Raw genomic sequence first — 57,671 nt, forward strand, 5'->3', positions numbered from 1 at the left:
CGGAATGGACGCAACTTACATGGAAAGTAAATTAAAAGAGATATTTATGAGTTTGGAAATCGCTTATCCTTCTAATGACTTTATCCATTTGGCCGAATGCGGCGCGAACTCTGTCAACTTCGTCAATATTATCGTCGGTTTGGAAACAGAGTTTAATATGGAAATACCGGATGAAGAGATCCTGTTCGAAAACTTTAAAAACTTGGCGCTCATCAAGAAGAAAATCATGACGAACGCCGCGAGCGTTCAAAGCTAATACCGGTAGCAGACCGCTTCCGATGCATTCAAAAAAGCACGAGCGCAAACCGCGCCGTGCTCTTTTTTTTGAAATTTCGTCCCATCATTAGTTAACCGATTTAATCATATACGTGCCTACATCACCGTTGGATGCCGCCGCAACGCCATCTTGACTGACATACAGCGGCAAGTATGCCGATCCGACAGCCTTAGTCAATACGATAAAGCGCTCGTTCCCATTCGGGTCCACCGAATATAGATGCCCGCCGTTATCGAGGAAATAGGCATTGCCTTGATTATCGCTCATTAAGGAGGCCCAGCGTATCTTGGCATAGCCGCTAAACCGAATCTTGTAATGCCATAGCACTTGTCCTTTTTCGTTAAACTTAATGATTCCGTTCCCCGCAGGCAAGCCATACGAATCTTCCTTCTCCGCCGCATAAAACCCGCCTTTGCGGTCATTCGGAAGGGCAAATCGGTCGTAGTCCGTATAATCGACCTTCGGGCTCTTAACGACCTTACCCGTTGTGACGCTGTAATAGACGTGCTTCATATGTTGAGCGGCTAGTATATATTGATCCTTACTCACTAACTTCAGCGACGCATCCGTCCCGATCTTTTCCTTCCAAACCACTTGACGCTTCGCATCCCGCTTCTCCAACCAGCCGTCTCGATCTAATAAATAGATGTTTCCTAATCGATCAACATCGATCGATATAATCGTCGTTTGCAGCCGGTCTAACTCGTTAATCAGAGTAGGCAGCTTCAGCTCCCATGCGATTGCCCCGTTCTGAATGCATACTAACGAGTCATTTGTTTTCGTATAGAAGGCATCCTTAAGCGCTACCGCGTCCATACTGAACATCTGCTGCAGCTCAGGGAACGTATATTTCCATTTGAGCTTGCCGTTCAAATCAAAGGCATAGAGCACATTCGGCTTAGTTGCCTTTAACATAATTGACGGAAAGACATACACATACAACGTTTCATCCTGACCAGGAATCAGCTGCTGATATCCTTCCTCCGGAATAGCCGCCTTCCACCTTTGCTTTCCTGCAGCGTCGAATGCAAACAGAGCATCTTCATCTATCCCCTTAAACACTTCAAAATTCCCGAGCCCATAGGTTAATTTGGAAGTAGGCGAATAATAAATATCCTTAGGCATCGTTCCTTGCGATAGGCTAGTAAATGTAAACGAAGTAGTCCCTCTGAATTGGCCTTGGTTTATGCCCTTAATGTTCAACGGCGCAAATTGACTCGGCGGAATTTGCTGCAATGTCCCTTGTGCAGCCACTAGATTAGAGCCTATTGCAAACAGCAGGCTAAGAATGATAAAACTTCGCAAGACGGTTTTGGACGACATTCGACTGTTCCACCTCATTGTTCGATATTAGGCACCCTAACGATCCCGGTGAATCATATAATTCAATAAATGCTTCAAAAACGTATTCTTTCTTGACAGCTTCTGCAGCGCCTCCAGCGCCAAGCAGTAATGGTCCCACATCTCCCGCTTGGCTCCCTCCAGCCCCAATACGGTCACGAAACTCGACGTGTTGTTGTCCGCATCTTGACCTACGGGTTTCCCGAGCAGGTTCGCATCCCCTTCCACGTCAAGCAAATCATCCTTGATCTGAAAAGCAATCCCCGCATGATACGCGAACGACTTCAATAGCCCGATTTCCTGCTCAGGCGCTTGCGCGAGAATGGCAGGCATGACGAGCGCAGCCTCGAACGCAATGCCCGTCTTATAGAAACAGATCGCGTTCAGCTGCTCCAGCGTCAACGGTTTCCCTTTGGCATTCAAATCCATCGCCTGTCCGGCACATAGATCCTCGGCCTTCTGGGACGAGTATCGAATCAAGGCCAGCACGCTTCTCGGGTCAAACTGCGCCAGTGACGCCTGCTCCTGCGTCGCCCGCTGGATCAGCAGCAGCCCAGTTAACTCTGCTGTGGCGCTATCATGCACCTCATGAAGCGTCGCACGCCCCCTGCGCGTAGGCGCATTATCCTGCGACGGCAGGTCATCGAAGATCAGGGAAGCCGTATGCATATACTCCAGCGACCGCAATAGCGGAACAAGCGATTCGGGGCGCATGCCATATTGCTGCACGCCCATTACCCAGGTTAAGATCGGGCGCAGCCGTTTGCCGCCTCCCGTCAGGCTGTAATTGGCTGCATCTATGAGCGTTCCTTTCATCGGCGGAATGTCCTCCGACTTGGCGATTTGCAGCGTGCTGTTGATCTGCTCTCGAACCGTTCGGACGGTCTCGACGAATTCATCCTTCGATTTCCGATCTGTTTGGAGAGAGGCGACCATCTGGTCTCGCAGCATTTTATCCAAAAAGTCAACGTCGTCCGCTCGGCTCACCATCTTCTGGACAAGTCGGTTGAATGCCGGGCTGCCGGTGTCCAATATTCCCATCATTTCGTTATACTTTTCCTTGCCAAGCCTTGCTTTACAGCGCTTCAAGCCATTAATGGCGCGATTCAAAATAACCTCGCGTGCCTTCGCATCGGAATGATACACACGGCGAATCAGATGGGCAATAACCGTCCAATACAATGCGAATGGGTTAATCAGATCGGGACGCTGATCGCGGTATTTAAGAAAATACGTGTATGGCGTCACTGCTCCGTCTCTCAAATCGTCCAACATATCGGCAAAATCGTCCGCCAACTGATTATAGATGCCGTAGTAGAACGTTCGATTATCGAAGCCCTCGTCCGCAGGAGCAGCGATAACGGAACGGGCGATCAATCGCGAGGAGGCCGATTTCAGAATGATCGGAAGATAAAGCTCTTCGTTCGTGTACGATGGATAGTCCAGCACCTTGGCACGATCAATTTCTTGGGAATGAAAGAATACATAGGCCTGTTCGAAAAACGAATGCTGTGCGTCTGGCTTCTGATGCTGCTTGATATAGTCGAATGCCTCTCCCAATTCCGCCTGTATGTATCGAATCAGCTCCTTGTTCGATCCTGTCCACTCCCCCAGCTCCGGCACGGCTCCCGACTGAAGGGCAGCACGGATGACTTGAGAATACTGCGCCTTCTCCTGAACGGTTAACACCTGCGCATCCAGCAAGTCGTCAATGAATGGATAGGTCAAGCCGTAGCAATAACCCAGCCTGATTGCTTCATCCAGTTTGCGAGCACGCGCGGCAGACGGCTCTCTGCCCTCGATCTCTTCCATTGCATGCAGAACTACGCCGAGGATAATCTTCATCAGCTTGCGCTGGGCATGCTCCGCATTCATCCCCTCCGGGATGTTGGCCGCTACCGTCTTCAGCTTACCGATCATCCAGATGACGGCGCCCTCTACGCCCTCCTTTTGGGCCCACCGATACAGCTCCACGATGCTAAAAAAGGCCGGCTGCCCTCCTCCGCTCGATGCGGTGGTTTGAATTAAGCGTTCCTTCATATCGGCAGCCAGACGCTGAATGCTTGCCTGCGTGTCCGGCGCATCGATCGCTTTGCCCAAATCTCTCATATACATATAGGAGACGCTGCGATCCAAGTAGTCGTCTAATTTGTTCGTATGCCTCAGCCATTGGATATATCGATAATCATCCCCAGCATGCGATTGCCGCTTTCTCCGCGGCAGCAAGGATAACCAAGATCGCCGTTGAACGTGTTTGCGCTGCCACAGCTGGATGTCCGCCATCAGATCAGGCACATAGACCTGTGTCTTCACTTGTTCAAATAGCAATGCAAAATAGCGAGCAGCCTTCTGTTCAGCAAGCTGATAGTTAGCATCCGCCTCTATGATCAATGTTTTATTCATATGGTGTGTTCCCTCGGATTCTATTGTTGTAATAACAGTATGCCTGTTACATACGGAACAAGCGCGATCTGGTTACGTAATCGTAACCAGTCGAACGATTTTACAGTATTCGACATTAACGGAGCAGGTTCCTGTCCGTTAATGCAAACAAAGCACCCCTATAGCCGTCGTCGGGGCTACACGTTGCGTGTTTTCTCCGATACGCGCTATGGGGGTGCTGCAGCAGCCGCTATTTTTTGATCACGTTAAAGTTGTCTTCAATCAGCAGCCAGTTTTGCGGGAAGCTCAGCCCCAGCTTCCAGTAGCTGATGCCCCGCAGCCCCAGCTCCTTAAGAAGATCGAATTTGGCCTGAATCGAACGCGCATCCTCGAACCAGACCACATGCTCCTTCTTATTATCGTCCCAATAATTGAAATGTGGGGCCTGCGCTTGCTCGTCGTACAAAATCGCTGCATTGCGCTGGCGAGCGAGGGCAATCGCCTGCTGGGGACTGAGCGCTCGGGCATAAGCCCCTCCCGGGACAAAGGGCAGCGTCCAGTCGTAGCCGTATAAGTTTTGGCCCATCATGATCTTGGAGGCTGGAATTTCCGTTAACGCATATTCCAATACATTTCGCACCGGTCCAATCGGCGATACCGGCATCGGCGGACCGCCGCTGTAACCCCATTCGTAGGTCATGATGACAACGAAATCGACGATTTGCCCATGCGTCTTGTAATCGTGCGCCGTGTACCATTCCCCCGCCTGCGTCGCGCTCGTCTTGGGCGCCAGCGCCGTTGAGATCAATAGCCCTTCCTGATGAATACGGGCAGCCGCCTTGCGCAGGAATTGATTATACGCTTCCCGGTCCACAGGTCGCAGATGCTCCAGGTCAAAATGAATGTCTCGAAAGCCCAACTGTCTCGCCGTTCGAATGACGTTATCCAGCAGCCGATTCTGCACCTGCTCATCATTCAGAATAATCCGTCCCAGCTCCGCGCTGAACTGGCCGTTCTCCAGATTCGTCACAACCATCATGAGCACCGCGCGATTCCTTCTCGCGATCTCGGCAAGCCCATTCAACGCAGGCGGCGTCAACGTGCCGTCCCGGTTAATGCGGAAGCTGAACGGCGCCAGGTACGTCAAATGCGGCGCCGCTTCGCGGGACGCATTCAGCAAGGGCCGCGCAACGCTATTGCCCCGCGGCTCCACATAAGCATTAATTTCCGCGGCGCGGCGCGGCCTCGGCGGGATGTATAGGCGCGTCCCGACAGCTAACGGATCGGTTAACGAAATGCGATTCACATCCGCCAGCGTTTGAGCAGTCGTTCCGTACCGCCGGGCTATACTCATCAGCGTATCGCCCGAACGTACCCAATAATACGTACCGACAATGGGAATGACCAGCGTCTGCCCGACAACCAATGTGTCATTAGGTGAAATCTCATTCGCTTCCGTTATCGCATCTATTGGAACCCCATACTCCTGAGACAATTCATAAAGCGATTGACCGGGCCGAATCACATGAATTTGCATGACAGCCTCCTCCGCTCGGAGCAACCTCGAATTTCTGGCATCTATAGACAGTATTCAGAGCCAGCCGAATTATGCATAACGAGAAAAAGGCGCCCGCGTGGGCGCCTCTTCACAATCTGCTCGGCTAATTGCCGCTTTTATCTGCTTGTCGTTACTAATTTATCTGCCAGCTCCACGCTCTTGAGCTGCTTCATCTCATTCACATGAATATCACTCTTGATCCGATCGGTAATTTCCAGTAGAATCGATTCCGTTTCTTCGCTTGTAAACGAATATGCCGTGCTTGGAAACGCCTCGCTTGCGAAACTCATCGTTTTGCTTCTCATGTTCATATTCCTCCTGCGGAAAGGTTATTTTCATACAAAGGATATGCAATCGGCAAAGTATAGTGTGATAGCATCTGAACTAGCTTTTCAAGCGGCTCGTTTGGTCGTCTCCAAGCGAAGAATCCGGGATAATGGATGGAAATCAAGCTTTCTAATCCAGAATACGTCGAAGCTGTCGCATCAAGAACAATTTCACCAAGCACTCTCTTATTCATGTATTCATCCTGCAAAGAAATCTCCGCGACCCAAATAAACTTGGGCATTGGCAACTGAGAATAAACCATTGCAATCGGCTTATCAATTCGTTCATTCACGTAATTCAGCGATCTGAATCGTTTGAACTGTCGGGATGAGGTGAGGAATAATCGGATAACCATAGGATTGCTCTCGCCATATCTATGAATACCTTCGACTTTACCCGAGTCGATAAGGTCATTTAATTGGTTTAAGGCATTGACTACGCCCATTTTCTCGTGAAATAAAATGTTCCGGGAAATCGTATCCGCTTCCGTCGCTTCAAGAAATATCCGCTTATATAAAGGAACGACGATTCCGTCGATGACAGGATCCTGATAGGTCGTCACCGCTGTATAATCCTGAACGGCAAACGGGACTTGATTATCATCCATTATAACATACTGAGGGAAAAAATCAGCCGAGTTCACAAAATGGATACCATTTGAATTTTTGGGAGTGATGTTCGTCTCCATCTTATCCGAATGGCCGATACAAACGACCGCATGGCCGACGGAAACGCCGTTTTGTTTAGCTTTTACGCTTAACGCGACAGGAATACCTGATTCCACATAATAATGTAGTATTCGTTTGAACTCGGGATCGAAGAAAGCGCCTATCCCCCTGGAATAAATTCTCGGCGAGAACCCGAAGCTTTTCACTAGGGAAGAAATCTGGACAAGCGACAATCCTTTGGAGGGAAGCACCCGTTCATTGGAACGGTTCAGAATCGTATCCACGATTTCGCTCGGGTATGCGACCTTATAATCCGCATATCTTGTGCCGTAATACTCCAATATACTCCACACCGAAGTTTCGGCGCATGTCATCGTTTCGGTATCTTGCGACGAGAAAGGAAACGAATCGATTTCGAATCGAACGCCTAGAATCGTCGGATTAAATCTCGTCGTTCGAACATAACATCGATCGATGTTTATTTTCTTCGGGTCCAAATACGTACGCCCCAAGCAGCCCGGACTGATCGGCTTCAGGACGGCAAACCCGATGAAACACTCCTGCAGCCGCTGATGCCCTTCCTCCGAGAAGAAATCCTCGAATGCAATATCGCCTGTATAGAATGAAATCCGCCTACAGTTCCGGCTAGCGTCAAAGTGCTTATTGGAGAAGTATTTATAATAGGAGTCCCTATAGACCTTATCCACATAATGGTTTTCGACCAAAACGGATACGGGCTTAATAAAGCGATCAAACAAATCTTTGATCCGGCTTTTATCCGCTGAGTTTGGCAGCAATAGCGCAATAAATTCATCAACCTCAGCGTCGTCATTTAGCAAATAAAGTTCAACTGGCTGCTTCGTCATACAGTATCTCCAATCAAGGTGAAAAAGCGCACATCTGTATAACAGTACCAATTCTGCTCTTTCTCTGCAAGCCTTTTCAATAAAATTGGCAATTCGCCTCCAGCAATGGACGCGCCCGCTCTCCACTCTATCATGGATACTTATGTTATGATAGAAAACACTAGACATAACAGTCCACAAGGGGTTGTCAGCGTGAGTTCATTGTTAATGGGCATAAAATCCAAATCGAGCAACTTATTTCGAGTGGAAGGCTTTCCTTCCCTGATTTTGATCAACATCCTGTTTGGCGTTTCATTCTCGTTCGTCCTGCCGTTCACTTCCCTCTTCGGCATCGATGAAGTCGGCATGTCCAATACGTCCTTCGGCGTCTTCATGACCGTCTCATCCATCGCCAATGTAATCGTTTCCACCTATATCGGTAAAATATCCGACGGAAACCTCAGCCGGCGAAGCCTTCTTCTGATCTGTTCATTAGCAGCGGCCGTCGGTTATGCCACTTATGCTTTTGTGCGCGATTACTATGTGCTTCTTATCGTCTCGTCGCTTGTGCTAGGCATTGCCTCCTCCTCGCTCGCCCAGATGTTCGCATATGCGAGGGAGCTGCTGACCCGTTCCCGCCTTCCCGAGAATGAAACGCCCCTCTACATGAATGTGTTCCGGACGTTTTTCGCTCTTTCCTGGACGATTGGGCCCGCTCTCGGATCGTTTATTTTGATTAAGCTTGGATTTAAAGGGCTGTATCTCTTTGTAGCCGCGATCTATCTTATTATCATCGTGTCCGTATTCTTCTTTATGAAGAAGAGTGACGATGTACAGGAGAAGGAGCTCCGGACTCGGGCTAGCGCGCCTTCCGTGCCTCTGCGCACGATTATTTTTCAGTCTCATATTCTCATCAATCTGATTGCATTTACGCTCATCAAGGCCGCAACAACGATTGGGTCCATGAATATGTCGCAATTTATGATCAAGGAATTGCATAGCGGCGAAGAACAGATTGGCATCGTGTTCAGCATTCCGCCGATTTTTGAGATTCCATTCATGCTGCTGACCGGAGTGCTCGCAACTCGAGTCGATAATCGCATTCTTATTCGCTTGGGCATGCTGAGCGCAACTTTGTATTTTACGCTGCTATACGTAGCATCCCACCCGTGGGAGGTTTATTTGATCCAAATTTTGAGCGCTGCAACCATCTCCATTACATCGGGCGTGGCGATTACCTACTTCCAAAACTTCATTCCCGATATGCCTGGAACAGCTACGTCACTGTACATGAACACATCTACGGTCGGGTCGATGGTCGCGTTTCTGCTCTTTGGCTTTACGGCAGAACTGTACGGCTATCGCTTCGTTAATCTCGTCTGCGCGCTGTTGGCTGTCGCTTCGTTGGTGCTGCTGCTGGCGGTGAGGAAACGCGAGGCTCGGGCGAGCGCATAAGAGTAACCCCCCCGGCCAGTGATGGCCGGGGGGGTTATTTAATGTGCCTGCTGTGACGCGAAATGCTCAGTACCGCAGCACTAACGCTAACGGACCGAGGAGACGTTATTGGGGCTAAAATAGTCAGATTGCAATTGTAACGGACCCCACAGCCGCTATTTGGCGTCTTCATCCCTCGAATCCGCGGGTTTGCGAGAAATAGCGGCGCTCGGGTCCTTTAGAAATATAAATACGCGGAAATTCAGCACTTAACGGCTATACGGTCCGTTAGCCATTCAAGCGACGATTCATTGAACGAGCCAACTCCTCACTAATGCGTCCATCAGCCGTACAGCTCTGCACCTTATCCGGATTCACAACGAAATACAGCCCCCGGAATACATGATCCTCAGACTCCATCTCCAGCATCAGCAAAGCCGCTGGATTCCCATTCTCGTAGAATACTACGCCCGGCTGACCGTTATGGACAGCCATTGCATACGTCAGATGCGCATACCGCTTGGCGGATACCCCGAGCAAGAACGCGACCACTCTCTCCCTGCCATACAGCGGATTAATCGCCGTATTCACTTTGCCGCCTCCATCGGATATGAGGATCGATGTGTCGGTCAGTAAACGTATTAATGTTGACGAATCCCCGCTCTGAAAAGCTTTTACAAACAGCTCAACGCATGCTGCCATATGTGCTTGGTCGGTTGCTGGCCGTACCCGATTCGGGTCCAGCTTCTTTTTGCCCCGGCTGTATATTTTACGGCAATTCGCCTCTGATTTGTCCAACAGCACTGCAATCTCCGAATAGGGATAATCATAACCTTCCCGCAGCACAATAATCGCTCTTTCCATCGGCTCCAACTGCTCTAACATGACCATAAAAGCATAGGACAGCGATTCTCGCTGCTCCACCACCTGATGCGGCTGCTGCCAATCCCCTTCGGATGCCGGCTCCGGGAGCCAGACGCCCGGGTAAACCTCTCTTCTCACCCTCGCGGATTGAAGCACATTCAAGCAGCGATTCGTCGTTGCACGCGCTAGATAGGTTTTCACGTGCTCAATCGAATCCAGATGATCGTGTACATCCAGGAATAGCTCCTGCACGATGTCCTCCGCCTCCGATACCGACCCAAGCATATGGTAAGCCACCGAATGCAGATATGGATAATAGGCAGCGTATGCCGTTTGTAAATCTACCATTACAATCCCCCCGAGACAAGAACTATATAAAGTGAATTTTATGTAAATATATGGTTATACAGATTCAAAAATAATTGTACATGCCTCATCAGGAAATAGCTATAAAATGATGTCACAAAATGGTTACCTCCTTTGTCTATATGAGGCTTAAGCAAACTTATATGAAGCGAGGAGATCAAACATGAGTACACGATTCGATTATTACAAGGCTTGTCCTGAAGCAACTGAGGCGATGTTAAAGCTGGAGGAATTCATTAAAAGCAGCGGATTGGACGCGAAGCTATACGAATTGATCAAGCTGAGAGCGTCGCAAATCAATGGTTGCTCGTACTGCATCGACTCCCATACGGGCGACCTGAAGAAGATGGGCGAGACCGACCAACGCTTGTATTTGCTGTCCGTTTGGAGGGAAGTTCCATTTTATTCCGAGCAGGAATGCGCGGTCTTGGCATTAACCGAGGCTGTATCGCGAATATCGGAGGCGGGCGTGCCGGATGACGTATACGAGCAAGTGATGAGGCACTACGACGAGCGGCAATTCATGGTGCTGATCATGGCCATTAACACCATTAATAGCTGGAACCGCATCGGAATCGCAACGCGGCTATTGCCCAAGCAAAAGTAATTGCCGCACAGGGCGGATCAACATGCTTCGGCACTGCATTCACAACAAAAACGCGAACACGTTAACGTGTTCGCGTTTTGATGATCGATATAAACTGCTGCACCTCAGCTGTAGCTGCTTGGCATACTTCGCTCTTATCTGCTCTTCACCAGCAGCTCGACAGCTTGCTTCACAAGCTTGCTCGTGTCCCCGCCCGTCTTCTGCTCGTCCAGGATGCATTGCTGAAGATTCTCGGCGACGATTTGAGCGATCGCTCGATCGGAAGCGTTGCGGACGGCCGACAGCTGGCTCACGACATCCTTGCATGATTTTCCTTCATCCATCAGACGCAGCACGCCGCGAACCTGCCCCTCGATCCGTTTCAACCGCGCTTTCAGCTCATCCGAGTAGTTGTATTCCATCTCTTCCTCACCCTTTCATCGAACGCACACTTACAAATACAAGTATGGGTATATTATAAAGCAAACAAGAAAGCATTCATACCGTCTGTCTACGTCCGCGTTAGATGAACAGGTTCACGTTGCCTTCGGAAGCATCACCGAGATAAGCAGCCACGCCGCCTAGCTCGATGCCGTCCAGCAGCTCCTCCTGCTGCAAGCCCAGCAGATCCATCGTCATCGTGCACGCAACCAACTTCACGCCCATCTCCTGCGACAGCTCAATCAGCTGCGGAAGCGTCATTGCATTATGCTTCTTGATGACATGCTTGATCATCTTCGGCCCCATGCCGAACATCTGCATCTTGGATAATCCCAGCTTGTTCGCTCCTCGCGGCATCATCCACCCAAACATTTTTTCCAGCAGCCCTTTATTCGTCTGGACCGGCCCTTCCTTCCGCAGCGTATTCAGCCCCCAGAAGGTTGAGAAAATGGTCACTTCGTGATCATACGCCGCCGCGCCATTCGCAATAATGAACGCAGCCATCGCTTTGTCATAATCGCCGCTGAACAACACAATGGTCGTTTTCTTCTTCCCCGTCTGTTCCATCACGTTTCTCCTCCCCCTTCTCCTATCAGACTTTGCGTACGTAAAACTTATAGACGCCTTGCTCTTCCTCATGCTTGATCAGTTCATGGTTCGTTTGCTTCACCCATGCTTGGAAATCATTAACCGAACCTTTGTCCGTCGACAGCACTTCCATCACTTGGCCGGGCAGCAGGCTATCCAGCGCCTTCTTCGCTCTAACGATCGGCATTGGGCATGCCAGTCCTTTCGTATCAACAACCAGATCCTTATTCATATTGTTAGCCTCCTCAGATTTGTTGGCCGCATGGCCGTTTGATGATTCGTTTTCGTATTAAAACTGTTCCGTCGGCCCATTCCACTCCGTCATGCCTGGCACGACATTCGCGACGCGCTCGAAACCTTTGTCCTGCAGCAGCTGGCAAGCCAAATCGCTTCGCGTACCCGTCCGGCAGATGACGGCGATAACGTTGTCGCCAGACAGCTCCCCAAGGCGACTTTCCAGCTCGCCAAGCGGAATCGATATTGCGCCAGCGACATGCTGGAACGCATACTCTGCAGGCTCTCGCACATCCAGAACCGTTATCGCTTCGCCGCTGGCAAGCCTCGTTTGCAACTCGTCTGCCGACATCGTAATTGCATACTTCGATTCCGGCTTCAGCTCATTCGGGCTTGATTTGCGGATATAATGCTTGAGCACAGCGTTTTCCTCAATCGTACCCAAGTATTGATGGCCGGTCGTTCTAGCCCAGCCTTGGATGTCGGCCAGCGAGCCTTTGTCCGTCGCCTGAATTTCGACAACCTGCCCGGACTGCACCGTCTCGATGGCCTTCTTCGTCTTCACGATTGGCATCGGGCACGCCAGCCCTTTGCAATCGAGCGTAAGATCCACTTGAATCTGTTCATGCATAGTCATTGTTGGTATCCCCTTTCTATCTTCGAAAAGTTAAGCTTATTTATCATGAATCGCGCAGCGGTTTGGACCGATCTCCATCTCGCGCTGCTCCTCGGCAGTCGGCGTGATTTTGCCCATATTCGTATGCCGGATTTCCTGGTAAGCGTTCGGCTGCGGCGGCAGATTCTCCGTCACGGCCCGGCGGAATTCCGCTTCGTCCTGCATATTAAGACCCGGATTGTGCTTGTACAGGTCCCCCAGACGAGCGGATACTTTACCGCCTTCGCCAAGCTCCGTCATTTTGCCAAAATGGGCTGGAAGCACGATCAGCTCCTCGGACAGCTCCCTGTAGCGGCTGTACAGCGTGTCGCGAAGATCGCCCACCCAGTCTTCCGCAAGCCCCGCCAAGTCAGGGCGTCCGATCGATTCCACGAACAGAATATCGCCAGACAGCAAGTAACGATCGTCAACGATAAAGGACGTACTGCCGATCGTATGGCCCGGCGAGTATAACGCTTGGATGACAATCCGCGTTCCACCAACCGTTATTTCGTTGCCGTCCTGAAGTGGTTCGTACGCGAATTGCACCTCCTCGGCATCCTTCGGCGGGAGCCAATACGTGGCGCCTGTCTTTTCCGCAAGGGAGCGGCCGCCGGAAATATGGTCCGCGTGCAGATGCGTATCAATCGTGTGCTTGAGCTGTACACCCTTCTCCGCTACAAATTGCTCATACACGTCTGTCATGCGAAGCGCATCGACCACTGCGGCTTCGCCGCCCGATACGACCATGTACGACAAGCAGCCTTTGCCGATTCGAACGAACTGATAAAGCTCGCCCCCATCCCGCAGATCGCCGACCTTCACCGGCTCAAGGTACTCGCTCCATGCCTTCATGCCGCCTTCGAGGTAGAAAATATCGGACCGGCCCGTCTCGGCCAACTGCTCCGCCACGAATATGGACGAGCCCTCCTTGGCGCATACGACAAGCACTTTTCCCTCTGCCGGGATGCGGTCCATCACTGCGTCCACGCCTTCAAGCAATTCGAAGTACGGAACGTTTATCGATTCGATCGTCTCCCCTTCAATCCGCCAATCGTTGTAATCTCCCTCGTTGCGAACATCCAGAATAAACAACGGCTTTTGGTCCAAAATAAAACGGGTAACTTCCTTCGCTGCCATCGGGTGATACGTTGTTGATGTTGTCATTTATGCTCGCTCCTCTTTTTATACCCATAGGGGTATGTTTATGTGAAAATTTTTTTGCCTCTTCAGGCAGCCTCATTAACACGCATATATACGATCAGAACTCGATGCTACCCTTCCAATTCAGCATGCCGCCCGACATATTGACGACCTTATAGCCAAGGGACTCCAAATGCTCGCATGCCAGCCCGCTTCGATTCCCGCTGCGGCATACGATGATCGTCTCCTGCTTCGGATCAAGCTCGGTATGCCTGCTGCTGATTTGGCCTAGCGGAATATGCTTAGCGCCTGCGATATGGCCAGCATCCCACTCATCCTGTTCGCGTACATCAACGATGTGCAGTGTCTTTCCTTGTTTGATCAACTCGGCCACGTCATCCGATGTCATTGCTTTCGAGAACTTTCCAGCCATTGTGCTCGCTCCTTTTATGATCTGTCGGTTTATTTTTTCAATTGCCCTCGCCATGCCATGATTCCGCCTTGCAGATGTGCGAGCTCTCGGTATCCGTTCTTCGCGAGAATACGCGCGGCTTGCTTGCTTCGCATTCCGCTTCGGCAGTACAGGTATACGCTTCGGTCAGAAGGAATTTCGTTTAGCCGCTGCTTCAGCCGCGACAACGGAACATTAATCGCTCCTGCAATATAACCTTGCTTGACCTCGCTCGGTTCGCGAACATCAATTAAGACATGATTGCGATTCGATTTCAGTTCATTCTGCAATTGGTCGGCGTTCAGGCCGCGGAGTCCTTTCACCCCTGCGAACCGCTTGGCAATAAACCAAACCATGCCGACAACAATCACTATGTTAATCGCAAGATTTTGATCCAATGCACTCACCTCCTATACTGGGGATGATGAATCTTTTATACCCCATGGGGTATGTTTTAGGTTAAAAAAATAGATCAACAACTTGCTCTTATCATATACCCTATGGGGTATAATTGCAAGTGCTAAAACACTGGGTAAATTTGGTTAATCCGTCATCGCGCCCTTACAAGAGCATATCCAGCCAAATTTTGATAACCGTTGCCGTAATCAAGCCTGCAAGCAACAATTGCAGTACCTTCACGTTCATCTTCTGGCCGATCTTCGCGCCAATCGGCGAACCTATAATACTCGCCACAACCATGACAATGGACGGAATCAGCAGCATATGGCCGCCCATCGCTTTGCCAACCGTTGAGCCAATGGAGGCGATAAAGGTAATAGCCAGAGAGGATGCAATGGCAACCCTCGTCGGAATTTTCAACACAACGAGCATGATCGGTACCGTAATAAAGGCGCCAGCGGCGCCTACGACGCCTGACAGAATACCAACGATCGCAGCAGTTAAAGATGCAATTAGACGATTGAATTTGAGCTCGGCGTACTCCCCATTCTCAGCGCCTTTCTTCGGCATAAACATCATGATCGCCGCAATAAGCGCCAGTACTGCATACGTTAAATTGATCGCCGAGTCCGGAAGAAATTTGGAGCCGTAACCCCCGATAAAGCTGCCAATAACGATTGGAATGCCCATATAAAGCACGAGCTTTCTGTTAATCAAGCCGCTTTTCCGATAGGCGAATACACCCGCGATTGTTGCAAAGAATACTTGTACCGCGCTGACCGCCGATACCTCCTGTGCCGTAAAAGCGACAAACCCGAGCGCCGGCGGAATATAGAGCAGCATCGGATATTTAATGATGGAACCGCCGATGCCAACCATGCCGGAGATGAACGACCCGATTAAGCCAATCGCAAACAACGTAAGAACCCAACCCAGACTTAGATCCATATGAATGCTCCATTCTTTGTTAGTAATATGGATAAAGGACGACCACATACCCTATGGGGTATAAAATTTTGCATAAAAAACGCGGCCAGCCAGATACTAACTGAACGGCCTCTCCCCGCTGCATAGATGAACCCTGCCTCCCTTTCGATACGACATATTCATGCTACATATACCCCTATGGGTATTATATTATGCCGTTATCCGATCCATGTCAATAGAGATGAAGAAGGAAAGGATACCCTAATAGAAGAATCATGTATTAAGGTCGAAAATAAGGAGGTTATGATGGGCAAAGTCGTTCATTTTGAGATCCATGTCGATGATATGGATCGTGCGAAGACATTTTATGGCGAGGCGTTCGGCTGGACATTCGAGGATTGGAGCGCGTACGCTGGCATGCCCTATTTTGGCGCTACGACAGGCGATGCCGACGCTATGGGAATCAACGGAGCCTTGATGCAGCGTCAAGGTCAGCCGCCGCAGCCGGGCCAAGCATTGAATGGCTTTGCTTGTACACTGGGCGTTGAAAACTACGATGCTACCGAAGCAAAAATCCTCAGCCTTGGCGGCAAGCTCGCATTGCCGAAATATGCCCTGCCCGGCATGGCGTGGCAAGGCTATTATTTGGACACGGAAGGGAATTTGTTCGGCATTCATCAGCCGGATAAGGATGCGAAATAGTCTAGATCGCTGCCTGTTCATCGGCGCATTTACGACAACCCGACCGCGCGCGGCCGGGTTGTTCGTCCAGTTGCTTGTCTAGCTTCCTCAGTCAGTTCCCCGCCTAATCAAGCCAAGAAGCAAGCATCCAGGATCTTCACCACGAATCAATCATTTTCGGTTAATGCTCTAATCTGCAACAATAGTGACATCCCACAAGTGTAGTTTCAGATTAAAATAAATAGTAATGTTTTTACAACCCTTTTTCTATGTACAATAACTATTACAACCGCTGCATAGTATAATAAACAGAAAATATATGAAGAAGGTGAAGGATATGAAATATAGGATTACCGAATTTGGTAACAACCCAAACATTACCCAACCGGAAGTATTAAAGGAAATAGAGATTGATTCCGCTTTCTTAAAAACCCTCATGCAATTAATGGTAGGCTATGATGATACTTTAAAAAAGTTAAAAAATCGCTAACATCCGCAACCACGCCGCCCGATTTATACAAATACGATCTGTCACCATCCTTCTACATTTCGAGCGAGGATCGTAGTCTTGGAACATACATGGTGGAAGCAAACCCTTAGTTGTGCATAACTATTCGACGCAGTGTGATAGTCATGTGATATTGCAATGTACAAGCTCCCTTGCTACTTCCTTGCTCTGATATAATATTAGTGTCGTTTGAATATAGAGGAGGATGAGGAATGACAAACAAAGAACGAGTGATTGCAACTTTATCCAATTTGGAATTATGTGATGACTGCTTGTCCGTTGCATCGAGTGTTGCACCGAGACAAACCGTCTATTCAATATGCCGTTCTTTATTTGAAGAAGCATACATTTTCAGGCATCATGGTATATGCGAGCATTGCCACAAAGCAAAAACAACAAACCAGCTTCAAAATAAAAGAAATCATCTCGAGGAGATGCCCAAACCTGAGTTAAAGATTGATTCATCCACCAAACCATGGTTTTGGGAGGGGAATGTACAAAGTCACGTAGTGAGTTATCTTGCTAAAAATAGCTACAAAATTCGAAGTATAGCTGATACTGCGTCCCGAACAGCCGGTAAAGATATAATTGCACTTTCACCTGAAGGCAAAGAGATTTGGATAAGTGTTAAAGGCTACCCCGAAAAGAGCTCAAATGTTCAAGCACGCCATTGGTTTTCCAGTGCTCTATTTGATCTCATCTTATATTATGGAGAAAACCCCCAAGTGCAACTCGGCATAGCTCTCCCAAAAGATTTCACTACATATGCTAATTTACTTCCTCGTGTCGGCTGGCTTAAAGCTCAGATGCAATTCAATGTATTTTGGGTTAGTGCAGAAGGAACCGTTACAGTAGAATAATTAAATCGATCTCAAAAAAACTGAACCCTTGTCCTCATTAACTGTCATGGATCTTTAAGGACAAAGGTTCGTTTCCCCGACAGCAACCTAAGATATAACATAATTCCTACAAACATTAATCCTCTATGCTAGCTTTCACTGATTTCAAAATGGCAGCATGCGTTTTTCTTAAACCAGAAACATCTTTAATCTTATCGATTACTTCACTTTCGAAGTGTGCGGGGCGAAGCAAATTGGACCTTTTGGCAACGTAACCATTACTAATATAATAGTTAACAGTCACCACTGGGGCATTTGACGATAATACAATATTCAATACTTTAAATAATTTATCTACATTTCTACTGATCATTTTAAAGCTGTCACTGAAGAAGAATGGTTGCTTCCCTTCCATAACAAAATTCAAAATGTGTTGTAGTTGATCAGTAATAGTCGGATCAATGCCACTTTGGACCTCCACCGTCTTCATTCCATCACTCATCTTTGGATTAATAAATATAGTGGATGAAGCTTGATCACATTCAATGGGATTGTACTTAGTATAGCTTTTGCACTGGCTAAGATTTTTAATTGCTTCCCAAGCTATAGGATATTTACTCGATAAGTCAATATAAGGATTGTTAGCATTATCCACTAAAGAAATAGCCACTGTATTGGGATCATGTTTATTGAAATAATTTATGGCCTTACCAGTGATCTCCCTAATCAATTTATCATCGATAATTACCTTGGACAATCCAAGTCTTCTGGCAGCAGCTAGTGTACTTTTCATATCTTCAATCAAACTGTTTCGTATAGCAACTACTACTAACGACTTGGTTAATAAATCTGCATCCGGCTTATAATAATAGGCCTCTTCTAACCCCGTCAGTAATATCGTATTACGAATCTCTGGTTGCTTCCAAAGATTAATTACGGAAGCCAACCTATACTTGATATCCCTTTTCACTTCACTGGCTGATTGCACATTTGCTCCATAGTAAATTAGTTGTGGTAGAAGTATATTTTCCACATAATCTTCAATCAAATTCATGATTCCACTCAATCCCTCATTAGTTTTATTGCATTACTGATTCACGGGAATCCACGCAATCTTAAATATAGACCAACATTATTCAAACCATGCTGCTATTGAATTAATCCAATACTATTTCCCCCGAAAAATCCGCCTCAACATCGAAACCCGGAAAAACGCGGTTGAGGAACGCTTCAGATTCATCACCTGCGCTAACCGCAAATAAACCAGGCTGTCATGGGCCGACGCCTGATAGATTTTCTTGGTGAACCACTTTTGCACACCGATTCCGAACGGCCTCTTGCCCACAATAGCAGGATGTCTGTACGCTTCGACGAGCGCCATGCTCCAAGGGTCATCGGTAAGCTTAGGCAGCTTATTCCAATAGCTTCGGACGACCGTATCCATCGATTCACCGTTCAGCATACGCTCCAGCTCCGCATGCAGAATTTCCGCCTCCATGGCAGCTACCGTCATCCCTTGGCCGTACAGCGGATCGAACCGGCAGTAGGCATCCCCGATCATGATGAAGCGCCTCGGGAGCTTATCGATCATATCTTTCCGTTTACGCGATTGCGAGGAAATTTTATAAATTTTCATTTCACTGATCGGCGTAGCTTGTTGAATAAAGCGATATATATCCGGCTGAGGAAGCCGTTTCGCAATTTGCTCGAATTCCTCTTCGGTTTGGGGAGGCTCCTGCAAGTACCCTCCGAGCGTAACGCCGATTTGTCCATTTTCAAAAGGAATGACGACCCCTGCATAGGGCTGCTCCGGCAGCTGGGCCGATATCATCAGATTGCTCCATCCGCGATCGACCCCGTCGTTACTATAGAAGCGCGTAGCATAAAATAGATTAATTTGTACGACTTCGCTCGCGTCTGTATCGATATTCAACCACTTCAGTGCTTGAGCGCCCGCTCCGCTCGCTTCAACGACCAGATCCCCCGGCATCGCTTCTTCATGGCCAGACGCTTCGTCTCGGACCTTGACCCCCTGAACATCCTTCTTATCCTCGGAGACGATGATACCCGTTACACGGGAACGATACTGAATGGAGACATTCGGAATTTCCTCGACCCGCTCGCGAACATGATGCTCAATGAACGGCCGCGTTTGCTGCACCGCTCGGATTCCACTGTGGAACCGCTGCTTCCATTGCCCAAAATGAAACCACTGCAGATCATTCGTAAAATCGGTCACGACACTTCCGTTCTGAATCATTTCCTGAATAATGCCCGGGAACAGCCTCTCCAGAATCTCTTGGCCTCGTTCAAGCAAAATATGCGAATGATAGCTTTGCGGCACCTTGCTCCGAGGCGTTGGGCCATCCGGGGAAGCATCCGCCTCCATGATGATGACTTCATTAAACACATCAGACAACGCTCTCGCTGCAAGCAGTCCCGCAATGCTGCCCCCGATCACGATCGCCCGCCCTGCTCTTTTTTGCAACATATTAGGTTGAGCCCTCCGCGGATATATTGAAATTTTTATCGATTATACCATGGATTTCAATTCCGTATTCAGCATAGTTTGGCGCGCATGACGAACAGAAAAAACCACTGCCTCAGGAGGCAGTGGTTGATTCATTGCGTTCATCCAAATATCCATCAAGGTGTGCGCGCTGCACATGATTACGACCTTTGTTCTTTGCCATATACAACGCCTTATCGCAGGATGAATAAAGCGTACTTAGCTCGGTCTGTCGGTCCGGAACAATCGTAATCACCCCTATGCTGATCGTATACGCTGCGGGCAAGCCTCGGGAGGCCGCGCCCCCTAGCGATTCTTTCATCCTTTCGGCTAGTCGATTGGATGCTGTCTCGTCCATCCCTAGCAGCATGATGCCAAACTCATCGCCGCCGTAACGAACAAACAGCGCTTCCCGATCCAGCTGGCTTCGGATTTGCGACGTCATATCCTGCAAAACCTCGTCCCCCGCCATATGCCCGTACGTATCGTTAATGACTTTAAAGTTATCAATGTCGAACAGCAAGAAGGAGATCGGCATCCTCCGCTTCGCATGTTCAGCCAGGCAGCGGTTCGCTTCCAAGGCAAACGTCCTGCGGTTCAACGTATTCGTCAAATCGTCAAAGCTGGCCAACCGAATCAGCTCTTGATCCGATTTCTCCTTCAGCAGCAGCACGAACCCCGAATTTTCCACGATCATGAGAAGAAACAGCGACAAAACCATTAGTGTCTCAAAAATGCTGGGCGTAAATGTCTGTATGCGACTACCGGACAACAGCGCACCTGCCCCTTTTAGACATCCCAATGCAAAAACAAGCACATACAGAAAACCCGTCACTCGCATGAGCGCAGTCGCCGATCTTCGGATGAGCATGCGATACACCGGGAACAAAATGACCGTAGATACCATCGAGGAGTACGCTACTCTCACGCTTTCTTTGTTATAAAAAAGCTCAAGCAGCGCGAACCCGACGATGCTTAACGCCGTTAACGCATAATAGATCCTTCTCGTCCTCGGACGGAGTTCTTCTCGTAGACTCAGCAAGGCCATAATCTCGCAAGCAGCAGCTATATAGAGCATCGCGTTAATAATCAATAAATACAGCATGCTCGGATGCTCCGGACGAAGCGCCGAGCCTAGCCATGCGACAGACTCCGCGCACTTGCCTAACAGGAACAAGTGAAGCAGCTTGTTTTTCGGCTGGCCGTACCAGTAAGCGCCGATCAGGATGGAAGTAAATAAATGTCCGAGTCCGATTAATACGAGAACCGTTTTCGTATCCACATGCAAATTCATTGTTCTGCACCAACTTACGCAGGGTTATTTAAATTTTTTGTTGATTTGGCAATTTCATTAAACTCATTAAGAGTATACCACATAAATTGTCGGCGCTTTGTTGAAATACCATGTATCATTTGGGGCGTTAACGATTGTTCAGATTAAGGAAGCATATCCCTGTTCAAGTTAATCGTCGATTAACAAATCAACCTTATACTAAGCGTATCGCAACCAACCATCCCTTTTTCCAGAAAGGAATCCACCATATGGGTATCCATACGTATTTTCAATCGCTAACCGATTTGGAACGAATCATTCGCTGCCCAGGTAAATTCAAATTCCAGGAGCATAGCGTTTCGGCTCATTCCTGGAAGGTCGTCCAATACGCGAAGACGTTGGCCGATATTGAAGAAAGCAATGGCGTTGTCGTGGATTGGAAAAAGCTATATGAGATTACGACCAGTCATGATTACGGCGAAATCTTCATCGGAGATATTAAAACGCCCGTGAAGCACTATTCGCTAGAGCTCCGCGCCATGCTGCAAAAGGTGGAAGAAGGCATGGTCGAGCATTTCATCGATGAGCATATTCCCGAGGACCTCAAGCACATCTTCCGCAGACAGCTGCGCGAAGGCAAAGACGATTCCGTGGAAGGACAAATTTTAGAGGTCGCCGATAAAATGGATCAAATCTACGAGGCGTTCGCAGAGCTCCAATTAGGGAATACGGAGAAGGAATTTATCGTCATGTACCGCAATGCCCTTATCAAGATCAAACAAATCAACCTGCATTGCGTGGCATATTTTCTGCGAAATATTTTACCCGACTTGGTTCGAGAAGGATCTAGGTCCCCCATCGATATTGAAAAGATTACGAAGGAAGCGTTGGCTTCTTAGCGTCGCTCCCCTTATTCCAATAGCAAAAAATCCACTACCTCATGCGGTAGTGGATTTCCCCAAGTTAGGATTGATTAAGCATAATCGCCTGGCTTTGTCTTACTCTTCATTGCCACTCCAAAATCGGTATAAATGCGATTGCGTAGCTCAATGCCTTTTGCGGTAGCAATATGATGGGCCAAGATCTGGAACGGAATGATCATGATGAATGGCGCCATCTCTTCTGTTAGCTCAAGTTCTAGACCAATCGTGCGTTCATCGCTTGGACGGGTTAACGACAACGTATAGGTGTAGTTTGTATACTTGCTCTCATAGTCGCGCAGCAGTTCAAGCCTCTCCTGTATCCTGCCTCCTATCTCCAAGAAGAATATTCGGTGCTCGGGATTCACTTCCAGGTATGGGCCATGCATGAATGCCTCCAGCTCAATCCCTTGCGAAGGCATGCGAACCGTCTCGCAAAATTTCGTTTCGAATTCTTTGATGGTTCCGTACGCAGGCCCATACCCAATTGCCGTAAAGCGCGGTGCGTTAACAAAATCATCTTGGTGCCTATCGAAAAATTGCTCCGTCTTCACAATGGTCAATGGGATTGCGTCAATCGCTCGCTCAAACTGGCGCAATATTTCTTGCTCCTTCTCCTGCGTAATCATGCCATTCACGGCAGCGGTACGAAGGCCAGCAAGCATTAAGGTGAAGACGGTTGCAAGAAATCCCTTTGTTACAAAGCCTACTCGCTCTTGGCCACAGCCTATATCGATGGTGACGTCAGCTGCTGCCGAGATTTCGGCGTTCACATTGCTCGTAAACGCAATCGTCGTAAGCTCCGTTTCTTGGCGAGCTCGCTCTAACGCACCGATTGTCGATGTGCTCTGCCCGCTTTGGGATATCCCTACAACGAGATCCGTATACGGACTAAACGATTCATAGTTCGAAAAATGAAAGGGCTCGCGTATATCAATCCGAACACCAGCCAATCGCTCGATGAAAGATTTCGCACTGAGCGCAGCATTGATGCTTGAGCCTGTTGCAAGCACGAGCCAATCCGCCTTCGTCCAGGCTGTTGCTGCGAATGCTTCCACATTGTCCGGATAGGCAGCAAGAATGCTGCGAGACATCGCCTCTTCCTCATGAATGTAGGTCATCATCGTCGGTTTCCAATCAAGATTCATTGTGCACCTCCCCCGCTTCGAATGATTCTGTGGCGAAAGAAGCATCTGCCGCATACAAATCCGCCACTATGGACATCCATTTGCCTGCAAGCCCGACCCAAACTTCCTTATATGTGGCGTTGTTGAATTGCGGCCAGTAAGGGACGTCCTCGTTGCCGAACGTTTGTACGCCAACGGGAAGCTCCCCGGTCATCTCGCCGCTCAATACGGAATATTGCTGCGCATAGCGATAGCCTTCGCCGTACATGAGCGATTGACCGAACGGGTTTTTCCCGACAATCCAATGCAGCTGCCCCTCTGCAATATCCAGAAGCTCTCGATCCTTCAAATATAGCCCGGCGATCGAGGCCGCTTTCCCTGTAGACAGCACGATCGCATTGTTTCCTTTGAAAGAGAACCATACTGGGAAACGGCGTACGTATATCTCTTCCGATAATTGAACGCCTTGCTGCAATTGAAGCTTATAGTCGTCATACGCACGGTCATCTACGAGCAAATGCTGATGCCCAAAGCTTCGCTTATCCAGGTGCTCATCCACATGGTAAAGGCCACTTGCGATCATCGGATATGGCGCCGTATATGAGCTTAATTTTTTCAGATACGAGCCGTACGCTTGAATCGATTGAAGCCAGCGAACGGCTTCCTCGTGGCAAGGCTGTGTCTCATGTACAGCGGCCAACGCTTGCAGGTAGAGATGCTCGCGAGCCTGATGGTTGAAGTGCTGAATGACCTTCTTCTCAGGATTGCGGTAGAAGAAGCCCCGGAATGACGCTCCATCCTGAAGCGAAATGCCTTCTAATTCCTGTGACTGTTCCACATAACGGATAAATTCAACCGCCTTCTCTGCGTATGGCTCATCCCCTGTTGCCTTGTATAGCATTGAGGCTGCCCAAGAGGCTGTCGCCATGAATAAGCTCTCCGACGTTTGGTACGTATGCTCCCAGAAGATCGGCTTCTGATCGAAGCCCACCTCCATAAAGACATCGAGCGCATATTGGAAGTCTTCCTTCGCTATTTCCAGCAGACGCTTGGATAAGGCCTCATCCGGGAGACGGGAGTGAATGTAAGCCTCGATTCCTGCACAATAAAAATTCTCATAGGCTTGGTTATGCACACGTGCGGCGCAATCATCCATATTGCCAATGCGGCCGTCCGTCCAGCGGGTAATTCCTGCGCTAGTTGCACGATAACCGTCGCCGTATCTCGTTTTTAGCAGGAAATCCAGTCCCCACTCGCCTTCCTCTACTAAGCGAAGATACAAATCCTCATCGATCGGTTGCATCCGCTCCGCCAACTCAAATAACGCAAGCGTTACTTCAGCGGTCTGAATCATTTGCTGCGACACATCCCCCGCATCATGCCAACCGCCGTGGAAGGCCAGCTTCGTCCCGTTATGCTCCGCGATAATATCTGCATGACAGGTGCCATGGATGCCAGGAACCGGATAACCGCAGCGTTCACAGAACACAAAGTTCAAGGACTTCCAGATCGAAGCATGCCACACCTTAGAGGCGGACCCAATCGTGAATGGGTGTGAGGTGATTTCGCCAACCCGGATATAATAACGACCTTCCTCCGCAACCTCTGTAAAATCCATCAATTGAAACGGCCCGATGCCTGTCTCAACGTGATCGATTGCACCTGTATATACGAGTTTGCCGCTTTTCTCGCTAAAGATCTGGAACTGCTCCGCATCTAGCTGCTGCGCTAATGCCGTCTTCGCGCTATCCGCCCGGTATCCGGAGTGAGAGCATACAATTTCACGCGGACTTGGCGACCAGCCCTTCGTCACTTCCTGCTGATCCACGAGCTCTAATCGAATCGATCTCACGGACAGCTTCATGGCATCGCCTGTTGCATAGCTCTTGCCATTAATAAAGTAGCCGATCTCGATCTCTGTAATAACATCTCGCGGAAGCTCTGCAATGTTCAGATGAACGGTATTCCACTCCGTATTCGACAAGTTCACGCCATGCACGCCTTCACGGAAATAGATATCTGGAATCGGAATCTCGCCTTCATTCCGGAATTTGAGCATCACGTACGTGTTCGGCGTACCTTGAAAATCGGCTTTCAGCTCGATTGAAATACGGTTGAAGCGCTTCCAATTCTCGCCTTGGAATTGCCGCACTAGCCAAGCCTCACCGAAGTTGACGTAATCTCCGTCTGCCGGCGCGCCTTCCGGCCAATGTGGCATCACGGTAGGCGATGTGATGGACACCGCTCCATCATGATCGACCTGCATTTCGCCAACGCCTTTAAATGTCCATCCACTAGCGTCCGTCTCACTTGCGCAATACAGCGTACGAGAATCGAGCACTTCCAGCTGCTCTTGCGCTGCTTCTAAGGAATGCTCCGCGTATCTAGGCAGCGGGCGATGGATGTAGCCCGACTGCTTAATATCGCTCAGCAACTGTTCACTCAGCATTGCTTAGTTCCCTCCTCTTCTTGACCGACTTGCCTGGAGACCAGCTAATGCTGCGCCAACAAGTCCCGTCTCTTCACTCCCTACTTTTGTGTATACCAGTCCATTCGCGACAAATCGCACTGTACTCGGATTCAACGCCTGCTTGACCCGCTCGAAAAAGTAGGGATTGCGAGCAACGCCGCCGCCAAGCACAATCGTATCAGGATCAGTCACTCTCACCAGATTCATGATCGCTGCCGCAGCTGCACGCGCTGCATCATCAACAATTCGCGATGCAAGCGGATCTGCTTGCGCTGCTGCTTCCAATATCGTTTGGACAGCAATCCGTTGTCCCTCTACCAACTCAAGTGAACTGGACGGATAATTCGGGAGCAAAGCAACCACACGCTCGTGCATGCCTAAGCCTGAGGCGATACGTTCAACACAGCCATAGCGGCCGCACCCGCACCGCACATCGCTATCCATCGCAACGACCATATGTCCAACCTCACCTGCGTTAAATTGGTTCCCTTCCACGTAGTGTCCATCCACTACGGTTCCTGCCGCAATACCCGTTCCAATGTTGAAGTAAATAAAGTTTTTCGACTGCCGTCCCCAGCCAAATGTCTGTTCCGCACGTGTCGCGCAAGCAACATCGTTATCTACACCACAGGGCAATTGAAAAATAGATTCAAGCTGCTCGCTTACGTTCATCGGCTCCGTCTTGCCAGGCTGTATCTGATGCCATACGCCATTATGCGTATCCACACGTCCAACCACGCCAAGGCCAATCGCGATTTGCTCGCGGGCAATCAAGTTACTTCCATCTTGAAAATCGTTGATCGCATGAATGACTCCTTGCAATGCGGTATGCTGGCTTGTTGTATCACTTGGATAGGATTTGGTTTGCAGCACCTCGCCTGCAGGAGTTACTTCACCGACAAGAATTTTCGTCCCCCCTAGATCAACTGCAATTATCGACTGTAATATTTCCATACGTGTGTCCCCTTACCAATTTGGTATCGGTACCAAAAATAACTGAAAATCTGTTCGCGAACCAAGCATAGCAAATTGCAAAAAGAGCGTCAATACACTATTTTTCTAGTGAATACTTCTGATTCGGCAACTAATCGATCACTTCTCCCTAACAAAATTTACGTGGTATCGTTACCAAAAATGCTTGTTAAGCGATCTTTTTCACAGTATACTGATCCTAACAGAAAGGGCAGATCCCCATGTAGATGAAGAACTGCCCTCCCTGTCTATTCCATTACTTCAAGATCTCATCACCGGTCTCATGCTTGAACCGGATGACTGGAGCCGTCAGATGCGCCGAGATAGTCTTCGTCATGCCGAATACCGTCGTGTATTTCACATCCGCATACACATCGATGTCTTTTGTTTGAGTGATTTGATAATGAGTCAATTTGATCGGAGGAACGGAGCTGTCATTGTTGAGCTCTTCCAACAACTCTTTCATCACCAATGACTGAATGTCCCCATGATTCATATTCACTACGAAATACGGATTGCTCGGGTCCTCGACTTTAACGCGTTCTACGGCGCTGTGCTGTACCGCATTAACCGCATTGTCCACCTTATCGTTCAACGCTTGCTCAAGCGCATCCCGCTTAGACGTATACTGGTTCGCGCAAAGAACGAATCCGGCCAACAGAGCAACGATAACGAGCAGTATCCAGAGCTTCGTTCTAGTCAATTTCATGCTCGGAATGAGACCTCCTAGTAACTATTGCGATTTGATCGCGCTTGTCGAAGTAGAATACTCTTCTACGGTGCAGTACTTTTACCGGAATTTTCATTTATAAACTGACCATTGAATAGCACCCATAGTCGCAAACCCTACATTTAAATTTTTAAACTTATATGGGCATTCTCCCCCACATATAAGGTTCCCATCGTTGTTTTTTGAGAAAAAGCAAAAACCCCGACACACACAGTCGAGGGGCCTAATGGTGGGGACCTGGTCATTATAGCATACGTCCCCTCTATATCCCATGGCTAGACTGACGGTAACGCAGGTGAATAATAAAATTAGAAATCTTTTAAAACCAAAAAAAAAAAAAAAATTTCACAACCTCATGCGGTTGTGGATTTACATGGTTCTCAGCGCGACGGTTGAGTGTAGTCTGGCGACACCGTGTTCGACTGCTAGTTTTAAGTGACGCTGAGGGAGGGAGAGCAGGCGCTGCTCAGTGGTGGGATTGATGTCTAATTGATACGGTGGATTTGCTTGGACATCGGGAACGCCTCCTTGGAAGATTTGTTGTATGTCAGCTTCCTTTCGACGCTTTTTTCAAGGTAAACCCATCAACTTAATTTAATCTATTAATATAAAAAAAGCATCTGCAGCGGTTGGCTGGAGATGCGACAATATGCTGGAATCCTTACTTGTTTAAAATTTATAATCAATTCAACGGTTTACCATTCAAAGAGAATTGTGTTGCAAAATCAAAACTTAGCAAAAAAAGCAGGCATGCTTTCAGGGGAAACTGGAACCGGATCATTACTTGCACCTGATCTAGTATAATAATTGTTACCAAAGATTGCTGCTCCATTGTCACAAACAATTTTCATTATTACAACAGATTTGGAGTAATAATCAACCATTCTCATCTTCGATCCTAATTGCCTTTTATAATGTTCGGAGATAGGCATACTGTTTATAGCATTCTTAAACATTGTATAATAAGCATCATAATCCCCTTTACTGAATTCACTCACCTCACCATCAACTCCAGTAATATAAAAGGAACCTACTCTTATATAATCGGCGTTATAGCGCCTTTTTATTTTTTCTGCGTCTTCTATCTTATCAGCTACACCAACAACGACATATCCAACAGAATTCTTCCCCGAATTAGCCATAGCTGTTAGTGTTTTCACTATTTTCTTCAATAGCTCATCATTTCGTTCTCCATTAGCTAAGTTATATATTCCCTGTTTAAAATCATACTGACTATTCTCAGTACGTGATTGTTTAAGTAATGTCTCAACTTCTGTCGTATATGAATAGTACATCGGGTCACTGTCAGTACGATCCACAAAATTTGAAGCAATGACGCCTGTTGTTGCTGCTACTAGTTCCGTTTTTTCCTTACTTGTCCACCACCCACCGCCACCAGCAATGTTCATTGTTCTGCTACTTATGCCTTCTAGCTGACAGTATAAACTATCATAATCACGAATTTTTTTCTCTTGTCTTATTAACAAGTCATACATTGATAAGAATAAAACTTGAAAATATCTTGGACCTTTATATATTCTTTGTCCAACGATATGTCCAATTATCGATTTTGAGCGATTATAAAATACTTTCTTAATTTCATCTACAACATAAAGAAACTGTTCAGATAATCTTTCTGGGTTTACAGCTAAAACAGCATCTTCGACTTTTTTTCCACGTGTTTCTGAATCAACATTTCTGAAACCATAGTATTCATCCAAAACACTTACATTTGAAGGAGGCACAGGGTGTAGAACCATCGCGGCTAAGAGATCTGCCACCTGCTCTTCGTCCATGGATTGACGCAGATCCTCTTTATTAATTACATTTTCCTTGACCCAAAAGACAGATTCAGCATTAATTCCCATATCACCGATCTCTTGATTTATACTTACTTCCTTCATTTGAGAAAGCAGAAGAACATCGTCGTGTGACACATCTCCTCGAATTTGTGTTGACAACAACCGAACCAATTGAGCAAATTCGCCTGTGGCACCTGCCTGCCTAATTTCTTGGCGAGATAAATGTTGACCATTTGAATTAATCCGTCTAAAAACTTCATCAATTACTTCTGGGTCACTTTCATTATAAATTGAGTAGGGCAATTCGTAGCTAACAATTCTAACGCACTGTGATCGATCAAGTGTAGGATGTTTCTGATGCAATAGACCGTTATCCATCAAATCTTTTGTAATAGCTGTTGCAGATAGATCAAAGTAACAACCATTCTCTAATGAATATTCATTTTCGATAAAAGAAAAAATTGCATTTAATCTTTGCATTCCGTCAATAATCTCGTTTCTAACAATACCTTTGTAGGCACTTATCGAAAACAGAAATAATGGTACAGGATACCCGTTTGCCAGAGAATCTATGAATGCTCGTTTCTCAGAAACACCCCAAACAAGTTTTCGTTGATATCTCCTGTTAACAAGATATAAATTATTACGATAATCTTCGTAGGACCGTTCTACCACTTTGCCATTAATAATTGGCTGATTTGCCATGCCACGGTACCTCCTATGTTAATCTATCAAACTAAAGTCTCTATAATAATCGTTAAATCAACACATCACACATCATAAATTCGACAGACAAGTAAATTTCCCTCTTAACATTCGAGTTAAAATGTCCCATAGATACATATCCTCTGTAAACTGAAGCATAACAAGATCTAGGCAATTAAGATATGAGGAGTTTATGCAAATTCTATTGAACAATTCCGTCACATTCCATCAATATTACGTGCTCAATACAAGTGGAATTTGCAAACATTTCAGTAGACAAAATGTCTACGAAAAAACCACCTTCAACACCTAAAAAAACTGATGTCTAAGAATTTGGGCAACACAAAACCCCGACCTCATGCGGTCGGGGTTCCTGATGGTGGAGGCGAAGCGTGGCTGTGCAAAACCACAATTCGCCGGAGTGTGCTGCTCAGGTTGTTTGGGGAGGTTGCGTAAGCTAAAAACAGTATGTTGATCTGTCTGAGTTCGTATTCCTACAATTAAAAATGTTATACCTTATTCAAAGCTGAAAATCATCGGGATCGTCATCATTATTACTGTTACTGGACAGGTAGAAGATGTCGCCGATCAACTTCACTGTCCTAAACTTTTTGTTCAAATTCAAGGACTTATCACGAGTAATGATAATAACCTCTTGTCGGATTGACGAATCAGCAACTTCTGCTTCTTTACTCTGATCTGAAATGATCGCCTTAAACACTTGCCGACCAGATACAAAGAACACTGGACACACACTTATAAAATCCGTCTTTACGTAAATTGCAATGACAATCAAAACAATTGCTACAGTTACCATTAGATTAATACCTGATGCTTGATCAAGAGAGACTAACGGCAGCAGCAAAGTCATCAAGAAAAACGAATAGTCATTTACACTCAAGCGTTCATATTTCCTTATCGAAACAATCTTACCTATTTCCTTAGCCCGCAATTGACGATCATAGTTACTGAAGAGCCATATTGCAACCAAGCGATAAATTAGCAACGAAATGAAAATTATTCCCGCAATAATGAATACGTCGAATACCGTCTTATCTATATATTGGGCTAACCATGTTGCCCATTCAGTTTTCTTGAAGAAGTCATTACTATCAACGAATCTGTAGAACATGATAAGGAATAAAGGAAGATATGCTGCTGTCCATAAGATAACCTGTTCACGCTTACCCCACATTTTTCTCTCCCTCCCAAGAAGAATACATCCCTCAAAGCATTATTCTTCGTAAGCAACAGCTACTTTAAAGTCTTCCGTTACGAAAGACTTTACGATCTTATCAGCAAAGAAGTGTAACAAAGGTCTTGGGGAATCACCCTCATTAAAGATAATCTTGCGGTTTTCCATATCAATGTAGTCGAATAATTCCCAAATAGTGCCGTACTTCGCCAAATACCGTCCCTTCTCAGTCTCATCTACAGGAAGATTTGCTTTGATTTGTGACAGCTCGTTACATCTTTCTTGAAAATTAGTCTGAATCGCAGTAAGGGTGACAGGCTTAATTTGAGCTAATCCCCGTGAGTGGATGAATTTTTTACAGGACTCCTCAAATATCCCTTTGTTTGAATTCTCACCGTCAAAGAACGGCATTGAAACAATCTCAGTCAGATTCCGATCTCTCTGTTCATTTATATGGTCTCGGTAATCAAAAGCGAACTCAAAATTTCGGACATTCATTATGAACATAAAATCTCCAACTACAAAGAAATCGATGTTACCCCCTAGATCAATTACAGTATCCTCGGCAAAAACAAATTGGTTCGCATTCTTAAATACCATCAACTTTTTAGAGGAACGCATGCTATTTTTCTTAACCCCTCGATAATAACAAAAATACGCATCTTGCTCATCTAAGGTTAACTTTACTATCTGAAAACTGGTGTACTTTTCTGGATACTCAGGATCAGGACTACGAAGTGCTGTGGTTAGCTTTCTAACTTTATCTAAAAGCCCTTGATCTTCTGATAACTCTAGCTTAGCAAGTTTGTCATTTATCTTAATTTCATGGTTGTAGTTACCGACCAGAAAAACTCTACTTTCGGTATCATCAACTTCCTTCAACTCTTGTAAAGTCTTAACGATACTTTTCTTAACCCACTTCCCTACATCGGGTGCAAGTTGAATACCAGACGATTGGTAAAATGAATCAGCTTCCTTTTGTAGCCTTACAAGGTGTAATGAAAGATCCACCTCAGCCAAAGTATCTTCCGTCATATTGCTGAGTCTACAAATAATATTTTCATTGTTGTTTATATCCATTCAATCTCGCCTCCCACCTCACTATTTCGTCAAAAGGAATAAACTTCCTCTATTGTAATTGTAGAACTATGCTGAATTGCATCGAAGGCCTGGCCTTTAACTCTATCCTTCGCTTTACCACAACGAAATGAACCCCTATCCATCTTAACCATTATGGTTTTTTATGGACAAGAGTTCATTTTTCGGAAGCGTGGCTGTGCAAAATCACAATTCGCCGAGGTGGTGTAATGCTAAGGATGTTTGGAGAGGTTGCTTGATAGCAAGCACTTCAACCTGCCAACTTCCCATTCCAGGGAGGATAGTTACCCCATTTGCAGAATATCTAACCTTATCAGAAAAGATCTGATTTGGAGGCTATCCACTAATGAATATGTACGACGTATTGTCTTCCCTCTCAATAAAATCCCCTGTTTTCCGCTCTCAGAAGGAATTTCAAAGGTTGTTAATTAACGAATTAAAAACCCGTGGTCTCCATTGCATGCCTGACAAAAATATTAACAAAAACACAAAAGTAGACATCTGGGTTGAAGATCCCAAATCCGGCGAGATATGGATTTTTGAACTTAGGAATAAGACTAAAGAAATATCGACTTCCTTAAATGGGAAGCAAGTTGAACTCAAAAATCATGGCGCACAAGACCAAGGAAGATACGATTTTCTTAAAGACATTGAAAAGATTGAGAAAGCAGTATCAACCCGGGACAATGTAACGGGCTTTGGTATTATCATTACAAATGACCCTTATTACTGGGAGCAGCCAACCAAACATGATTCTGTTGACCGAGATTTTCATATCAACGAAGGACGGATAGTTAGCGGTATTCTAAGATGGGACCCACTTGCCTCACAAGGGACCAAAAAAAACCGTGAAGAACCGATACAGTTAAAACAGACTCATAGTGTGAATTGGAGCAATTACTCTTCGATACCTTCTGAAAAAAACGGATTATTTCGATATTTACTTTTGCAAATTAGTTGAGCCATTATAGTCGAAATGAACCCCTGTCCATCTTAACCATTGTGGTTTTGTATGGACAGAGGTTCATTTTTCTGAAGCGTGGCTGTGCAAAACCACAATTCGCCGGAGTGTATTAATTCGGAAATCGGGGCAAGTCGCTTAAGAAAACTTACCAACGATTTTCCACACCGTTGATTGGTGATCCTCAAAGTTACCCCCAATATCAAGTTTCGCCTTAACAGCAGCTGTCTTGAGTCCCACATTAACTCCGAGATCATCCTCATATCTCACGGAGAGAGAAAAATCTTTCATTCCGTATTTCAGTCGTCCGTCTGCAATCTGCTGCCAAGTCGGTTCGTGATGAAACCAAACTAAATTAGAAGGTAATTCATTTGTAGTATTTCCGCTAAAGTTTGCTGTAAAAAGTATCTCAGAACCAGAAGTTTTAGTTGAAGAAGAATTCACACCACCTTCTATTTCTGCATGAGGAATTGAAATATCCATTTTTGCAGAAAATTCTTTTGACCACCCTGTAACATGTTGCACCTCAATGTAAGTTGCCCCTAAAGACATAAGTAGAATGACAGCCTCTGAGAATTTATGTTCAAATGTAAGACGGTGAAATTGAGCAAAAGGGAAGTAAACATTCTCTGCAGCAGGGTGTGCTATGTAAAGAACACCAAACCTTGGATGACCAGGAGGAAACTTAATTTCCTTAGCATCACTCTGTGATACAGACAACGTTTTAACTCCCTGTTCCCTTAGGCTTTTTATCGCTCTATATAACTCGATTGTCGCTTCCGCAAAAATAATCGAAGGTGAAATCATTTTCGATACCACGCTTACAAACTTAGCCAAACCCGTTTCCTCTTGTTTTTCTTTAAACTTTTGTTGTGCCTTTATTTCCTCGTCATTTAAAACGACAATTAATTGTCGTTCAGCATAAGGACGCGAAAGCAAATCCACTTCATGCTCTGCCTGTTTCAATTTGTGACCTACTCCTCATCTGCAACATATGTATAAATGCTTCAAGTTTAAGTTCGACAGGTTATTACAAATCCCTCCAGTAAATGCCGCAAACTTATTGGAACGCATTGAACCCCTGTCCAAAATTATTGCTGTGGTTTTATGTGGACAAGGGTTCATTCTTCTTCCGAAGCGTGGCTGTGTAAAACCACAATTCGCCGAAGTGTGATGCTTAGATTGTATGGGGAGGTGGCTTAACTCTCCCCACTTCCCCTATATCGTAGATTCTCTTTCATAGATTGGTACACTATCCTCCTGCATCGCATCAGATGAAAGGTGACGAAAGCCTTTACCCAACACTAATTGCAAGTTTTTAAAATTGCAGTTACCTCTTCTGTGGGTGTTCCATCAAAAAGTGGCACCGGCCCCAGTTTTAAGCTGGCAGTAGAAGGCATCTCTTTGCGGTGGTCCAAAACGCTTACTAGGAGTCTTTATAAAATTGAATAATCATACTAATATTATAGGTAGCTCTAGTGCGTAGTATCTGATCTTAAAAATTTCACCATGGAGAGAAAACCATGTACATTTGGATGGAACCGCTTGGTTTTGTTGATGCCTATTGGAGCAAGAACCGTAAGTCGGTGCAAGAAATTCATCACTATATCAATACTTTTCCTGAGAACGTGTTCCAACGAATTGTTAAAATATTAAAATTAGAGTTGTATTATCATGGTAAAAACCCCTATTACATCGTCCCGGCTAGTATTGGCCTTATTGATTTCAAAGAGGCATATAAAGTCTTTCAAGCGGAAAACAGACTCTTGAAATGGCCCATTATGCCTAAGAAGTTGCCTCGAACAAAACTTTCGAAAACGGTCCGCAACCCCGCATTTAAAACTGTATACGAGTACGAGCACTTCATCTTCTCCGATGTTCAATATGTTCAAAATTTAGCAACTCGAACTTACGAGTTGTCTGCTCAGCATGCGCAAATTATCTATACAATTCTTGAGCAAATGAAGCTCGTTCCGTACGAGAGGTTGCATCAATATCTGATGGATAACCGAGCTGCGTTTCCTCACAGAAACGGTGATATCGTAATTGCTTGTACGAAGTCAAACATCGATGAGTTTAAGAAATTAGCTGAGCAAAGTCATCGCAATACCATGGAATCAGCCATTACCCTGAAGAAGCAAGATGTTCCTAATACTCAAAAGGTTTCAGTATCTTCAAAAGTTCGAAATCCCAATACAGAACAGGTTCAACGTGAGCAAAGAAGTGATGTTTTGCCTTCGGGAACCCGACAAGCTGCTGTCATTACGAACCCTAATAAAGACCCTGGATTTCAGCCAATTGAAACGAAGATTTCTTCACAACAACGGAATAAGAATCTTGTTGTCAAGCCAATTGGCACTTTGCTACCTGTCAGAGTAAAGAATACAGTATCCCGAGTTGTTCGCAGTTCTAGCCTAGTTAGGTACTTAAGGGATCTGTATAGTGATGCATGTCAAATTTGTGGTCAAAGAATCGACCTTGGCCCTGGCGGCACCTTTAGTGAAGTTCATCATATTCAACCTCTTGGTAAACATCGTGGAGCTGACGTCATAGAAAACATGATCGTCGTTTGTCCTAATCATCATATAATGTTCGACAGGGGGGCGATCACAGTAGATCTTTCAAATAAGAAAGTTATACATGCGAATCCGAAGAATGAATTGAATGGCAACGATATTGTTTTAAAGCATGAGATTGAAAATCGATATATCGAATATCACAACCTCTATATTTATAATCGGGAAGTGTCTGCTCCTTCAGTCGTTACTGAGATCCTGGAAACGAACGGGCACTTCGGAAAGACGATGCTGTTAATTGATCGGTCGAATGGTGAGGAAATAACAATTAGATTCGAAATGTACCATCAAAGAGAGTTTATGACAGGCCTACAACGAGCCGCACTATATCGGAATGTAGACGATGTGTTTGAATTTGGCGGATATAAATATAAAGTAGTGAATATCGGTCTATAACTCCCCCTCCGCTCCAAGACAAAAAAGCCGACCTCTTGCGGTCGGCTTTCGTCATGGGGAGGCGATTAATTGTCTTACCTTCTATAACCCATTAATTAACCATTATGGTTTTATGTGGACAATGGTTCATTTTTCCGAAGCGTGGCTATGTAAAACCACGGGGAGGCAGCCTAATCAAGTGCGGCAAAACGGCTGTATCTTGGGGGAAGGTTTCGCTTTGATGATGCGTAAAGTTGCCTCGTTCCATATGGTGCTCCATAAGGAAGCGGCCAGGTCCCCATTAAACAATAAAGGCCTTCTTAGGTCCCTCTCGTCATGGGCTTTTACTTTAACCCGTGCATTTTCCATAATTTTAACGAGATTACTAAACGGAAATTCTGTTAAACGATAACCTGTTATTGAAAAAGGCTTTTTATCAGAAACCCAAGGAATGAACGAATAATGTGGGAACTCTAAACTCGGAGGGTACATGGAAGCAAAAATCGAAGAATATGGTCCCCTTATCGTTACAAATTGGTGTGAGAACCTATGATCGTCAAAATGATATTTCCAAACATCATCTTTTGTAGTAAACTCATCTGATTTGGGTGGCTTCTTTAATTCCAACTTCCTTCCTACTTTACCAATGCCCCATTTTTCCTTGGCTCCAACCACAAGGACCGTATCCACCCAAATCTCAGATATTGTGTGATTATTATCAAACTGATAATTACCAAAAAAAACAACATCTCCTAACCTAACCTCATGATTCAATAGGCGTGGAGTAACCCAAGGAGCTTCACCTGTCGCATCTACTACAGTATTGTGTGAGGTTTGATGAATATTCCCCTTTTTACCCATTCTGCAGTACGACCAGCACCAAGGCAACGGATCAGAAAAAATACATGGATCCATATTCGGCCCTAAACTATTCACACCATATGCATCGCCTAGAAACGAAAGATATGTAGTATTAATCGAACCTAATTGATCAATTACTTCAACCTCTGCCGCTAAAGGATATCTCCCAGGCACATCGCCACTCCTTTTAAGTGGATGTGTGATAAAGTAACCTCTCAGAAGACATCGCCTCCTTAAACCCATCCTTTTTTAATTTTATATCCTTAAACAAGCTTCTAGACGTAATTCTGAGTAAGTGAACCCCTGTCCTAAATTAACCGTTGTGGTTAGATATGGACAAGGGTTCGATTTTCGAACCTTGGCTATGCAATACAACAATTCGCACTTTAAAGGCCTAGTGATTTTAATATATACTGACTAATCAATTTAACAGGTATTACAAAATGACTTGCAGAGGAGTCGCTTTCCTTAAAGAACATCTGCGCAGGATAAACACTTTTTCCCGGAGTATCGTAGATGTAAATACCTATGTCTTCATAACCCTCTTTTGTTCGTAAATTACCAACAATTTCACTGTAATGATAATTGTCATATTTAACGGTATTTTTATGTGTAGTGTTAAACAGTTCTTCTTTTGCCGTGCTTATATTTCTCTGATTTGTAAAGCAAATTAAAATACTTTCTAGAAATTCCACTGCATCCTTAACAATTTCAAATGGTTCAATGAATTCAATAGGAACATCTTGAAATAACTCAGTTCCTATATCTAAGTCAACTAAGACTTGCATCGTATATACTCTCTTTTCCAGACCCTCATATTTTGGGTCAGTAAGCATTTGAGTAGCACTGTGTCCATCTGAAAACCTACCTATAGGCTCTTCCATATTGGTAACGGTCTTACCAACATAAACTGGTATTTCGCTATTTTCTTTACATTTAACTTTACCATTACTAATTCTATTACTTCTATATGCTACTACACCTTCACATTCCTTTTCCAGTGTAGTAATGTAATAGATTGGACAAAGCGGTTTAGGTAGAGGTTTAGTATTATTCTCTAAGTATGCATCTAATTCTTTTCGAAATTTCTTATAGTCTTGAACGATATGATGAGCTAAGTGAGATTCATAGCATTCCCTAATATATAGTCTATATTGTTTTATTTCAAAATCTCTCTGTTTTCCTGAATTATCAAGATTGAATTTACCATTAAGTATCTGGACTTTGTGATCATCAATAAATGACTGCATGTTTTTCAAACTGCCTCCTTTGTTTTTTAACCATTAAGCCTTTCTCATGAATTGGAATTGTCCTACGTTTCGAAAACGTCGTTTTTATTTTCCACAACAATGAGAAAAGGACACGATCGGTGGCCCTCAGTATTCATCGTCAAGATTCAGCGTCCGTAGCGCGCTCACCCTAGCGTGCCTTTCGGTGTGTCCTCATCTTTCTTATCGAGTTGATGGTCATCCGATTCGGCAGCTCGCACGTCCTCGATCTCAACTAAAGGTATGTACATGATCCCATCCGGCAGTCTCAGCGTAAGCGTCCATCTGTCCAGTTCCTGAATGATGCCCGTGTATTTCTTTTCGTCGTCTGTAGTGATCGTAATACGTTGCCGAGATATCTTCGCCTTCTTTAATGTCAAACTGATCTGTTCAATAATTGGACGCACCTCTTTTGAGCTTGTCTTCTAACATACACATGTATCAATAACAACCCCATTGTACCAAATCAAAACATTTACATCTCCTTCATTTTGTGGTTTTTTACAAACAATTCCGCTACACTTATAAAGTAAGTTGTTTTGCTCCAGTATAATATCTCTACTCAAAAACATTCACTTAGTTCATCTTCAGCTTCCCAGCCTTTCCTCAGCAACTGAAGTGTTTGCACTGTAAGTACTCAAAGGCTCTATCAGAATGGTATAATTATAATTGGGGGTGAAACAGTATGGAGAAGTTTAAACAAGCTCTTGATGACGCAATAAACTCTTGGGCTAAGCTTAGCCAGGAATGGGAAAAAAACGAGGATGTACTCGCTGATGTTATAACTGAGGGATATCCATTTAATAAAGATTTTAATGAGGTACTCTTGGATCTAATTAACTGGAGAGATCAGTTTTTAGAAAATCAAAAATAAAAACGAAAAAGCCGCCTACTTTGGTGGCTTTTTCGTTTGCACTTCATGACATTAAAAAAGATACCCCATTGTATACTCTGGTTCCTCTTTCATTTTTATAATCCAGTTTTCTGCCGTTAGATCAATTGACTCAACAGCATGAATACAATATCGTCTAATTGCCGCTGCTGACAGTTGCACCTCTATAAACATACCATTCTTTAGCACTCTGAACTCATTGAACTGGGATTTGTCGGGACCTATTAACTTTGGAGAATCACTAGCTAGCTGTTGAAACCTTTCAGGATCCAAATCTGCGATAACATTGAGTGTATTCTCAAGAACATCTATCCATGAACGAACAGCAATTTTTTGACCAACTATCTCTAGAGATCGAGGCAAAAGACCACTCACATCATGAATATTTTCTGTTGATGATTCATAACCAAAAAAGGGCCATATCTTCAATATAAGATCAGCTAGTGATTGCGTTCTCTCTTCAATTTCCTTTATTGTCCAGCAGTCTTTATCATTAAAGTATTTATTAATTTCTAAATGACTATCTCCAAGCATTTTCTTCTTAGCGTAGAAACTGTCGTTAGCCAATTCACTATTATATGCCGTGAGCGTCAAGTTCCCTAAGCTATGCAGGTAGACTGGATACTCGGCTTTTCCCTCTTCGCCTAAGTGCTCTTCCCACTCCGCTGTCAAGGTTTGCGGCATTATGTGCTCTATAGATAAATTCATTTTCTCGAAAGAGACCTGTTCCTTATGTTTATAAGACTCCTCAATTGTTTCAAGAATTAATTTAGTCTTCTTAGCCCTATCACCAGCACCATAGAACTTAGCCGTGGTCAGTCCGTGCCTAAACTCAATATCTGTAGGGTAGCCTTTCGTTTCAAGCACCTTTTTTACGCTCTCTGATAGTGGGGATGGATTTAGTTTTGCCTGGTTGTATAACGATGGAAAAATTCCTTTTAACCTGTCAGTGGGAACATTACAAACAAATCTTCTTATCAGAAAATTTTCCACCGTTTTCAATATCTCGACAAATGCCAACTCATCGAGCAACCCCATCCTGAAATCCTCATAGCAATTAAGTAAAAAAGGATAGCATGTAGTGGATTCAATTCGATTGAGTCGCTGAAGTTTTTTACGAATAGCGCTAACATTCTCATTATCTGGCCTTATAATCTTATGATAGTACTCTGCAAACCTCTTCAACCTCTTTAGTTCTTCAAGAGCTTCACCGTTGGAGATGACCTCTTTTAAATGAGAGAAAACTTCATTTTTCCTAATAACTATTCCATTTCTCATCAAGTAATGTCTAACAAACTCCGTTAAACTATCTCCCAACATTACCTGCATTGGCTGCCATAGCTCACTATAGACTTCCTCATGCCTATCAGTGTGGATTCTCATAAAAAAGTAATTTCTAAAAAAATCAGATTGGGTTAATGGTGTACCTGTACCATTAAGGCTTTGGAAAACCAAATGAGGGTTGTCATCTGAGTCTAAAACGATACTGACAATCGATAAGTAGTTTGAAATTATTGTTTTAAGACGTGCTTTGTCATCAACTGATTTAACTTTTCGCTCAAAAAATTTGTACGCTTTTGTAATATGATCCTCTTTGCCCAAGGGCGCTTTATCCATGATCTTTATAAAGCTATCCCGGTCAGTTTGAGTTGGAAGCATTTTATAATGGTCTAGTCCCTTCTTCCACTTATTAATAAGCAGATTCTCATTAATTTCGTGGGCAAGCTCGACTGACTCCCCATCCCCCTGCTTCTCCAGAGTATCTCTTAATAATGCTAACAAAATAAAAACAGTCGTCAACCGCTGCTGACCATCGATGAGAAGGTATTTGGAGACACCCTCTGGAACTGACTCCGTTGGCAAGGTTACAATCGAACCCATAAAGTGAGCCCGAGGATTGCTCGCACCACATAGCTCATTAATATCTACCCACAAGCTCTCCCATTGTGATTTATCCCAACTGTATGGTCTCTGAAAAAGCGGTACAAGATACTGTTTAATTCCTTCGATTATTTGTTGCAGCTTCGTTTCGTTCGCCTTCATAATGCAGCTCTCCTTATCAACTACTTTTGGAAGTGCAACAAACAGAGTACATTTATACAATAAAATTACAATTGTATCCTCATTTTACTTCCAAACCTCCATAGGCTGTCAATCCTGAATTATGATCGCATCTATATAGCAATTATGTTTAAATAAAAGATAGAATCCGACACATATTTAAAGAGGTGAGTACTCTGCCAATCATTCTCTCCCAGCGCATCGATTCAACATCCAATTACAAAGATGTACCATTTTCTTTATATCACTATCCCAAGAGATACAGAAACCAAGTAAATACCGGCGACACCTTTATCTACTATCAAGGGGACCGATTCAAGAGAGAGAACAGGTACTATTTCGGCTTTGGCGTTATAGGAAAAATCGAGGCTTCCAAAGACGGGGAAGATTATTATGCGGAAATACTAGAGGGAACACAGTTTTCGAACAAGGTACCAATTTATAAACCTTCCGGCGGCTTCTTTGAATCAGAGGATTACCAAGAAGTACGAGAGAAACCCACCCCAGCTTGGCAAAGCTCTGCACGCAAGATCTCCAACAAGGCTTTTAATGAAATCCTAAAAGCAGCAAATATAGAAAATGAAACATTAAGCCTCTATGGTGCCATTTCAAACATCGAGTCTCAGGCTGACCCGATTTTAGTGTTGAAATTGCTTAATGAAAAGTATCGAAGTTTTTCACCCGAAAAAAAAGATAGACTAATCAGTACACACGTAGATAGGGGGACATCCGTTACCAATGCACTAAAAGAAGTTTTAGGGCCACAATGCCAAATTTGTGGTCATATAGGCTTCAATAAGAAGAACGGGGGAAGATACATTGAAGCTCACCACCTTGTCCAGATAGCTCTCAAAAAGGAGGATTCGCTTTGCTCAGATAACGTGATCCTAGTTTGTCCTAACTGTCATCGAGAAATCCATCATGGAGAAATAGATGTAGAAGACCGCGTTAACCAAATCTTTATTAGACTTGGTACAAAAGAGGCTATAGTGAATAAAAATACAGTTGAATACTTAGACAAATATCTAAAAACTCACCAAACTAATCACCCATGAGCAAAAACCGAACCGGTTAGAGAGATTAATGTTTCTCTAACCGGTTTTGTTGGTTATAAACTTTCCAGAAAGCTCTCCATCCCTTTCGGGTCAAATTTATTCCATGGACCATTATCACTTAGGTTGTAAACAAAGAATTCCGAACAATCATATTTGTAAAGGACAATGTATGCCTTTACGCCCAAAATTGAAGCCAGCCGTTTAGCTATTTTGCCTTGAAAATCACGAATTTCAAATCTTTCAATGATCTTATCTAAATACGCTGTTCCAATCTGTTGGTCCGAATCAGTCCTCGTAATCTCCATAACGCCAACAGGGATCAGCTCTCCATCACGTACCCGCCATTCGATGGAATCCACATCAAGCATATACAAATTTCTTTTCAGACCCCTGTGCCAGTTCTTATAACCCAACGCTCTATCCTCTTGATCCGATCTCTGATGGGCCTTTGCCTTACTCTCGGTAAGTTTCTTTTCCATTTCACCTTCTCCTCCACCTTATGACCTTACTGCCGGAGCATAGATCTGCAAGAAATTTTCTCGTTCTAAAAGGACCCCCCGCTTTTCCAGTCCATCCCTGCGGGAATCCCAAAGTCTTCCTAAAACCTCTAATTTACTAGGTTCAGAACTATAATGCAGAAGTCGGTGGCATGTTGGGCATAGCGAAACAATGTTCTCACAAATGTCCAGGCTTACCGAAAAGCGCCCTTGTAATGAAATTGGAATAAGATGATGACACTCCATAAAAGGCTTCCCTGAAACCCCAATGAATGTCTTGTGGGTTGGATCAACCTCACAACAATATCTTGCTTTTTCTAATGCCTCTAATGCAACCGATGCTTTGCGGGGGTACCTAAGTACTGTAGTTTCCGTCGGCAATTCAACCGCAGCAGCCCCTACCTCTTTTTGGTAGACATCATCCTCGTCGTCCAATGCCTGGGACGCAAGAAACTCCACGGTTTTTGTATTAGGTGGATCCATTAACACTCCCCATCGCTGAGATGACATGGTACCAACGTGAGGAATTTCCTCCCCTTCTCTCACAAAGATAAACCAAATGTCATTCTCTTCGGCCTCGAATCCCTCCTTCTTAGAGAAGTAAAGGCGCAATTCTTCACCTTTTCTTTTCGGATAGACTACTGAAAGCTCTACTTGCTTCGTCATACCGGTTTCAGTATGAAGAATAAAAGGCCGGTGTGTTGCGTTACTACTATTAGAAGCAACACCGCCTTTCCTTGCAAAGGTATCTGACGGGTATACTGAGTGAATCACGCTTTTTTCATTAGCATCGACTGTGACGCTCTTATCTCCTGTCGCCTCCCGTCTTGTTACAGTGGAATAAGCACCGATTTCAGCTTGGAAATGTTTCCGTAAACTACTTGAAAATATCGGCATTGTATTACCTCCTAAACTGGGTTGTTTCTCGTTTAACTACATGTTACCCGATAAAACACAGGGTGTCAACCCGATTTTTATACGGGTAAATACCCGAACGTCGACAGGGTAAATACCCGAATTTTATCAGGGATTGAATGTTTGGCATAAGTTACTTTTAAAAGCATTGTAATTATGGTGATACAATGAACGTAAAGTTTTTAGCGTTTGGAAAGTTTACAACGTCTTCTCGTACAGCAGTGTCTATGTACTACTATTAAAAACAAGCCTACCACCGCTCAAGTAAAATAGGTATAATTCAATAAGAATGTATGTTTGTAGTAAAACGAATCCGTCCTAATCAGGATTTTCCGACAAAATAAAAAACGGATGGGAAGGAGTCACCATATGTATAAAGTATTAGATTTATTCTCGGGATGCGGAGGGTTAGGAGAAGGATTTCTTCAGGCCGGATTTGATATTGCTGCTTCCGTGGAGATAGATGAGAAAGCATGCGCTACTCAAAAATTTAATCACCCCGAAACTCAGGTGCTTCAAGCAGACTTAACTCAGCTTGCCCCTAGGGACCTCTCTCTTGCGACAGGAATCACTAATTTTGACCTGATAATCGGAGGGCCTCCATGCCAAGGGTTCTCACTGATTGGAACAAGACTCGGGACCGGTAAGGGATTCGGGGAATTCGGAGAAGATCCACGAAATAAACTCTATAAAGAGTTTGTACGATACGTAAGATACTTCCAACCAAAAATGTTCTTGATGGAAAATGTGCCTGGCCTTTTTTCAATGCATAAAGGTGCCGTTAGAGAAAATATCGAGCAAGATTTTTCATTCGACGATCCAGAAGGACTTTTTGTAGGTTACCATGTTGTTTCCGATATAGTTAAAGCTGTCGAGTTTGGTGTACCCCAAAGTCGTGAGCGCGTTATTTTTCTCGGTGTACGAAAAGATCTAAATATCATTCCAGAGCATCCCAGAGCTGTTTTTAAAGAGGAAGACTTTTTCACTGTTCAAGATGCGATTGGTGACTTGCCAAAGCTCGACATACGTGACGGAGAATTCTCGGTTAAGAACACGCCACGGAATGAAGCCCCCTACTTAAAGCTACTGAATACTAATGCAAAAAGAATTAAAAGGGATACCGGATTTGAAGATGGTTACTTATATAACCATACCACGCGCTTTCAAAATGAACGTGACCGAGAGATATTCAGGATATTAGAACCATTTCAGAATTTAAAGACACTTGATCCAGACTTGATACCAATTCGACTAAGAAATGGTTTTGATGATTTTTACAGAAAATTAGACTACAAAAAGCCTTCCCCAACTATAATTGCTCACTTACACAAGGATGGACTCGCCTTCATTCATCCTGATGGCAATCAAGCACGTTCGATCTCTGTTAGAGAGGCTGCTCGACTTCAGAGCTTTCCAGATAATTTTGTTTTTATCGGACCCCAAACCGCTATGTTTAAACAAATCGGTAATGCCGTCCCCCCACTACTTGCGTATCATCTAGGATTGCACATAAAAAAGACTCTAGATGCCATAAACGAAATTCCGGCAAGAGAACCTATAAGTACACGATCATAAGTCGTGTTGTAGAAGAACCAAGACGTATATACGTCTTGGTTCTTTTCATTATTTTCTACTGTAGGAGGATTAAAATGTCCATTATTACAGAATCAATATGCTCTATAGAAGAGTTAGCAAAAGGTCGAGGTTTTATTCATATCAAGTGCACTTTTTATAACTGGGTAACCTACCCTGGGTTCTTGATTGACCACTACAATCTCACTGCAGATCAATACACTTTTAGCGGTTCTTATTTCAGCATTATAAATCAATTAGCGAACATTCCAGTAGTAGGTAAAAGGAGAAATAAATGATATGAACTTCCTTGAAAACCGTGTTCTTCCCCTCTTACATGAACAGTTTTCTCATAATGGTCTTGAGGAGTCTTATCAACAGAATGTTTGGGTCATGGCTGCTTCCGTCGCACCATATTTACTTTCACCTTATCCACATGACGTATCAAATAGAAGTCCAATACCAACACATACACTACGTGTTGTTCTAAGAACAACAGACGAGTTTGGCACCAATCCTTATGTCGATGGCACAGAAATCTACTTAAATGTAGATGAAGAAACAAATACAGCTGGATTAGTGTGGGTGGATCTTTGGGAAGAAGGGTCACCCATTTTTCATGGTGGGACTATAGTTGATGCACTCAAGTGGGTGCGTGGACTAAACGAACCGTTTTACATTCAGTTGGAGGATCCATTCATAACACCCGTGCAGCACTTCTTCATCGACAATAATGATTAGGGTAAGAACGTGCTATTAACACAATTATCGCCATTAGAGTTTCTTAACGTCGATTATAAAGGCGTAAGATTACTTATATTTTGGAGGCAACAACAATGTCCCTAACACTTAACGAGAAAGATAAACGCTCATTAGCTGCACTGATTCAAGCGCGTATGGAAGAGCATATTTCAAGATTTCCTTTTGCAAGATACCCAATAGAACCTGTTGAAGAGTGGAAACGAATTTTCTATGATCCCATATCCATAACACCAACAACGCTCAAACAATCCCTTAGCTGGCACTTTGGCAGCTGGCAGCGTAAAGACCTAGCTTTAGCACACCGAAAGGTTATCTCCACTATAGTCGTCAATTGGAGTGAGTATATCAAGAACCCCTACTCCCTCACCGATTCGCTTCAATTTTGGCAACAAAAGCTCCCCAACTGGAAGACTGGCTTTAATGCAGTCGCCTTTTTGCTCCACCTCACTAGACCCGATAGCATAGAGCTTGTCGATCACCATCGCCTGCAAGCCATGACAGAACTCTTGAAAGAGATCAAACACAAAGAAGCGGAGCAGACGTTTTCGCTCACCCTGACAGACCTCGAATGCTACTCCAGCTTCTTCAGAGCTGTCATGCCCAAGTTACCATTTGGGCTGAGGAACCGTATCCTGCTAGATCGCTTCCTAAAGGCATATGGGAACCGCTGTGCATACAAAAATACCCACGCCGACTATAGAACCATCGAACCTGAGATCACAACTTTTTCATGGAACAGTTTCTCCGCGAAACATTTCGATCTAACAAAAATCACACTACGATCAAATGCCGACATCCTATTCGCTTGCCTCCTCCTATCATTAGACAGTCATCCAAACACCCTCGACGGACTTACCATTGGTCAAATAATTGAGCGTCTTCCACTCGGTACAGCTAACATCTGCAATCCCGCGAGTTTTAACTACGCAATGATCGCTTTATTCGGCAATCAAAAAGGCCGAGACTACATTCATTTTGAAAATTCCACTTTAACAGAAGCCTTCACCAAGCAGGCCAACCAATCCACTCGAAATATGCGCTTTTACATCCATCATTCTTCCGAAAGAGCCATTCTAAATCCGAAATATCTCCGCATATAGACGATGCGCCACTCGTCCATAGATAACAAGCAATCGCCATCAACTTTTAATAATTGGTAACAAACTATATAGTAGGAGGTCCCTCTTGGATAACGATCTAAATGGCACTTCGCATAGAGCAACAAAGGCTTGTACAGCCCCAAAAAAAATGTTCCAGCGCCATTTTGACCAAAACAGAAAGCCGGAAGCGCACCACCCCAGAGGGCCCCCTCGATCGTCTTGAGATCGTAACAAACCAAAACGAAGCATATAAAAGGAGAATATTCTATGTTTGAATCCATTTTCGAACTCATTGTTATTCTGATCTTAGCTATTGTCACCTTTCGAACTATTAACCGTCTATTCAAAATAACGTATTTCGGATTCAAGGCGCTCTTCGTCATGTTTGTGATATGCTGCCTCATCGCCGGTCTCATTGTGGACTACGCATTTTCATTTATTGCGGCTCACTACATTTGGACCTTTGTGATTGTTATTGTAGTCTTTATCTTATTTGGCCTGGCCAAATCTAAGTCTCGAACTATTAGTGAGACCCAAGAATCCGAAAAGATTTAAAAGAACATAATATGAGCAAGGTAATGATTAGAGAAAGAATGGTTGAATCTGCAACCATTCTTTTTTTATAAAACAGGTCCGTAGGGCAAAAAACAATCAAAAAAGAAATAATATATTATTCGTTAGAACGACGCCGAGACGCTCGGCGTGCGGCACGTAACTGGAACATAGAAGAAAAACGCCTTATCTACAGACTCAGATTTCATATGCGCAAAAACATTCTTATAATAAAGTCGACATCGACGTCGATGTCGACTTCTAACACAGGGGGTTGATAGAATGGATTTTTATGGGCATGAAATAAAAAGAAAGCGTAGTATCGACTTGGGAGGTACAAGAAACGAATCCTCGTTCGGCTTAAACTGGGAGTCTGAAAGCAAGGAGAATGATCTCAAAACCGGTCTAAATATCTCCCCGCAAACGTCCGAATGTCCAACAACAGAACTTGATGGTCAGAAAATAAACGAAGAGCAGATTACCCGTTCCCCTCATTTCGGGAACGGGTATCAGAAAGTTACAGTCTATCTGCCTGTCCAACTTTTCGAGGTACTGAAGAAAGAGAAACAAATGAGAAGAATTCGAAGCTTTAGTGAAGCAATCACTCATGCTCTTTCTGGACAGTTCTCTGAACATAATAAGACGTGAACTAGCCGTACAGATTACTTGTTAAGAAGTCCATGCTGGCGAGATATTCGGTTTCAGCGATGTTAAAATTATTGGTCTTTATTACCCTATTCCGAAAAGCACTGAGGTTTACTCCATGCCTTAATAATCCGACAATATATATATACCTTAAACTCAACTATATCGTCGGAGGAAATATGCAAGAGAAACCGTACAATAGATCAACTCATTATAGCAATAATAATGCTAGGAGCCAGGCTAAGGAAAAGAACAGAGAAGGGAACAACGGGAGGATTAACGAGAAAAGCCATTACTCGTTGAAATCTTTAGCAAATGAAATATATCCAATCCTAAGCGAAGACCGTGCTTATCGCAAAACCCTTCAAAATTTCAAATCGGCATGCAAACTCATGGGTAAAGATCCTTCGGACTATAAATCCGGTCGAGATTATGAAATCCCTAAAGAGCAAAAAACTGTTTTTATCTTGTTCATAAGACATGTTACCATCTATGAATCAGGACTGTCCTTTACAGTGCAAGACTATGAGACCATGTCTTCTTTTGCCAGAGACTTAATAGATATGAAAGACAATTTCGAGAGAACAATAAAGAACCTTCAAGAAGAGATTAACTTTGAAGATATATCCAGTTTCAGTGAAGTTTACTACACTGATTCTGATATTCGTCTCCTAATCCTTCACGAAAAGAAACTACAGCTCCTCGAGAAAATTCAGAAAGAATTTGATTACATCTTAAAACATGTACCCCATGACCGGGTCACAATATATACTGATTATTTCACTGAAAATGTTTCCCAAGCAGTAAATAACGCAGGCAAACATATTCGTATAATGACAAATGAGAAGTGGTCGGAACAATAAAGCACCCCGCACGAGGCAGCCGTAAGGCTGCTTTTTTTCTTTCCCTATTAGAAACATACGTTCGTGTGCAAAATACGATGATAACGAGGTAAGTGTACATTTTTTTCGACCTCAATCATCCCTATGATAAACGTACAGATTCTAAAGCAACTGTAAATACAACATAGAATCTGTGCTCTTTGCTGGGAGTTAAAGCTTCGATAAAGTCATCGGGGCAAGAAAAAAAATAACTGGAGGAATGAAAATGCAATCAGAAATTCGTACACAATCTATCCATCTTTTAAAAGATGGGCATGCCCGCAGTCGTGTAACTGACTTATTTGCTCAGTGGGATGCCTTTAATCAAGCTAGTTTTTTGGACAACATTTACTTCGAAGTCTTCGGCGTCGACCGGACTCCCTTCTCTTCTGTCGTTAATGAAATAGAACGGCGCTACTTAATTGATCATACGGGAGAGCGGCTAGCACATGCCTTCGGACACCAACATGCCGACATTTACCCCCTATTTAATGAAAACAAACTTGTTGTACTTTGGTTTCCACCGTATCCAATCTGCCTGAACCAGCTGACACCAGGTGAGAAAAGAAAGCTAGAAAAAGCCGTTACTGAACTGCTCCAAAGTATGAGACTAATCGTTCATGATATTAGCTTCTCGGAAGTGACTGACGGGAGTGGATACGAAGAATTTTTCTACGATCGCTATTACGTACCCAAGCAATTTAATGAAATGCTTGGGCTACAGCAGAAGATTGCGTTCGAAAATGCACCCGTAGAAAATGACTCAGAGTCTACTCCCATTCCCGATTTTCTTCAAGATCACACGCTTGAAGACCTCGAGAACGCAGTCCAATGCCAGCTACAACCACCTTATCAATTCAAAGTTAGTGGCTTTTGTGAAGATCTCATGATTTCTGCACGCAAATCAGAGTATTTTATGCCTCACTTTAAGGTCTACTTGGATCTCGACGAGGCCACGACGCTCCATAAAATCGTTAAACTCGTTGAGCCTAAGTTTACGATCGTTGAGGCAAATGAAGTTAACGGAAAAGCGTGTATTGAATGCATTGCCCATGAAGGGCCTTTCGCAGAGACCATTGGGGATATTATCACCAATATCCACAATATACTTGGCCCACATCTGCTGAATGCATTTTATACACTAGGCTTTAACAACTTTCAGCTCCACTTTTCTCTTCATGTTTTGCACTAATCGAACCTTACTTTACCGGGAAAACGTAAATATCACGTTTTCCCGTAGCACAAACGGTAAATAGGAGGAATCATCGAAATGACCGATCGAACGAGCGTTAATTCCAACATTCAAGATTACATCTCAAGGAGTTGGCCGATCATTCCTCTCTGCCCCCCCGATCATCAGCATGTGTCGGACAAGCACAAGGATCAATGTCGGAGTCCTGGAAAACGGCCTCTGTTAAGAGAATGGCAGCACATTTCGGTACCTGACTGGGCAAGTATAAACCACTGGTTTAAGAAATACCCCACGGCAAATATCGGTCTTGTCCTAGGCAGCCCCAGCGGGATTGTCGCCATCGACGTTGACGGCGACAAAGGAACTGAACTCCTACAACAAATGAGCGGCGGCGACCTACCTGATACAGTCAGCTTTTCCACGCCAAATGGATTGCGCTATCTATACCGAGCGCCAGCAGGAATAACTCTTAAAAAGCACAAGAGATCCGACCCTTCGCTTCCTCATAATGAGTGTGCGCTAATGGGGGAAGGCAATCTAACAGTGCTTCCACCGTCAATACACCATTCGGGCAAAACCTACGAATGGATCAAGCATCCGAAAGACGTTGAGATAGCCGAAGCGCCCAGTTGGATGGTTAGTCTCATGACACCTAGCCTTTCAGCAGCTCACTCCATGCAGAATCGTACAAGCCTGGTCCTGCCTAAAGCTTCTGTCGATCCCGATCTGTTGCTCGCAGACTTCGCTGCTAAATGCTCTCAGTTTAGCGCTGATTGGATTCAGCAGCAAGGCTCAGGTATTGCTGAAGATGCGTGGTTCGACTGGATCAGAACATTAACGAATGCCGGAGCGCCCGATGCGGCGCTGGCCTTTTCTCAGGCTTCTCCCAAACATAATCAAGCGAGCGAAACACGAATACATAATCTCGTACAAGAGGGCAGTAAAAGTATGACTCGCTGCTCAACTTTCGGCTGCAGCGAACAGCAAATTTCTCAATGCTTTCACAAAATCAATAGAGACGAGCAAGGGCGCGTAAAAAACAGCCCGGGTGGACTCGTACGAGGCCTGCTGAACCCAACGGAAGCTAGAAAGCCTAACCTGCAAACGATTGGCTTCTACATCGACCCCAAAAAAGGTACGCCCAAAGGTCTTAACAGTAACGCCTTCGTTAGATATGTGGTAAAAGATCGGTTAACCATCAAGTTCTGTGCTCCAGAGCGGTTCTATAGCTTCGCAAAGGGGATATGGAAGTACATGGATGAGAATGAGTTGGCGCGACTGCTGAGGGAGATTCTACACGAGTTCGTCCCAGACTTCTGGACAACGCGGTTAGAGAGTGAATATCTCGCTGCAATTGCCCGTGAAGCTCCGCGTGTGGAAAAAATGGACGCTGAGCGAAACTACTTGAATCTTGAGAACGGTATGCTCAATCTTTCTACCCTAGAACTAGAACCGCATAGGCCAGAAGCGCTTTCCACCGTCAGGGTGCCAATTTGGTACGACATGAACGCAGAATGCCCTGAATTCTTGGAATTTCTCTCTGTCATTTTTGATGGAGACGAAGAGCTCATCGACTTGGTCGCTGAAATCTTCGGATACTGCCTTACTACCGAGACTCGCGCTCACAAGGCGTTCATTTTCTACGGCAAGGGCTCGAACGGGAAAAGCGTGCTAATAGAGATGCTCAAGTGCCTAATAGGCAAAGCCAACATCTCCTCCCTAACTCTAGGGGAGCTAGACAAGCCGTTTTCACGATACGGACTGGTTGATAAGCTGTTAAACGTGGCGACCGAGAACGAGGTCAGCTCGAGCGCACTGGATACGACATACTTTAAGGCCATCGTATCCGGAGAGGAAATTCAGGTAGAGAAGAAGCACGAGCAGGGCTTTTCCTATGCCCCGTATTGCAAGCTCGTCTTCGCACTTAACAATCTCCCCTACTCAAAAGACAAAAGCTTCGGATTCCGGCGTCGACTCATCATCGTGCCGTTCAATAAGACCTTCGAGGAGGGGAAAGCCGACGTATTCCTTCAAGACAAGCTGAAGAAAGAGCTACCTGGTATTCTGAACTTCGCGCTCAAAGGGCTAGTGAGGCTAAGAAAAAACAGGTACAAATTCAGCTCATCAAAAGCAGTAGATGAAGCTCTCCAAGCGTACACGGACACGTTGAACCCAGTACAGCGCTTCGTAAGAGAAAAACTATCTGCAGCTGATTCAAGTTGCAGAATTCGATACAACAAGATTATGAGTGCATTCGATGACTGGGCAGATAAGAATGGACACCAGAACAACTATAGTCAGGCTAAACTGTCCGATCTTATCAAGGATTGCCTCAAAGCACAGGGAATAACATTCGAAACCTTTAAAAGCGGCGGTCTTCGTGGTTTACAGGGTATTTCACTAGTGAGTGATGAACAAGAGGAAAGATATGGGTTTACAACCAAGGGAATAGCATACTCCGCACAAGAACGGAAAGAACTTCTGGACATAGATGAGATGGACTAGTCCCCACATGCATGGGTCGCCTGTGGCGCATCTTTATTGGGTGACCCACCCGTCACTTCTCCTTTCAGTCAGCACGGTCTGACTGATCCCTTTTTTGTGGCGAATGGGTCGCCTTTTTTAAAAAAAGAAGGAAAAAATTCATTCAACAGGGTGCATCAAAAAAAAGCTCAAAGCCTACGGCACGCGCCACACTCGGCCCTTGCACACGAATGGCATGGCAGATTAAGCCTAGATGTGAGTCAAAAGGGCAGCAGTAAACCGTCTTTGCTGAGAAATCAAACAGTTAATATTACCATGATATGGTATAAAACTGGAGGCGAAGCAAAAATGATTTACATGGATTCACGTCAAGAATTAACGAGGCCGTACCTCCCGCTTGAAACCTGGTTTTCAAACCATGCGACTGGAGGTAAATCGAATGAAAGAAGCAATCGTCAGTAAATCAAGGCAAAATTACGATAAAAAGCTGCCCGCCAAGCGAATCCAAATACTTAGCCTACGGATGGTCAGAGAATCTTCAACGATCTTCTTTCCGAATAGAGTCATTCGAAGCCCAAAAGACGCCGCAAATCTCTTTCGTCAATTCATCGGCGATTTGGATCGAGAGCAGTTTTGCATTCTCTGCCTCAACACGAAGAACGAGCCGACGGCACTGCACACGGTAAGCATCGGAACTCTAAACGCCTCTCTTGTCCATCCGAGAGAGACATTCAAGCTGGCGATTCTCGCCAATGCCGCTTCCATCATCGCCTGTCATAACCATCCTTCGGGGCAGCCCGATCCTAGCTCCGAGGATATTGCGATAACCGAAAGACTGCGTGACAGCGGCACCTTGCTAGGCATTGAACTACTCGACCATCTCGTACTCGGCGATGGGATTACCTTAGTAAGCATGAAGGAACGCGGTCTAATGTAACAAAACTACTAAAGTTCCCACCTTGATCTACAACTTAGAGCGGACGTACACGAATAGGGGGAAATGAACGTGCAAATCGCACGCCTTCACACCTGCATTTCGCGCGAAAAGCTCAAGCAATCAAGCATTACCCCTGAAGCCTGCAAATGGGGCGAATCCAATCAAATCAATGAAACTCCAGAATCGTACTACCTACCCGCCGCTGAACTTTTGAATGCAATTTCAAAAAATCAAAACGACCAATAATCCCTTTATTTCCATTTACTCCTCCACTGAGAGAAGCCTCACCTTTTCCTACTTAAAGATCTACGTACATTCGAAAGGGGAAACGACAGATGACACCCAAACAACTCCTGACTATGGTACGAGTAGCTGCCTATGTTCGCTATTCATCAGACAACCAGCGGGATGAATCGTTGGACGCACAAATTCGTGCAATTGAAATTTACTGCAAACAAAATGGGTACGAGCTTATCAAAGTTTACGCGGACCGTGCCAAAACAGCTACATCAGATAAGCGTCCTGAATTTCAGCAGATGATTGAAGATAGCGACAAAAACTTGTTCGATATTGTTGTTGTCCACAAGCTGGACCGTTTCAGCCGGGATAAGTATGACAGCACCAAATACAAACGGAAGTTGAAGGTCAACGGCATTAAGCTCCTCAGCGTGACAGAAAACCTCGATGGATCGCCTGAAAGCGTCATACTTGAATCATTGCTTGAGGGCATGGCCGAGTATTATTCCAAGAACCTCGCACGCGAGGTGATGAAGGGAATGAAAGAAACTGCCCACCAATGCAAGCACACCGGTGGCCTCCCTCCCATTGGCTACTCTGTCGATCCAGCCACGAAAAAGTACATTGTCAATGAGAACGAGCGTGGAATAGTGGAAACGATCTTTTCTATGTTCCTAGCAGGGTACGGCTACAATCAGATCGTTACCGCACTTCAAGAGAAGGGTTACCGTTCCCGTTATGGTCGTCCGATCGGCAAGAACAACTTACACGACATCCTCCGCAATGAGAAGTACACTGGCACATATATTTTTAACTTAACGGGCAGCAAGGATGCGGAAGGAAAACGAAACAGCCATAAAAGGAAAGATTCAGAAGACGTCATCCGTGTAGAGGGCGGTATGCCTACGATAGTGAGCAAAGAGCTGTTTCAGCAAGTCCAGGCCAAAATGGATGCAAATAAACAAAAGGCCGGACGGCAAAAAGCCAAGGAATTGTACTTGTTGAGTGGCCTTATCGTTTGCGGTGAATGTCTAAAGAACGTAGGCTTTGAATATTCCTTGATAGGAAACACCAAATACAGCGGGCGCAATAAGTTAAAATACGTCACCTACCGCTGTGGAAATCGCGACCAAAACAAGGATTGCTGCAATCCCGAGCTTCGTCGAGAGTATGTTGAGAATTACGTGATCACACAGCTTCATGAGAAGATTTTCAACGACAGTGCCATTCCGACGCTTGCAATGCAGTTATCCGAATATCAAGCAAAAAAGAACACGGCTTTTCAGGCGGAGGCAGCGAGGCTCGAGAAGAACTTGCGTGAAACGGAGAAACAGATCAACAACATCGTGAACGCTGTCGCCAGCGGAGTGTCTAACGCCGCCCTACTTAGCAAGCTGGAGGATCTCGAAGCGCAGAAGATGGATTTAGAGCAACGCATCCTCGAACAGTCATCGAAGAAGCAACAAACGGTCATTACAGAGGATGCGTTGCGCCAATTGCTCGCATCTTTCAAAGATCGTGTTGCTGATCGCAATATTCCAGAGATCAAGAAATTCATCAGTAGCTATGTAGAAAAGGTGATTGTTTACAAAGAATATGTGGAGCTGATTCTAAAGGTGCCTGTTACGGCTCTTGAGGAAAAGCAAAAACCACAACCTCATGCGGTTGTGGTTTCACATGGTGGAGGCGAGGGGATTTGAACCCCTGTCCGAAGATAACGCCACACAGGCTTCTACGGGTGTAGTCACGGATTTGATGTCACCTAGGTCAACGCCCCGTAACCGGCTTCGATCTAGGTCAGCCTGATTGTCTTCTTCAGCACACCCCAGGCGGAGATGTGACAGCGTATCCCACTAAAGTTGGGCCCTCATCCCGGTACATGGGCGATACAGAGCGAGAGCACGCGAGCAGGTTATTAAGCTGCTACAGCGTAAGAAGTTTGTTGTTTGCCAGTTAATTGGCTTTAGCGTTGATGAAGCGGACGCTCCCCACTACCCGCAACCCATGCTCGAACTACCCCCGTCGAATCCATAAACGCCCCCAAAAAGTTCGGCATAAGCGGTCCATTAACAATCAAACCGTTAGCCTTGCAGGCGACTCGAATGGGTCGGCACTACTGTGCCATTCCTAGCGAGCACGAATGCTTCTTGCATCATCAGCCTCTAACCACCAGTCGTTAATCACTAATGATCGGCTGTTGAACTCAGTATACCACGTCCACCGGACAAAATGTCTGGTTGGTTGCTGGCAGCACTAACGTTCTTCGCCTGAATCGGCTAAATGTACGAGAAGACCTTAATTGTAGCAACTCGGCGTACGGATTGCAAGCTGCTTCCATTGTTCCTCCGTTTGCAGCCGCTTATACTGTCCAATTTGTCCCGTCTCACCGAAAGCACTTCATATTTTCTCCTTACCTTCCGATGTAAATGGGGGAAATAAGAAAATTTGGGGGAAAACATGAGAACATCCGCATTACTCACATCATCGATCAAAACACTACTGCTGTCGCTGGCGATTGCCACCTTCGCTGTAACAGCGCCAGCAGCTGCACATGCAGAATCAGCACAAGCTTCAACATCATCCGAGCCGCAATGGGTTGTCGGAACCGGTCAATCGGTCGGTCTAGGCACGATCGCGAATTTGAAGGTGAAACAGGGCTACTCGTTTATGGATGCCCAGAATACGAAGCAGTTCATCAAGCAATACGGCGGCGTACCAAGCCAGCATGAGATCGGCGCGATCGCTCCCGATAGCCAGGACGAGAACTGGATCGTTTATTTTGAATATGAGGACGTTGGGCACATCTCAGACAAAGATAAGGATGAGATCGATGTAGAAGCGCTGTTAGATAGCTACAAAGACGGCACAGCGGAGTCTAATAAGGATTTGGCGGAAGCCGATCGCTTATACGTGGATGGCTGGTTCACGCCTCCGGCATATAATGAGACTGTTCGCAGCTTGACGTGGGCGCTTCTCGGCCATGACAGCACGCAAGAGAAGCTCATTAACTACAACATGCGCATTCTGACGCGCGAAGGGTTCATTTCCGCTATTCTCGTGTCCGACCCGGATCATCTGGATGCTGACCGCAAAACGTTCGAGCGCGATATTTTGCCTGCTGTAACAGTCAAACCGGGACAAACCTATGCCGACTTCGACGAATCGAAGGACAAAATGGCCGAGTACGGGCTGAAAGGCTTGATCCTTGGAGGCGTCGGAGTTGCCGTAGCGAAGAAGGTCGGGCTGCTCGCCCTCATTGCCGTACTGTTCAAAAAGTTCTTTATCGTCCTATTGGCTCCGATCATTTATGTATGGAACAAGATTTTCCGTCGTAAAAAGCAACCGAACACTATCAACTCCGAAACGGAGCCAGTGCAGGAACAACAGCCGCCGACCGGTACGTAAGTAAGTCAGACTGCCCTTAGGACGAAAGAGCTTGCTAACCTCGAACTTGTCCGTTCTACCTGTTCGAAAACAAATAAAACCTTTGGTTCACTAGGTTGATCCGAACGTGGAGATCCGATTCAGTCGTC

At 45.1% G+C, this 57,671-nt stretch carries 53 protein-coding genes and 1 other RNA gene; 23 read left to right on the top strand and 31 right to left on the bottom strand.

The window, feature by feature from the left end; all coding sequences use genetic code 11:
- Window positions 1-4: 4 nt before the first annotated feature.
- Complete coding sequence (locus PAECUDRAFT_RS17790; protein WP_006039521.1) at window positions 5-256, top strand: phosphopantetheine-binding protein; 252 nt, start codon at window positions 5-7, stop codon at window positions 254-256.
- Between the two features lie 87 nt (window positions 257-343).
- Here the strand turns inward: PAECUDRAFT_RS17790 and PAECUDRAFT_RS17795 are convergent, their stop codons facing one another.
- From PAECUDRAFT_RS17795 to PAECUDRAFT_RS17815, 5 genes are all read right to left on the bottom strand, one after another.
- Window positions 344-1,600: an outer membrane protein assembly factor BamB family protein gene (locus tag PAECUDRAFT_RS17795; RefSeq protein WP_006039522.1), complete on the bottom strand. Its 1,257-nt coding sequence runs from the start codon at window positions 1,598-1,600 to the stop codon at window positions 344-346.
- A 36-nt stretch (window positions 1,601-1,636) separates the two neighbouring features.
- Complete coding sequence (locus PAECUDRAFT_RS17800; RefSeq protein ID WP_006039523.1) at window positions 1,637-4,021, bottom strand: polyprenyl synthetase family protein; 2,385 nt, start codon at window positions 4,019-4,021, stop codon at window positions 1,637-1,639.
- Between the two features lie 229 nt (window positions 4,022-4,250).
- The gene (locus tag PAECUDRAFT_RS17805) at window positions 4,251-5,537 is read right to left on the bottom strand and encodes a glycoside hydrolase family 18 protein (RefSeq protein WP_006039524.1); all 1,287 of its coding nucleotides are present in this window, start codon (window positions 5,535-5,537) and stop codon (window positions 4,251-4,253) included.
- A gap of 137 nt (window positions 5,538-5,674) precedes the next feature.
- Window positions 5,675-5,863 (bottom strand): hypothetical protein, encoded by a 189-nt coding sequence (locus PAECUDRAFT_RS17810; protein ID WP_006039525.1) that lies wholly within the window; start codon window positions 5,861-5,863, stop codon window positions 5,675-5,677.
- 2 nt (window positions 5,864-5,865) lie between these two features.
- A complete protein-coding gene (locus PAECUDRAFT_RS17815) occupies window positions 5,866-7,419 on the bottom strand; it encodes a hypothetical protein (protein WP_006039526.1) in 1,554 nt (517 codons plus the stop codon).
- 147 nt (window positions 7,420-7,566) lie between these two features.
- On the opposite strand from PAECUDRAFT_RS17815, the gene PAECUDRAFT_RS17820 reads away from it, so the two are divergent.
- Entirely contained in the window at window positions 7,567-8,853 is a 1,287-nt protein-coding gene (locus PAECUDRAFT_RS17820; protein ID WP_267879185.1) for a sugar efflux transporter, read from the top strand.
- 267 nt (window positions 8,854-9,120) lie between these two features.
- On the opposite strand, the gene PAECUDRAFT_RS17825 is transcribed toward PAECUDRAFT_RS17820, so the two are convergent.
- Complete coding sequence (locus tag PAECUDRAFT_RS17825) at window positions 9,121-10,044, bottom strand: sigma-70 family RNA polymerase sigma factor (RefSeq protein WP_006039528.1); 924 nt, start codon at window positions 10,042-10,044, stop codon at window positions 9,121-9,123.
- Window positions 10,045-10,225: 181 nt separating this feature from the next.
- On the opposite strand from PAECUDRAFT_RS17825, the gene PAECUDRAFT_RS17830 reads away from it, so the two are divergent.
- Window positions 10,226-10,669, top strand: coding sequence for a carboxymuconolactone decarboxylase family protein (locus PAECUDRAFT_RS17830; protein ID WP_006039529.1), 444 nt, complete (start codon window positions 10,226-10,228; stop codon window positions 10,667-10,669).
- Window positions 10,670-10,803: 134 nt separating this feature from the next.
- On the opposite strand, the gene PAECUDRAFT_RS17835 is transcribed toward PAECUDRAFT_RS17830, so the two are convergent.
- The 8 genes from PAECUDRAFT_RS17835 to PAECUDRAFT_RS17870 form a co-directional block, all read right to left on the bottom strand.
- The gene (locus PAECUDRAFT_RS17835; protein WP_006039530.1) at window positions 10,804-11,070 is read right to left on the bottom strand and encodes a metal-sensitive transcriptional regulator; all 267 of its coding nucleotides are present in this window, start codon (window positions 11,068-11,070) and stop codon (window positions 10,804-10,806) included.
- Window positions 11,071-11,170: 100 nt separating this feature from the next.
- Window positions 11,171-11,656, bottom strand: a complete 486-nt coding sequence (locus tag PAECUDRAFT_RS17840; protein WP_006039531.1) for a DsrE/DsrF/DrsH-like family protein — start codon at window positions 11,654-11,656, stop codon at window positions 11,171-11,173.
- Between the two features lie 25 nt (window positions 11,657-11,681).
- Window positions 11,682-11,909 carry a sulfurtransferase TusA family protein gene (locus PAECUDRAFT_RS17845; RefSeq protein ID WP_006039532.1) on the bottom strand — a complete coding sequence of 76 codons (228 nt, stop codon included), beginning with the start codon at window positions 11,907-11,909 and terminating at the stop codon, window positions 11,682-11,684.
- 57 nt (window positions 11,910-11,966) lie between these two features.
- Window positions 11,967-12,548 (bottom strand): sulfurtransferase TusA family protein, encoded by a 582-nt coding sequence (locus tag PAECUDRAFT_RS17850; RefSeq protein ID WP_006039533.1) that lies wholly within the window; start codon window positions 12,546-12,548, stop codon window positions 11,967-11,969.
- Window positions 12,549-12,584: 36 nt separating this feature from the next.
- Window positions 12,585-13,733 carry an MBL fold metallo-hydrolase gene (locus PAECUDRAFT_RS17855; protein ID WP_006039534.1) on the bottom strand — a complete coding sequence of 383 codons (1,149 nt, stop codon included), beginning with the start codon at window positions 13,731-13,733 and terminating at the stop codon, window positions 12,585-12,587.
- A gap of 94 nt (window positions 13,734-13,827) precedes the next feature.
- Window positions 13,828-14,142: a rhodanese-like domain-containing protein gene (locus tag PAECUDRAFT_RS17860; protein ID WP_006039535.1), complete on the bottom strand. Its 315-nt coding sequence runs from the start codon at window positions 14,140-14,142 to the stop codon at window positions 13,828-13,830.
- 29 nt (window positions 14,143-14,171) lie between these two features.
- Window positions 14,172-14,567, bottom strand: coding sequence for a rhodanese-like domain-containing protein (locus tag PAECUDRAFT_RS17865; RefSeq protein ID WP_233516784.1), 396 nt, complete (start codon window positions 14,565-14,567; stop codon window positions 14,172-14,174).
- Between the two features lie 154 nt (window positions 14,568-14,721).
- The gene (locus PAECUDRAFT_RS17870; RefSeq protein ID WP_006039537.1) at window positions 14,722-15,507 is read right to left on the bottom strand and encodes a sulfite exporter TauE/SafE family protein; all 786 of its coding nucleotides are present in this window, start codon (window positions 15,505-15,507) and stop codon (window positions 14,722-14,724) included.
- Window positions 15,508-15,792: 285 nt separating this feature from the next.
- Between PAECUDRAFT_RS17870 and PAECUDRAFT_RS17875 the strand changes: the two genes are divergently transcribed.
- The 3 genes from PAECUDRAFT_RS17875 to PAECUDRAFT_RS17880 all read left to right on the top strand — a co-directional run bounded on the left by PAECUDRAFT_RS17875 (window position 15,793) and on the right by PAECUDRAFT_RS17880 (window position 17,535).
- Window positions 15,793-16,188: a VOC family protein gene (locus PAECUDRAFT_RS17875; RefSeq protein WP_006039539.1), complete on the top strand. Its 396-nt coding sequence runs from the start codon at window positions 15,793-15,795 to the stop codon at window positions 16,186-16,188.
- Between the two features lie 316 nt (window positions 16,189-16,504).
- A complete protein-coding gene (locus PAECUDRAFT_RS25950) occupies window positions 16,505-16,657 on the top strand; it encodes a hypothetical protein (RefSeq protein WP_006039540.1) in 153 nt (50 codons plus the stop codon).
- Window positions 16,658-16,887: 230 nt separating this feature from the next.
- Entirely contained in the window at window positions 16,888-17,535 is a 648-nt protein-coding gene (locus tag PAECUDRAFT_RS17880) for a hypothetical protein (RefSeq protein WP_006039541.1), read from the top strand.
- 115 nt (window positions 17,536-17,650) lie between these two features.
- Here the strand turns inward: PAECUDRAFT_RS17880 and PAECUDRAFT_RS17885 are convergent, their stop codons facing one another.
- The 3 genes from PAECUDRAFT_RS17885 to PAECUDRAFT_RS17895 form a co-directional block, all read right to left on the bottom strand.
- Entirely contained in the window at window positions 17,651-18,568 is a 918-nt protein-coding gene (locus tag PAECUDRAFT_RS17885; RefSeq protein WP_006039542.1) for a hypothetical protein, read from the bottom strand.
- 114 nt (window positions 18,569-18,682) lie between these two features.
- Entirely contained in the window at window positions 18,683-20,005 is a 1,323-nt protein-coding gene (locus tag PAECUDRAFT_RS17890; protein ID WP_006039543.1) for an FAD-dependent oxidoreductase, read from the bottom strand.
- A 112-nt stretch (window positions 20,006-20,117) separates the two neighbouring features.
- Window positions 20,118-21,317 carry a GGDEF domain-containing protein gene (locus tag PAECUDRAFT_RS17895; RefSeq protein ID WP_006039544.1) on the bottom strand — a complete coding sequence of 400 codons (1,200 nt, stop codon included), beginning with the start codon at window positions 21,315-21,317 and terminating at the stop codon, window positions 20,118-20,120.
- A 248-nt stretch (window positions 21,318-21,565) separates the two neighbouring features.
- Here PAECUDRAFT_RS17895 and PAECUDRAFT_RS17900 point away from each other — a divergent pair, with 248 nt between their 5' ends.
- Window positions 21,566-22,195 (top strand): YfbR-like 5'-deoxynucleotidase, encoded by a 630-nt coding sequence (locus PAECUDRAFT_RS17900; protein ID WP_006039545.1) that lies wholly within the window; start codon window positions 21,566-21,568, stop codon window positions 22,193-22,195.
- Window positions 22,196-22,269: 74 nt separating this feature from the next.
- Here PAECUDRAFT_RS17900 and PAECUDRAFT_RS17905 read toward each other — a convergent pair whose 3' ends face one another.
- The 7 genes from PAECUDRAFT_RS17905 to PAECUDRAFT_RS17935 all read right to left on the bottom strand — a co-directional run bounded on the left by PAECUDRAFT_RS17905 (window position 22,270) and on the right by PAECUDRAFT_RS17935 (window position 32,297).
- Complete coding sequence (locus PAECUDRAFT_RS17905; protein WP_006039546.1) at window positions 22,270-23,364, bottom strand: SIS domain-containing protein; 1,095 nt, start codon at window positions 23,362-23,364, stop codon at window positions 22,270-22,272.
- Window positions 23,354-25,789 carry a glycoside hydrolase family 9 protein gene (locus tag PAECUDRAFT_RS17910; RefSeq protein WP_407636297.1) on the bottom strand — a complete coding sequence of 812 codons (2,436 nt, stop codon included), beginning with the start codon at window positions 25,787-25,789 and terminating at the stop codon, window positions 23,354-23,356. The genes PAECUDRAFT_RS17905 and PAECUDRAFT_RS17910 overlap by 11 nt, the downstream gene beginning before the upstream one ends.
- A 6-nt stretch (window positions 25,790-25,795) precedes the next feature.
- On the bottom strand, window positions 25,796-26,767 hold the full coding sequence (locus tag PAECUDRAFT_RS17915; RefSeq protein WP_006039548.1) for an ROK family protein: 972 nt from the start codon (window positions 26,765-26,767) through the stop codon (window positions 25,796-25,798).
- 274 nt (window positions 26,768-27,041) lie between these two features.
- Window positions 27,042-27,494 (bottom strand): hypothetical protein, encoded by a 453-nt coding sequence (locus tag PAECUDRAFT_RS17920; protein ID WP_006039549.1) that lies wholly within the window; start codon window positions 27,492-27,494, stop codon window positions 27,042-27,044.
- Window positions 27,495-28,240: 746 nt separating this feature from the next.
- Entirely contained in the window at window positions 28,241-30,022 is a 1,782-nt protein-coding gene (locus PAECUDRAFT_RS17925; RefSeq protein ID WP_006039550.1) for a GmrSD restriction endonuclease domain-containing protein, read from the bottom strand.
- Between the two features lie 520 nt (window positions 30,023-30,542).
- Complete coding sequence (locus PAECUDRAFT_RS17930) at window positions 30,543-31,217, bottom strand: hypothetical protein (protein ID WP_006039552.1); 675 nt, start codon at window positions 31,215-31,217, stop codon at window positions 30,543-30,545.
- A 39-nt stretch (window positions 31,218-31,256) separates the two neighbouring features.
- Window positions 31,257-32,297, bottom strand: coding sequence for a Kiwa anti-phage protein KwaB-like domain-containing protein (locus tag PAECUDRAFT_RS17935; protein WP_006039553.1), 1,041 nt, complete (start codon window positions 32,295-32,297; stop codon window positions 31,257-31,259).
- Between the two features lie 364 nt (window positions 32,298-32,661).
- On the opposite strand from PAECUDRAFT_RS17935, the gene PAECUDRAFT_RS17940 reads away from it, so the two are divergent.
- Window positions 32,662-33,276 (top strand): hypothetical protein, encoded by a 615-nt coding sequence (locus PAECUDRAFT_RS17940; RefSeq protein WP_006039554.1) that lies wholly within the window; start codon window positions 32,662-32,664, stop codon window positions 33,274-33,276.
- 138 nt (window positions 33,277-33,414) lie between these two features.
- Here the strand turns inward: PAECUDRAFT_RS17940 and PAECUDRAFT_RS17945 are convergent, their stop codons facing one another.
- Complete coding sequence (locus tag PAECUDRAFT_RS17945) at window positions 33,415-34,242, bottom strand: hypothetical protein (protein WP_006039555.1); 828 nt, start codon at window positions 34,240-34,242, stop codon at window positions 33,415-33,417.
- Between the two features lie 557 nt (window positions 34,243-34,799).
- On the opposite strand from PAECUDRAFT_RS17945, the gene PAECUDRAFT_RS24865 reads away from it, so the two are divergent.
- On the top strand, window positions 34,800-36,248 hold the full coding sequence (locus PAECUDRAFT_RS24865; RefSeq protein ID WP_006039556.1) for an HNH endonuclease: 1,449 nt from the start codon (window positions 34,800-34,802) through the stop codon (window positions 36,246-36,248).
- A 174-nt stretch (window positions 36,249-36,422) separates the two neighbouring features.
- Here the strand turns inward: PAECUDRAFT_RS24865 and PAECUDRAFT_RS17955 are convergent, their stop codons facing one another.
- Both PAECUDRAFT_RS17955 and PAECUDRAFT_RS17960 read right to left on the bottom strand, forming a co-directional pair.
- Window positions 36,423-37,262: a hypothetical protein gene (locus PAECUDRAFT_RS17955; protein ID WP_006039557.1), complete on the bottom strand. Its 840-nt coding sequence runs from the start codon at window positions 37,260-37,262 to the stop codon at window positions 36,423-36,425.
- A 212-nt stretch (window positions 37,263-37,474) separates the two neighbouring features.
- Window positions 37,475-38,347, bottom strand: coding sequence for a hypothetical protein (locus PAECUDRAFT_RS17960; protein WP_006039558.1), 873 nt, complete (start codon window positions 38,345-38,347; stop codon window positions 37,475-37,477).
- A gap of 694 nt (window positions 38,348-39,041) precedes the next feature.
- Between PAECUDRAFT_RS17960 and PAECUDRAFT_RS17970 the strand changes: the two genes are divergently transcribed.
- Window positions 39,042-39,230 (top strand): hypothetical protein, encoded by a 189-nt coding sequence (locus PAECUDRAFT_RS17970; protein ID WP_006039560.1) that lies wholly within the window; start codon window positions 39,042-39,044, stop codon window positions 39,228-39,230.
- A gap of 51 nt (window positions 39,231-39,281) precedes the next feature.
- On the opposite strand, the gene PAECUDRAFT_RS17975 is transcribed toward PAECUDRAFT_RS17970, so the two are convergent.
- Window positions 39,282-41,291 (bottom strand): DUF262 domain-containing protein, encoded by a 2,010-nt coding sequence (locus PAECUDRAFT_RS17975; protein ID WP_006039561.1) that lies wholly within the window; start codon window positions 41,289-41,291, stop codon window positions 39,282-39,284.
- Between the two features lie 185 nt (window positions 41,292-41,476).
- Here PAECUDRAFT_RS17975 and PAECUDRAFT_RS17980 point away from each other — a divergent pair, with 185 nt between their 5' ends.
- Window positions 41,477-42,364, top strand: a complete 888-nt coding sequence (locus PAECUDRAFT_RS17980; protein ID WP_006039562.1) for an HNH endonuclease — start codon at window positions 41,477-41,479, stop codon at window positions 42,362-42,364.
- A gap of 53 nt (window positions 42,365-42,417) precedes the next feature.
- Here the strand turns inward: PAECUDRAFT_RS17980 and PAECUDRAFT_RS17985 are convergent, their stop codons facing one another.
- Both PAECUDRAFT_RS17985 and PAECUDRAFT_RS24870 read right to left on the bottom strand, forming a co-directional pair.
- Complete coding sequence (locus PAECUDRAFT_RS17985) at window positions 42,418-42,843, bottom strand: hypothetical protein (protein ID WP_006039563.1); 426 nt, start codon at window positions 42,841-42,843, stop codon at window positions 42,418-42,420.
- 18 nt (window positions 42,844-42,861) lie between these two features.
- Entirely contained in the window at window positions 42,862-43,758 is an 897-nt protein-coding gene (locus tag PAECUDRAFT_RS24870) for an HNH endonuclease (protein ID WP_006039564.1), read from the bottom strand.
- A gap of 387 nt (window positions 43,759-44,145) precedes the next feature.
- Between PAECUDRAFT_RS24870 and PAECUDRAFT_RS17995 the strand changes: the two genes are divergently transcribed.
- The 11 genes from PAECUDRAFT_RS17995 to PAECUDRAFT_RS18045 all read left to right on the top strand — a co-directional run bounded on the left by PAECUDRAFT_RS17995 (window position 44,146) and on the right by PAECUDRAFT_RS18045 (window position 55,838).
- Entirely contained in the window at window positions 44,146-45,351 is a 1,206-nt protein-coding gene (locus PAECUDRAFT_RS17995; protein ID WP_006039565.1) for a DNA cytosine methyltransferase, read from the top strand.
- Between the two features lie 74 nt (window positions 45,352-45,425).
- Window positions 45,426-45,647, top strand: coding sequence for a hypothetical protein (locus PAECUDRAFT_RS18000; protein WP_006039566.1), 222 nt, complete (start codon window positions 45,426-45,428; stop codon window positions 45,645-45,647).
- Between the two features lies 1 nt (window position 45,648).
- Window positions 45,649-46,089, top strand: coding sequence for a hypothetical protein (locus PAECUDRAFT_RS24875; protein ID WP_006039567.1), 441 nt, complete (start codon window positions 45,649-45,651; stop codon window positions 46,087-46,089).
- 95 nt (window positions 46,090-46,184) lie between these two features.
- A complete protein-coding gene (locus PAECUDRAFT_RS18010) occupies window positions 46,185-47,210 on the top strand; it encodes a hypothetical protein (protein ID WP_006039568.1) in 1,026 nt (341 codons plus the stop codon).
- 834 nt (window positions 47,211-48,044) lie between these two features.
- Entirely contained in the window at window positions 48,045-48,410 is a 366-nt protein-coding gene (locus tag PAECUDRAFT_RS18020; RefSeq protein ID WP_006039570.1) for a hypothetical protein, read from the top strand.
- 176 nt (window positions 48,411-48,586) lie between these two features.
- On the top strand, window positions 48,587-49,270 hold the full coding sequence (locus PAECUDRAFT_RS18025) for a hypothetical protein (protein WP_006039571.1): 684 nt from the start codon (window positions 48,587-48,589) through the stop codon (window positions 49,268-49,270).
- Between the two features lie 244 nt (window positions 49,271-49,514).
- Window positions 49,515-50,480, top strand: coding sequence for a hypothetical protein (locus PAECUDRAFT_RS18030; RefSeq protein WP_006039572.1), 966 nt, complete (start codon window positions 49,515-49,517; stop codon window positions 50,478-50,480).
- Between the two features lie 78 nt (window positions 50,481-50,558).
- Window positions 50,559-52,985 carry a phage/plasmid primase, P4 family gene (locus PAECUDRAFT_RS24880; RefSeq protein WP_006039573.1) on the top strand — a complete coding sequence of 809 codons (2,427 nt, stop codon included), beginning with the start codon at window positions 50,559-50,561 and terminating at the stop codon, window positions 52,983-52,985.
- 418 nt (window positions 52,986-53,403) lie between these two features.
- The gene (locus tag PAECUDRAFT_RS18040) at window positions 53,404-53,901 is read left to right on the top strand and encodes a JAB domain-containing protein (RefSeq protein ID WP_006039574.1); all 498 of its coding nucleotides are present in this window, start codon (window positions 53,404-53,406) and stop codon (window positions 53,899-53,901) included.
- Window positions 53,902-53,970: 69 nt separating this feature from the next.
- The gene (locus tag PAECUDRAFT_RS25955) at window positions 53,971-54,147 is read left to right on the top strand and encodes a hypothetical protein (RefSeq protein ID WP_158306255.1); all 177 of its coding nucleotides are present in this window, start codon (window positions 53,971-53,973) and stop codon (window positions 54,145-54,147) included.
- Between the two features lie 89 nt (window positions 54,148-54,236).
- Complete coding sequence (locus tag PAECUDRAFT_RS18045; RefSeq protein ID WP_006039575.1) at window positions 54,237-55,838, top strand: recombinase family protein; 1,602 nt, start codon at window positions 54,237-54,239, stop codon at window positions 55,836-55,838.
- Here PAECUDRAFT_RS18045 and ssrA read toward each other — a convergent pair.
- Window positions 55,817-56,180: a transfer-messenger RNA gene (ssrA, locus tag PAECUDRAFT_RS25370) on the bottom strand. The genes PAECUDRAFT_RS18045 and ssrA overlap by 22 nt on opposite strands.
- A gap of 415 nt (window positions 56,181-56,595) precedes the next feature.
- On the opposite strand from ssrA, the gene PAECUDRAFT_RS18050 reads away from it, so the two are divergent.
- Window positions 56,596-57,543 (top strand): DUF2167 domain-containing protein, encoded by a 948-nt coding sequence (locus PAECUDRAFT_RS18050; RefSeq protein ID WP_006039576.1) that lies wholly within the window; start codon window positions 56,596-56,598, stop codon window positions 57,541-57,543.
- The last annotated feature ends 128 nt before the right edge of the window (window positions 57,544-57,671 follow it).

Source organism: Paenibacillus curdlanolyticus YK9 (genome assembly GCF_000179615.1).
GTDB lineage: Bacteria > Bacillota > Bacilli > Paenibacillales > Paenibacillaceae > Paenibacillus_T > Paenibacillus_T curdlanolyticus.

Bases quoted from the DNA above. Each gene is read 5' to 3' on its own strand.
- PAECUDRAFT_RS17790 (WP_006039521.1), top strand. From the start codon at position 5: ATGGACGCAACTTACATGGAAAGTAAATTAAAAGAGATATTTATGAGT.
- PAECUDRAFT_RS17845 (WP_006039532.1), bottom strand. From the start codon at position 11,909: ATGAATAAGGATCTGGTTGTTGATACGAAAGGACTGGCATGCCCAATG.
- PAECUDRAFT_RS17855 (WP_006039534.1), bottom strand. From the start codon at position 13,733: ATGACAACATCAACAACGTATCACCCGATGGCAGCGAAGGAAGTTACC.
- PAECUDRAFT_RS18040 (WP_006039574.1), top strand. From the start codon at position 53,404: ATGAAAGAAGCAATCGTCAGTAAATCAAGGCAAAATTACGATAAAAAG.
- PAECUDRAFT_RS17835 (WP_006039530.1), bottom strand. From the start codon at position 11,070: ATGGAATACAACTACTCGGATGAGCTGAAAGCGCGGTTGAAACGGATC.
- PAECUDRAFT_RS17830 (WP_006039529.1), top strand. From the start codon at position 10,226: ATGAGTACACGATTCGATTATTACAAGGCTTGTCCTGAAGCAACTGAG.
- PAECUDRAFT_RS17860 (WP_006039535.1), bottom strand. From the start codon at position 14,142: ATGGCTGGAAAGTTCTCGAAAGCAATGACATCGGATGACGTGGCCGAG.
- PAECUDRAFT_RS17840 (WP_006039531.1), bottom strand. From the start codon at position 11,656: ATGGAACAGACGGGGAAGAAGAAAACGACCATTGTGTTGTTCAGCGGC.
- PAECUDRAFT_RS17805 (WP_006039524.1), bottom strand. From the start codon at position 5,537: ATGCAAATTCATGTGATTCGGCCCGGTCAATCGCTTTATGAATTGTCT.
- PAECUDRAFT_RS17815 (WP_006039526.1), bottom strand. From the start codon at position 7,419: ATGACGAAGCAGCCAGTTGAACTTTATTTGCTAAATGACGACGCTGAG.
- PAECUDRAFT_RS17935 (WP_006039553.1), bottom strand. From the start codon at position 32,297: ATGGATATAAACAACAATGAAAATATTATTTGTAGACTCAGCAATATG.
- PAECUDRAFT_RS18030 (WP_006039572.1), top strand. From the start codon at position 49,515: ATGCAATCAGAAATTCGTACACAATCTATCCATCTTTTAAAAGATGGG.
- PAECUDRAFT_RS24880 (WP_006039573.1), top strand. From the start codon at position 50,559: ATGACCGATCGAACGAGCGTTAATTCCAACATTCAAGATTACATCTCA.
- PAECUDRAFT_RS18045 (WP_006039575.1), top strand. From the start codon at position 54,237: ATGACACCCAAACAACTCCTGACTATGGTACGAGTAGCTGCCTATGTT.
- PAECUDRAFT_RS17975 (WP_006039561.1), bottom strand. From the start codon at position 41,291: ATGAAGGCGAACGAAACGAAGCTGCAACAAATAATCGAAGGAATTAAA.
- PAECUDRAFT_RS17890 (WP_006039543.1), bottom strand. From the start codon at position 20,005: ATGTTGCAAAAAAGAGCAGGGCGGGCGATCGTGATCGGGGGCAGCATT.
- PAECUDRAFT_RS17870 (WP_006039537.1), bottom strand. From the start codon at position 15,507: ATGGATCTAAGTCTGGGTTGGGTTCTTACGTTGTTTGCGATTGGCTTA.
- PAECUDRAFT_RS17920 (WP_006039549.1), bottom strand. From the start codon at position 27,494: ATGAAATTGACTAGAACGAAGCTCTGGATACTGCTCGTTATCGTTGCT.
- PAECUDRAFT_RS17940 (WP_006039554.1), top strand. From the start codon at position 32,662: ATGAATATGTACGACGTATTGTCTTCCCTCTCAATAAAATCCCCTGTT.
- PAECUDRAFT_RS24875 (WP_006039567.1), top strand. From the start codon at position 45,649: ATGAACTTCCTTGAAAACCGTGTTCTTCCCCTCTTACATGAACAGTTT.
- PAECUDRAFT_RS17915 (WP_006039548.1), bottom strand. From the start codon at position 26,767: ATGGAAATATTACAGTCGATAATTGCAGTTGATCTAGGGGGGACGAAA.
- PAECUDRAFT_RS17895 (WP_006039544.1), bottom strand. From the start codon at position 21,317: ATGAATTTGCATGTGGATACGAAAACGGTTCTCGTATTAATCGGACTC.
- PAECUDRAFT_RS17850 (WP_006039533.1), bottom strand. From the start codon at position 12,548: ATGACTATGCATGAACAGATTCAAGTGGATCTTACGCTCGATTGCAAA.
- PAECUDRAFT_RS17995 (WP_006039565.1), top strand. From the start codon at position 44,146: ATGTATAAAGTATTAGATTTATTCTCGGGATGCGGAGGGTTAGGAGAA.
- PAECUDRAFT_RS17800 (WP_006039523.1), bottom strand. From the start codon at position 4,021: ATGAATAAAACATTGATCATAGAGGCGGATGCTAACTATCAGCTTGCT.
- PAECUDRAFT_RS17885 (WP_006039542.1), bottom strand. From the start codon at position 18,568: ATGAATTTGATTGAAGATTATGTGGAAAATATACTTCTACCACAACTA.
- PAECUDRAFT_RS17905 (WP_006039546.1), bottom strand. From the start codon at position 23,364: ATGAATCTTGATTGGAAACCGACGATGATGACCTACATTCATGAGGAA.
- PAECUDRAFT_RS17900 (WP_006039545.1), top strand. From the start codon at position 21,566: ATGGGTATCCATACGTATTTTCAATCGCTAACCGATTTGGAACGAATC.
- PAECUDRAFT_RS17825 (WP_006039528.1), bottom strand. From the start codon at position 10,044: ATGGTAGATTTACAAACGGCATACGCTGCCTATTATCCATATCTGCAT.
- PAECUDRAFT_RS18010 (WP_006039568.1), top strand. From the start codon at position 46,185: ATGTCCCTAACACTTAACGAGAAAGATAAACGCTCATTAGCTGCACTG.
- PAECUDRAFT_RS24870 (WP_006039564.1), bottom strand. From the start codon at position 43,758: ATGCCGATATTTTCAAGTAGTTTACGGAAACATTTCCAAGCTGAAATC.
- PAECUDRAFT_RS17820 (WP_267879185.1), top strand. From the start codon at position 7,567: ATGATAGAAAACACTAGACATAACAGTCCACAAGGGGTTGTCAGCGTG.
- PAECUDRAFT_RS17985 (WP_006039563.1), bottom strand. From the start codon at position 42,843: ATGGAAAAGAAACTTACCGAGAGTAAGGCAAAGGCCCATCAGAGATCG.
- PAECUDRAFT_RS25950 (WP_006039540.1), top strand. From the start codon at position 16,505: ATGAAATATAGGATTACCGAATTTGGTAACAACCCAAACATTACCCAA.
- PAECUDRAFT_RS17880 (WP_006039541.1), top strand. From the start codon at position 16,888: ATGACAAACAAAGAACGAGTGATTGCAACTTTATCCAATTTGGAATTA.
- PAECUDRAFT_RS17925 (WP_006039550.1), bottom strand. From the start codon at position 30,022: ATGGCAAATCAGCCAATTATTAATGGCAAAGTGGTAGAACGGTCCTAC.
- PAECUDRAFT_RS17970 (WP_006039560.1), top strand. From the start codon at position 39,042: ATGGAGAAGTTTAAACAAGCTCTTGATGACGCAATAAACTCTTGGGCT.
- PAECUDRAFT_RS17875 (WP_006039539.1), top strand. From the start codon at position 15,793: ATGGGCAAAGTCGTTCATTTTGAGATCCATGTCGATGATATGGATCGT.
- PAECUDRAFT_RS17795 (WP_006039522.1), bottom strand. From the start codon at position 1,600: ATGTCGTCCAAAACCGTCTTGCGAAGTTTTATCATTCTTAGCCTGCTG.
- PAECUDRAFT_RS18000 (WP_006039566.1), top strand. From the start codon at position 45,426: ATGTCCATTATTACAGAATCAATATGCTCTATAGAAGAGTTAGCAAAA.
- PAECUDRAFT_RS17930 (WP_006039552.1), bottom strand. From the start codon at position 31,217: ATGTGGGGTAAGCGTGAACAGGTTATCTTATGGACAGCAGCATATCTT.
- PAECUDRAFT_RS18050 (WP_006039576.1), top strand. From the start codon at position 56,596: ATGAGAACATCCGCATTACTCACATCATCGATCAAAACACTACTGCTG.
- PAECUDRAFT_RS17810 (WP_006039525.1), bottom strand. From the start codon at position 5,863: ATGAGAAGCAAAACGATGAGTTTCGCAAGCGAGGCGTTTCCAAGCACG.
- PAECUDRAFT_RS18025 (WP_006039571.1), top strand. From the start codon at position 48,587: ATGCAAGAGAAACCGTACAATAGATCAACTCATTATAGCAATAATAAT.
- PAECUDRAFT_RS24865 (WP_006039556.1), top strand. From the start codon at position 34,800: ATGTACATTTGGATGGAACCGCTTGGTTTTGTTGATGCCTATTGGAGC.
- PAECUDRAFT_RS18020 (WP_006039570.1), top strand. From the start codon at position 48,045: ATGGATTTTTATGGGCATGAAATAAAAAGAAAGCGTAGTATCGACTTG.